The sequence below is a fragment of the Mesorhizobium calcicola genome (genome assembly GCF_042682105.1).
Lineage (GTDB): Bacteria > Pseudomonadota > Alphaproteobacteria > Rhizobiales > Rhizobiaceae > Mesorhizobium > Mesorhizobium calcicola.
Window position 1 is genome coordinate 1 of record NZ_JBHUGY010000015.1, and the last position, 55720, is coordinate 55720.

56 protein-coding genes and 1 pseudogene (1 of these 57 cut by a window edge) are annotated in these 55720 nt (G+C 62.2%); 33 read left to right on the forward strand and 24 right to left on the reverse strand.

Annotated features, from left to right (window positions below; all coding sequences use genetic code 11):
* Window positions 1–2552 precede the first annotated feature (2552 nt).
* Window positions 2553–3626, reverse strand: coding sequence for an alpha/beta hydrolase (locus ACFSQT_RS07520; RefSeq protein WP_379017899.1), 1074 nt, complete (start codon window positions 3624–3626; stop codon window positions 2553–2555).
* A 314-nt stretch (window positions 3627–3940) separates the two neighbouring features.
* Here ACFSQT_RS07520 and ilvA point away from each other — a divergent pair, with 314 nt between their 5' ends.
* The gene (gene ilvA, locus ACFSQT_RS07525) at window positions 3941–5197 is read left to right on the forward strand and encodes a threonine ammonia-lyase IlvA (protein ID WP_379017900.1); all 1257 of its coding nucleotides are present in this window, start codon (window positions 3941–3943) and stop codon (window positions 5195–5197) included.
* A gap of 15 nt (window positions 5198–5212) precedes the next feature.
* A complete protein-coding gene (locus ACFSQT_RS07530) occupies window positions 5213–5773 on the forward strand; it encodes a DUF1697 domain-containing protein (protein ID WP_379017901.1) in 561 nt (186 codons plus the stop codon).
* Window positions 5774–5778: 5 nt separating this feature from the next.
* On the opposite strand, the gene ACFSQT_RS07535 is transcribed toward ACFSQT_RS07530, so the two are convergent.
* Both ACFSQT_RS07535 and gloA read right to left on the reverse strand, forming a co-directional pair.
* Window positions 5779–6072, reverse strand: coding sequence for a DUF2218 domain-containing protein (locus ACFSQT_RS07535; protein ID WP_379017902.1), 294 nt, complete (start codon window positions 6070–6072; stop codon window positions 5779–5781).
* Between the two features lie 137 nt (window positions 6073–6209).
* Window positions 6210–6650: a lactoylglutathione lyase gene (gene gloA, locus ACFSQT_RS07540; protein ID WP_379017903.1), complete on the reverse strand. Its 441-nt coding sequence runs from the start codon at window positions 6648–6650 to the stop codon at window positions 6210–6212.
* A gap of 217 nt (window positions 6651–6867) precedes the next feature.
* Between gloA and ACFSQT_RS07545 the strand changes: the two genes are divergently transcribed.
* The 3 genes from ACFSQT_RS07545 (at window position 6868) to ACFSQT_RS07555 (ending at window position 9031) form a co-directional block, all read left to right on the forward strand.
* Window positions 6868–7464 carry a cold-shock protein gene (locus ACFSQT_RS07545; protein ID WP_379017904.1) on the forward strand — a complete coding sequence of 199 codons (597 nt, stop codon included), beginning with the start codon at window positions 6868–6870 and terminating at the stop codon, window positions 7462–7464.
* Window positions 7465–7679: 215 nt separating this feature from the next.
* Entirely contained in the window at window positions 7680–8243 is a 564-nt protein-coding gene (locus tag ACFSQT_RS07550; RefSeq protein WP_379017905.1) for a DUF192 domain-containing protein, read from the forward strand.
* A 20-nt stretch (window positions 8244–8263) separates the two neighbouring features.
* A complete protein-coding gene (locus ACFSQT_RS07555; RefSeq protein ID WP_379017906.1) occupies window positions 8264–9031 on the forward strand; it encodes an alpha/beta fold hydrolase in 768 nt (255 codons plus the stop codon).
* 169 nt (window positions 9032–9200) lie between these two features.
* Here the strand turns inward: ACFSQT_RS07555 and ACFSQT_RS07560 are convergent, their stop codons facing one another.
* A complete protein-coding gene (locus tag ACFSQT_RS07560) occupies window positions 9201–9803 on the reverse strand; it encodes an HD domain-containing protein (RefSeq protein ID WP_379017907.1) in 603 nt (200 codons plus the stop codon).
* Between the two features lie 147 nt (window positions 9804–9950).
* Here ACFSQT_RS07560 and cysE point away from each other — a divergent pair, with 147 nt between their 5' ends.
* Window positions 9951–10799: a serine O-acetyltransferase gene (gene cysE / locus ACFSQT_RS07565; RefSeq protein WP_379017908.1), complete on the forward strand. Its 849-nt coding sequence runs from the start codon at window positions 9951–9953 to the stop codon at window positions 10797–10799.
* Between the two features lie 146 nt (window positions 10800–10945).
* Window positions 10946–11149, forward strand: a complete 204-nt coding sequence (locus ACFSQT_RS07570; protein WP_006200852.1) for a DUF3126 family protein — start codon at window positions 10946–10948, stop codon at window positions 11147–11149.
* Window positions 11150–11208: 59 nt separating this feature from the next.
* On the opposite strand, the gene ACFSQT_RS07575 is transcribed toward ACFSQT_RS07570, so the two are convergent.
* Window positions 11209–11940 (reverse strand): hypothetical protein, encoded by a 732-nt coding sequence (locus ACFSQT_RS07575; protein ID WP_379017909.1) that lies wholly within the window; start codon window positions 11938–11940, stop codon window positions 11209–11211.
* A gap of 124 nt (window positions 11941–12064) precedes the next feature.
* On the opposite strand from ACFSQT_RS07575, the gene ACFSQT_RS07580 reads away from it, so the two are divergent.
* Entirely contained in the window at window positions 12065–12406 is a 342-nt protein-coding gene (locus tag ACFSQT_RS07580) for a DUF6949 family protein (RefSeq protein WP_379017910.1), read from the forward strand.
* Between the two features lie 19 nt (window positions 12407–12425).
* The gene (locus ACFSQT_RS07585; protein WP_379017911.1) at window positions 12426–12953 is read left to right on the forward strand and encodes a gamma carbonic anhydrase family protein; all 528 of its coding nucleotides are present in this window, start codon (window positions 12426–12428) and stop codon (window positions 12951–12953) included.
* A 40-nt stretch (window positions 12954–12993) separates the two neighbouring features.
* On the opposite strand, the gene ACFSQT_RS07590 is transcribed toward ACFSQT_RS07585, so the two are convergent.
* From ACFSQT_RS07590 to ACFSQT_RS07615, 6 genes are all read right to left on the reverse strand, one after another.
* Window positions 12994–13587 carry an ankyrin repeat domain-containing protein gene (locus ACFSQT_RS07590; protein WP_379017912.1) on the reverse strand — a complete coding sequence of 198 codons (594 nt, stop codon included), beginning with the start codon at window positions 13585–13587 and terminating at the stop codon, window positions 12994–12996.
* Window positions 13588–13661: 74 nt separating this feature from the next.
* Window positions 13662–14414, reverse strand: a complete 753-nt coding sequence (locus tag ACFSQT_RS07595; RefSeq protein WP_379017913.1) for an NYN domain-containing protein — start codon at window positions 14412–14414, stop codon at window positions 13662–13664.
* Between the two features lie 196 nt (window positions 14415–14610).
* Window positions 14611–16122 (reverse strand): IS66 family transposase, encoded by a 1512-nt coding sequence (locus ACFSQT_RS07600; RefSeq protein WP_379017914.1) that lies wholly within the window; start codon window positions 16120–16122, stop codon window positions 14611–14613.
* 287 nt (window positions 16123–16409) lie between these two features.
* Window positions 16410–17018: a transglutaminase-like cysteine peptidase gene (locus tag ACFSQT_RS07605; protein WP_379017915.1), complete on the reverse strand. Its 609-nt coding sequence runs from the start codon at window positions 17016–17018 to the stop codon at window positions 16410–16412.
* Between the two features lie 281 nt (window positions 17019–17299).
* Window positions 17300–17917 (reverse strand): PilZ domain-containing protein, encoded by a 618-nt coding sequence (locus ACFSQT_RS07610; RefSeq protein WP_379017916.1) that lies wholly within the window; start codon window positions 17915–17917, stop codon window positions 17300–17302.
* 115 nt (window positions 17918–18032) lie between these two features.
* Window positions 18033–18665: a PAS domain-containing protein gene (locus tag ACFSQT_RS07615; protein WP_379017917.1), complete on the reverse strand. Its 633-nt coding sequence runs from the start codon at window positions 18663–18665 to the stop codon at window positions 18033–18035.
* 390 nt (window positions 18666–19055) lie between these two features.
* Between ACFSQT_RS07615 and ACFSQT_RS07620 the strand changes: the two genes are divergently transcribed.
* The 7 genes from ACFSQT_RS07620 to ACFSQT_RS07650 all read left to right on the forward strand — a co-directional run bounded on the left by ACFSQT_RS07620 (window position 19056) and on the right by ACFSQT_RS07650 (window position 24540).
* Complete coding sequence (locus ACFSQT_RS07620) at window positions 19056–19814, forward strand: rhomboid family intramembrane serine protease (RefSeq protein WP_379017918.1); 759 nt, start codon at window positions 19056–19058, stop codon at window positions 19812–19814.
* Window positions 19815–19901: 87 nt separating this feature from the next.
* The gene (locus ACFSQT_RS07625; RefSeq protein WP_379017919.1) at window positions 19902–20333 is read left to right on the forward strand and encodes a CBS domain-containing protein; all 432 of its coding nucleotides are present in this window, start codon (window positions 19902–19904) and stop codon (window positions 20331–20333) included.
* 229 nt (window positions 20334–20562) lie between these two features.
* The gene (gene gatB, locus ACFSQT_RS07630) at window positions 20563–22068 is read left to right on the forward strand and encodes an Asp-tRNA(Asn)/Glu-tRNA(Gln) amidotransferase subunit GatB (RefSeq protein ID WP_379018014.1); all 1506 of its coding nucleotides are present in this window, start codon (window positions 20563–20565) and stop codon (window positions 22066–22068) included.
* Entirely contained in the window at window positions 22065–22760 is a 696-nt protein-coding gene (locus ACFSQT_RS07635; protein ID WP_379017920.1) for a hypothetical protein, read from the forward strand. Before gatB ends, ACFSQT_RS07635 begins: the two co-directional genes overlap by 4 nt.
* 15 nt (window positions 22761–22775) lie before the next feature.
* Window positions 22776–23258 carry a GNAT family N-acetyltransferase gene (locus ACFSQT_RS07640; RefSeq protein WP_379017921.1) on the forward strand — a complete coding sequence of 161 codons (483 nt, stop codon included), beginning with the start codon at window positions 22776–22778 and terminating at the stop codon, window positions 23256–23258.
* A gap of 232 nt (window positions 23259–23490) precedes the next feature.
* A complete protein-coding gene (locus ACFSQT_RS07645; protein ID WP_379017922.1) occupies window positions 23491–24105 on the forward strand; it encodes an AIM24 family protein in 615 nt (204 codons plus the stop codon).
* Between the two features lie 90 nt (window positions 24106–24195).
* Window positions 24196–24540, forward strand: coding sequence for a VanZ family protein (locus tag ACFSQT_RS07650; protein ID WP_379017923.1), 345 nt, complete (start codon window positions 24196–24198; stop codon window positions 24538–24540).
* Between the two features lie 28 nt (window positions 24541–24568).
* On the opposite strand, the gene panC is transcribed toward ACFSQT_RS07650, so the two are convergent.
* Both panC and panB read right to left on the reverse strand, forming a co-directional pair.
* The gene (panC, locus tag ACFSQT_RS07655) at window positions 24569–25420 is read right to left on the reverse strand and encodes a pantoate--beta-alanine ligase (protein ID WP_379017924.1); all 852 of its coding nucleotides are present in this window, start codon (window positions 25418–25420) and stop codon (window positions 24569–24571) included.
* Entirely contained in the window at window positions 25417–26259 is an 843-nt protein-coding gene (gene panB, locus ACFSQT_RS07660) for a 3-methyl-2-oxobutanoate hydroxymethyltransferase (RefSeq protein WP_379017925.1), read from the reverse strand. Before panB ends, panC begins: the two co-directional genes overlap by 4 nt.
* A gap of 228 nt (window positions 26260–26487) precedes the next feature.
* On the opposite strand from panB, the gene ACFSQT_RS07665 reads away from it, so the two are divergent.
* The 3 genes from ACFSQT_RS07665 to ACFSQT_RS07675 all read left to right on the forward strand — a co-directional run bounded on the left by ACFSQT_RS07665 (window position 26488) and on the right by ACFSQT_RS07675 (window position 28093).
* Window positions 26488–26886: an NADH:ubiquinone oxidoreductase subunit NDUFA12 gene (locus ACFSQT_RS07665; RefSeq protein ID WP_258593204.1), complete on the forward strand. Its 399-nt coding sequence runs from the start codon at window positions 26488–26490 to the stop codon at window positions 26884–26886.
* Between the two features lie 158 nt (window positions 26887–27044).
* Window positions 27045–27632 carry a DUF2155 domain-containing protein gene (locus ACFSQT_RS07670; protein ID WP_379017926.1) on the forward strand — a complete coding sequence of 196 codons (588 nt, stop codon included), beginning with the start codon at window positions 27045–27047 and terminating at the stop codon, window positions 27630–27632.
* A gap of 74 nt (window positions 27633–27706) precedes the next feature.
* The gene (locus ACFSQT_RS07675; RefSeq protein WP_379017927.1) at window positions 27707–28093 is read left to right on the forward strand and encodes a hypothetical protein; all 387 of its coding nucleotides are present in this window, start codon (window positions 27707–27709) and stop codon (window positions 28091–28093) included.
* 11 nt (window positions 28094–28104) lie between these two features.
* Here ACFSQT_RS07675 and aat read toward each other — a convergent pair whose 3' ends face one another.
* The 6 genes from aat to ACFSQT_RS07705 form a co-directional block, all read right to left on the reverse strand.
* Complete coding sequence (aat, locus tag ACFSQT_RS07680; protein ID WP_379017928.1) at window positions 28105–28722, reverse strand: leucyl/phenylalanyl-tRNA--protein transferase; 618 nt, start codon at window positions 28720–28722, stop codon at window positions 28105–28107.
* Window positions 28723–28734: 12 nt separating this feature from the next.
* Window positions 28735–30078, reverse strand: coding sequence for an acetyl-CoA carboxylase biotin carboxylase subunit (gene accC / locus ACFSQT_RS07685; RefSeq protein WP_379017929.1), 1344 nt, complete (start codon window positions 30076–30078; stop codon window positions 28735–28737).
* A 10-nt stretch (window positions 30079–30088) separates the two neighbouring features.
* Window positions 30089–30547, reverse strand: coding sequence for an acetyl-CoA carboxylase biotin carboxyl carrier protein (gene accB, locus ACFSQT_RS07690; RefSeq protein ID WP_379017930.1), 459 nt, complete (start codon window positions 30545–30547; stop codon window positions 30089–30091).
* Window positions 30548–30573: 26 nt separating this feature from the next.
* On the reverse strand, window positions 30574–31008 hold the full coding sequence (gene aroQ, locus ACFSQT_RS07695) for a type II 3-dehydroquinate dehydratase (RefSeq protein WP_379017931.1): 435 nt from the start codon (window positions 31006–31008) through the stop codon (window positions 30574–30576).
* A 150-nt stretch (window positions 31009–31158) separates the two neighbouring features.
* Window positions 31159–31959 carry a DsbA family protein gene (locus tag ACFSQT_RS07700; protein ID WP_379017932.1) on the reverse strand — a complete coding sequence of 267 codons (801 nt, stop codon included), beginning with the start codon at window positions 31957–31959 and terminating at the stop codon, window positions 31159–31161.
* Between the two features lie 70 nt (window positions 31960–32029).
* The gene (locus ACFSQT_RS07705; RefSeq protein WP_379017933.1) at window positions 32030–33424 is read right to left on the reverse strand and encodes a M48 family metalloprotease; all 1395 of its coding nucleotides are present in this window, start codon (window positions 33422–33424) and stop codon (window positions 32030–32032) included.
* A gap of 145 nt (window positions 33425–33569) precedes the next feature.
* Here ACFSQT_RS07705 and ACFSQT_RS07710 point away from each other — a divergent pair, with 145 nt between their 5' ends.
* The 3 genes from ACFSQT_RS07710 (at window position 33570) to ACFSQT_RS07720 (ending at window position 38794) form a co-directional block, all read left to right on the forward strand.
* Window positions 33570–34718: a pyridoxal phosphate-dependent aminotransferase gene (locus tag ACFSQT_RS07710; RefSeq protein WP_379017934.1), complete on the forward strand. Its 1149-nt coding sequence runs from the start codon at window positions 33570–33572 to the stop codon at window positions 34716–34718.
* A 5-nt stretch (window positions 34719–34723) separates the two neighbouring features.
* Window positions 34724–35653 carry a glutaminase gene (locus ACFSQT_RS07715; RefSeq protein ID WP_379017935.1) on the forward strand — a complete coding sequence of 310 codons (930 nt, stop codon included), beginning with the start codon at window positions 34724–34726 and terminating at the stop codon, window positions 35651–35653.
* A gap of 198 nt (window positions 35654–35851) precedes the next feature.
* Window positions 35852–38794, forward strand: coding sequence for a beta strand repeat-containing protein (locus ACFSQT_RS07720; RefSeq protein WP_379017936.1), 2943 nt, complete (start codon window positions 35852–35854; stop codon window positions 38792–38794).
* 123 nt (window positions 38795–38917) lie between these two features.
* Here ACFSQT_RS07720 and ACFSQT_RS07725 read toward each other — a convergent pair whose 3' ends face one another.
* Window positions 38918–41881: an Rne/Rng family ribonuclease gene (locus ACFSQT_RS07725; RefSeq protein ID WP_379017937.1), complete on the reverse strand. Its 2964-nt coding sequence runs from the start codon at window positions 41879–41881 to the stop codon at window positions 38918–38920.
* 652 nt (window positions 41882–42533) lie between these two features.
* Here ACFSQT_RS07725 and ACFSQT_RS07730 point away from each other — a divergent pair.
* The 6 genes from ACFSQT_RS07730 to ACFSQT_RS07755 all read left to right on the forward strand — a co-directional run bounded on the left by ACFSQT_RS07730 (window position 42534) and on the right by ACFSQT_RS07755 (window position 48832).
* Complete coding sequence (locus tag ACFSQT_RS07730; protein ID WP_379017938.1) at window positions 42534–43796, forward strand: N-acetylmuramoyl-L-alanine amidase; 1263 nt, start codon at window positions 42534–42536, stop codon at window positions 43794–43796.
* 1 nt (window position 43797) lies between these two features.
* Window positions 43798–44013: a hypothetical protein gene (locus tag ACFSQT_RS07735; RefSeq protein WP_379017939.1), complete on the forward strand. Its 216-nt coding sequence runs from the start codon at window positions 43798–43800 to the stop codon at window positions 44011–44013.
* Window positions 44010–46466 carry a penicillin-binding protein 1A gene (locus ACFSQT_RS07740; RefSeq protein WP_379017940.1) on the forward strand — a complete coding sequence of 819 codons (2457 nt, stop codon included), beginning with the start codon at window positions 44010–44012 and terminating at the stop codon, window positions 46464–46466. The genes ACFSQT_RS07735 and ACFSQT_RS07740 overlap by 4 nt, the downstream gene beginning before the upstream one ends.
* A 117-nt stretch (window positions 46467–46583) precedes the next feature.
* Window positions 46584–47715, forward strand: a protein-coding gene (gene prfB, locus ACFSQT_RS07745) for a peptide chain release factor 2 (protein WP_379017941.1) whose coding sequence is annotated in 2 segments (ribosomal slippage) — window positions 46584–46649 and window positions 46651–47715 — 1131 coding nt in all. Because the reading frame shifts where the segments join, the coding sequence is not laid out codon by codon here.
* A gap of 64 nt (window positions 47716–47779) precedes the next feature.
* Window positions 47780–48202, forward strand: a complete 423-nt coding sequence (locus tag ACFSQT_RS07750) for a GFA family protein (RefSeq protein WP_379017942.1) — start codon at window positions 47780–47782, stop codon at window positions 48200–48202.
* 252 nt (window positions 48203–48454) lie between these two features.
* Entirely contained in the window at window positions 48455–48832 is a 378-nt protein-coding gene (locus ACFSQT_RS07755; protein WP_379017943.1) for a hypothetical protein, read from the forward strand.
* A 12-nt stretch (window positions 48833–48844) separates the two neighbouring features.
* On the opposite strand, the gene ACFSQT_RS07760 is transcribed toward ACFSQT_RS07755, so the two are convergent.
* Window positions 48845–49789 carry an IS630 family transposase gene (locus ACFSQT_RS07760; RefSeq protein ID WP_379018015.1) on the reverse strand — a complete coding sequence of 315 codons (945 nt, stop codon included), beginning with the start codon at window positions 49787–49789 and terminating at the stop codon, window positions 48845–48847.
* A gap of 477 nt (window positions 49790–50266) precedes the next feature.
* Here ACFSQT_RS07760 and ACFSQT_RS07765 point away from each other — a divergent pair.
* The 4 genes and pseudogenes from ACFSQT_RS07765 to ACFSQT_RS07780 all read left to right on the forward strand — a co-directional run bounded on the left by ACFSQT_RS07765 (window position 50267) and on the right by ACFSQT_RS07780 (window position 52311).
* Window positions 50267–50636 (forward strand): annotated as a pseudogene (locus tag ACFSQT_RS07765) (GFA family protein).
* A 171-nt stretch (window positions 50637–50807) separates the two neighbouring features.
* Complete coding sequence (locus tag ACFSQT_RS07770) at window positions 50808–51458, forward strand: YiaD family glycine zipper/OmpA-like lipoprotein (RefSeq protein ID WP_379017944.1); 651 nt, start codon at window positions 50808–50810, stop codon at window positions 51456–51458.
* A gap of 248 nt (window positions 51459–51706) precedes the next feature.
* On the forward strand, window positions 51707–52024 hold the full coding sequence (locus ACFSQT_RS07775) for a hypothetical protein (RefSeq protein WP_379017945.1): 318 nt from the start codon (window positions 51707–51709) through the stop codon (window positions 52022–52024).
* Window positions 52006–52311, forward strand: a complete 306-nt coding sequence (locus ACFSQT_RS07780; protein WP_379017946.1) for a hypothetical protein — start codon at window positions 52006–52008, stop codon at window positions 52309–52311. Before ACFSQT_RS07775 ends, ACFSQT_RS07780 begins: the two co-directional genes overlap by 19 nt.
* A 194-nt stretch (window positions 52312–52505) precedes the next feature.
* Here ACFSQT_RS07780 and ACFSQT_RS07785 read toward each other — a convergent pair whose 3' ends face one another.
* Together ACFSQT_RS07785 and ACFSQT_RS07790 are read right to left on the reverse strand one after the other, a co-directional pair.
* Window positions 52506–52778, reverse strand: a complete 273-nt coding sequence (locus ACFSQT_RS07785) for a DUF2798 domain-containing protein (protein WP_379017947.1) — start codon at window positions 52776–52778, stop codon at window positions 52506–52508.
* Between the two features lie 47 nt (window positions 52779–52825).
* Window positions 52826–53707, reverse strand: coding sequence for an NmrA/HSCARG family protein (locus ACFSQT_RS07790; protein ID WP_379017948.1), 882 nt, complete (start codon window positions 53705–53707; stop codon window positions 52826–52828).
* A 119-nt stretch (window positions 53708–53826) separates the two neighbouring features.
* Between ACFSQT_RS07790 and ACFSQT_RS07795 the strand changes: the two genes are divergently transcribed.
* Window positions 53827–54720 carry a LysR family transcriptional regulator gene (locus ACFSQT_RS07795; protein ID WP_379017949.1) on the forward strand — a complete coding sequence of 298 codons (894 nt, stop codon included), beginning with the start codon at window positions 53827–53829 and terminating at the stop codon, window positions 54718–54720.
* A 162-nt stretch (window positions 54721–54882) separates the two neighbouring features.
* Here ACFSQT_RS07795 and ACFSQT_RS07800 read toward each other — a convergent pair whose 3' ends face one another.
* Window positions 54883–55720 carry the 3' portion of a DEAD/DEAH box helicase gene (locus ACFSQT_RS07800; RefSeq protein ID WP_379017950.1) on the reverse strand. Its footprint extends 743 nt past the window's final position, so only the last 838 of its 1581 coding nucleotides appear in the window; its start codon lies beyond the right edge, outside the window — the gene reads right to left on this strand; the stop codon is at window positions 54883–54885.

Here is a 55720-nt window from a genome sequence, read left to right on the forward strand (position 1 = left end):
ATCGTCACGCTGTAAGGAATCCAGCCTATACAGCGGCTCAGCACAGCACCAGCGCGGGCAGAGGAACCCCATCACATACCGTTCCATTAACCATCGTGCTGGGGGGGTTTTGTCGGCAGGTAGCCCGCGGGTAACCGAGGCCAGAAACGAAACCCGACATTGTGGCGGGGTGGGTATGTTCATGGCGGTGAGTCCGTCGGTCCGTGGCCGCGGGGGGGTGGGTAGGGTGTGTGTCACATACACCACATACATGATCGGGGATGGTGATGGGGGGAGGCCGAGAGGGGAGGCGGAGCCACCTGGATGGCTTATGTTTTGCCAGCGGCTGCGGGGGGGCTTGGAACGGGGAGCGCGTGGTTTTATTTGGAGGCTTTATAGGATGATTGTCGAATGGCGAACACGGAACCCGGTAACGGCCAGTACTGATGTTGGTCCGATGCACTAGGTCGGTAAGGCGCAGAAGGTCTAGTGATTAGTGATGGAAGGAGGGGGGGGGGTGATGCTGGGCACCGGATCGGGTGTTACTGGGGTTGATGCACGGGGCGTATGCGGCGAAGGGCCGGGACGGGCCGGCGTCGGCAGGGAGGGAGGAACGTAAGGCACGGGGGGGGGGGGGACGGGATCGCCCAATCATTGCAGGCACCGATCGGGGTTGGTCGGGCGGGGGTGGAATATTGAGTGCGTGGGTGTCAGGCGGTCGCGCGGAGGGGGGGGGGGGCCCAATTAGGCCTGAGAAAGAAGGTCGGGACGTGACCGAAAAACGGGGATCTGTGCCAGAAGCCCGAAGGGGGTAGGGGACGGGGTGGTGAAACCTGGGAACGCAGGGGAGGACGGCAGAGAAAGCAGGGGGGGGGAGGGAGAAGGAAAAAGCCAAGTCAAGGACATCAATATAGTCGAGGGGGGGGGGGATGGGGGCCGTAGTGTGGATCGGAATTTGCCTCAGTAGACGCTAGGGGGTAGCTTTCTAGTTCCTTCTTGCTTTGCCATATGGGGGGATGGGTCTCATCACGTGGAAAAAAACATTGTACGAACGACTCTTTCGCATCCGTGGACGTAGGATGAGTGATGTGACAGGGGACTCACTGAACGATAGCTTCCTGGGATAGGGGGTCGCGGCGCCTGTATCAGTGCAGGGGGAGTGTGGGGGGGTGGTGGGGGTGTGCCGGCTGCCATATCAGGCAGTGAGTTGTCGGGTACTCGGGGAGGTACGGTGCGTGGTGGTTCGCTTGTGGGGGTGGTGTGATCGGTGGCCGCAGTGTGTAGGGTCTGTATGATGCAGTCTGCGATGGGATCGTTGACGGACCGATCGGAAGCGGCCGGGGTGGGGGGAGAGGGTCGGGGAGGTCGGAGGCCATGGGGAACGAGTGTGGAGGCAGGGGGGGGGATTAGCCGGGAACTAGACTTTGTGGTTAGCCCGGCGCCGGGAGGGCTCGCGTGGCATTGATCGGCCGTGGGTTGATGCGGAGCTGGCGGCGAGGCGGCCTCCGGATTGCGGGGGTTCCGAATAACCCGTACCGGAATATCCGGCCGGGTCGAGTGTGTCCGCATGCACGGCATGTGGGGAGTCGAGTGATTGTCCCTGATGAGGCTGCGTTTGGCCTGCCGTTCGGTGTGGCCCAGCAGGTGAGGGGGGGCCTTCAGGGAGACGGTGCGGTCGGTTCGGAGGGGTCGTCGGAGCGCGTGGCGGCCGGGGCGTTGGGCGACGGGTGAAGGCGAGTTTAAAAGACAAGGATTCCCTTGTGCGTACAAGAGTCGTTAACACGAGTTCGTCGTTGCCGCTGTGAACGGCCCACGGAGTAGAGCAGGCAACCCGTGGCGTTGGCCGGGTACTTCGTGTCGTGGGCGATCTGCGTCATGCCGGTAGATGCCGTCTGCGAGAGCCGTTGTTCGTGAAGCCGTGCACGAAACCCAAGCAGCGGCGGGGTCTGGCCCGCGGGCGGGGGGGCGGGGGGGGGCGGGCGGGGGCGGGGGCGATGGCATGTCGGCGGCCGACCGCCGTATGGCGAATTGCGGCGCGACGGCCTTCTGAAAGTGACTGTTTTCCCGTGTGCGGTGAAATCCTGTGGCCGGGTAGTGCTGCTGTGTTGCGGAGTCGTGCCTTGGCCCGCTGCGATGCGCCAGGACCTTGATGGCTTTTGGAACGGTGACGTCGACACGGCACAGCATGGTCACGGTAAACAGCGAGCGTTGCCGTCGTGAGACGGCTGTCGGGGTGTCCTGGTGCGCTGGCGCGCTCTCTGGCGTCGTGGTGGTGCGACGAAATCGTCATGCGATCGGCCCGGGGCGATCTCCTCCGAAGTCAGTCGTGCCCGTCGTCTTGTTGAGTCAGATCGTGCTATTCTGGCCGTCGTTTCAGCCGGTGACGGCGCAGTCGCGCACGCGACGTACTGCGCACCTCTTCACGCTCGTCACACTGCAGCTCCCGTCCAAGTGGGACGTCAAACGCATGACGTCGCTGGTTATTCCGATAAAGCCAGAGGCCGGCGCGGTCCAGTCCAAAGTGAGCCGGTACGTCCGCAACGCTGAACAGGCACGGCGAAAGCCTCGCGAATCTATTGCCCGAGCAGGCCGATGCGATCGGTCACGTCGCGGTCGCTGGCAAAACCGTCATCGTCGCGCAGCCGCTGGCCGATCATCTTCACCAGTTCGGGATTGTCGGCGAATTTGGTGTGGTTGAAGCTGTCGCTTCCCTTGACTTTGGAGAGGTCGACGACCGTCACGCCGTAGGAGGCAAGATCGGCGGCATCCTTGTAGTCGCCGACGCGCGGCCGCGAGCCGGCGATCAGGCCGGAGAGCCTGAGCGCCCGATCGTCGTCGGACAACAGCAGGATGAACGGCTTGTCCGGCTTGCCGTAGCGCCGCATCTGGCTCTTGAACACATCGACGTCGATGTCGGGCGAGGCCAGCATCACGTCGCCGAGCTTGCCGCCGAGATCGCGGTCGCCGGTGATGGCCAACTGGCGCAGCGTTTCCATCGTCACCCAGGTTCCCATCGAATGGGCGACGATGTCGATGCGCCGGGCGCCGGACTGTTCCAGCATCCTCAAGGTCACTTCGAGCTGGTCGCGGGCCGCGCTGGCGCTCTCCTTGTCATAGACATAGTCAGTGGTCTTGGCGCCCGAGGCCCAGGAAAACAGCACCGGCGTGCCCGGATAGCCGGAATCATGGACGATCTGGGTCAAGCGGTAGACGGCGTCGTCGAAGCCGGTGTTGTAGCCATGCACGAAGACCATGACGCGGCCGCCGCGCGCCGCGATGTCGGCGTTGAGCGCGCTGGAGAACTTCGGCTGCGTATCGTAGCCGACGACTTCGGACGCCATGAAATATTTCGCCGGGTCGTCGGATTTGCCGCGCGAACGGCGCTCGATCTGGCCGGTCTGGTGGGAGCCCGGCACAGTGACAGTGACGCGGGCGTAATTCAGCGTGGCCGATCGCTCGCCGTCGAAAACCTTGTTGGGATCGTCGGATCTCTTGCGCGTCGTGGCGATGAAGATGCTGTGGTTGCCGGCAATCTCCGTCACCGGCGTCGCGACGATGGCGCTGCCAAGCAGTTCCTGTGTTTGCGTGCCGGCACAGCCAGCGACGAGCAAAGTAAGGACAACGGCAAAGATCTTCTTCAAAGGCACTTAGAAATTCCAACTCCGGCCAACAGGCCTGTCTACCCCCCGCGACACCTCCCGGACAGCCAGAGTGCGGCAGAACTAAGTCGTGTCCGGCCGAAATGTGATCGGCGCCCGATTACCGCCATCGCACTGTTGCGCGAAAGCCAAAACGGCGGCAGAAACGCCGGAATGTTGGAGAAGAGCAGCACCTCCGGCTTGAGGCGGATGCAATAGGCTAAAACGGGCCCGCAACGGCAGGGCACTTAACAACAGCCGGTGCTCGGCCCAATCAATGATAGAGGCTCTGCTGGCGACATGCGGTGTGAGGTGGTTTTCCGATGAACAGTTTCTCTTCCCGCGTTGCAACTGCTGCCGCCGCGATCCGCCAGATCTTTCCGGAGACGCCGCTGCAGGAGAACGACTACCTGTCGAAAAAGACCGGTGCGCGGGTGCTGTTGAAGCGTGAGGACCTGTCGCCGGTGCGGTCCTACAAGATCCGTGGCGCCTTCAACTTCTTCCGCAAGACGCTCGCGGCGGGCAACGAGGCCGAACTGTTCGTCTGCGCGTCCGCCGGCAACCATGCACAGGGCTTTGCGTTCGTCTGCCGCCACTTCGGAAAAAGGGGCGTGGTGTTCATGCCGGTGACGACGCCGCAGCAGAAGATCGACAAGACCAGGCTGTTCGGCGGCGAGTTCGTCGAGATCAGGCTGGTCGGCGACTTTTTCGACGATTGCTATCGCACCGCCTTCGAATTCACCGAAAGTTCCGGCGCCCATATGGTGCCGCCCTTCGACCATAAGGACATCATCGAGGGCCAGGCGACCGTGGCTTATGAGATCGCCGACCAGATGCCGGGCGCGCGCATGCCCGACATCATGCTGCTGCCGGTCGGTGGCGGCGGGCTCGCCGCAGGTGTCACCCACTATTTCGCCGATCAGCACCGGGAAGCGCGCTTCGTCTTCTGCGAGCCGGCCGGCGCGCCAAGCCTGCGTGAGAGCCTGGCTGCCGGAAAACGCCTGAAGCTCGCCAAGGTCGATAATTTCGTCGATGGCGCCGCGGTGGCCGAGATCGGCCGCGAGCCGTTGCGGCATCTCAAGGATTTTCCGGCCGACACGGTGCGGCTGATCCCGGAAAACCGGCTCTGCGCCACCATGATCGAGATGCTCAACGTCGAAGGCGTCGTGCTAGAGCCGGCCGGCGCGCTGGCAATCGACGCGCTCAAGGATTTTTCGAAGAAGGAGATCAGGGGCAAGACCATCGTCGCAGTGGTTTCGGGCGGCAATTTCGATTTCGAGCGGCTGCCGGACGTCAAGGAGCGGGCGCTGCGCTTCGAGGGGTTGAAGAAATACTTCATCATCCGCTTTCCGCAGCGGCCAGGCGCGTTGCGCGATTTCCTCGAAATGCTTGGCCCCGACGACGACATCGCCCGCTTCGAATATCTGAAGAAATCGGCGCGCAATTTCGGTTCGGTGCTGATCGGCATCGAAACCAAGGACCGCCGCAATTTCGACCTGCTCAAGGCGAATTTTGAGGCCGAGGGCGTCCAGTATCAGGACATCACCGACAACGAGACATTGGCCGGGTTCATCATATGAGTGACCGATGATCGGATGACTGATCAGGGAAAAATCTTCGTCGCGCTGTTTTCCGGCATCAACGTCGGCGGCAACCGCATCGTCAAGATGGCGGAGTTGCGGTCGTTCTTCGAGGATCTCGGCTTTTCCGACGTCACCACCTATGTGCAGAGCGGCAATGCCGTGCTTCGGGCGAAAAAGGGTGACGCGGCGACGCTGACGAGACAGATCGAAGCAGCCTTCGAGAAGAAATGGGGTTTCCATTCGCGCATCATGGTGCGCGATCTCGGCTGGTTCGAGCGGACGGTGAGCGAAAATCCCTATCCGGAAGTGGCTGCGGACCACACCAAGCTCCACGCCTATGTGCTGGAGCGCGAGCCGACCGCCGATGAGGTGGCGCGGCTGGCCGAAAAGTGCACCGGTCCCGAGCGGTTCGAGATCAAGGGCGACGTGCTCTATTTGCACGCACCGGACGGGCTCGGCAAATCGGTTTTTGCCGGGTTGATCCCGCGCACGCTGAAAGTGCCGGGCACCGCGCGCAACTGGCGCTCGGTGCTGGCCCTGCTGGAGATGGCCGGTCAGGCGGACGGAGCTTAAGCCGCTTATGCCGCCGTGGCCGGCTTCCAGTCGAAGGTCAGTTCTTCGCGGAAAGCAAAACGCTTGATGTGATCGGCAACGACGCTTTCCAGCCGCTCGAGCGATCCGCTTTCCTCCGTCGACACCGTGATATGCAGCGCGCCCGCATCGGCATCCATGACGGTGCGGCCGAGCGAGAGATCGATCGTGCCATGGAGCGGATCGAACTCGACGGGGAATTTGTGCGCCCAGTGCTTGCACAGCTGCTGCAAATAGCGGCTGGCATGTTCGGTGGCGACATCGGCATGGCTGGTCGGCATGAGTGAATTCTCCAGGGGCAAGCGCCTATTGCTTGATATGGCGCCAGATTTCTCAAACTGGCGCAATACGTGGGCAGATAGGTTGCGTCGCGCGAAACGCCAAAGGCTGCCGCGCGATTTTCCGCTGAGGTCGAGGCCTACCAGCTTCCGGTGTTCGCCATCGACGCCCAGGGTTCGGCCTTGGCCTTGGCCGGGCCCTTTTGCAGGAGCTCGATCGAAATGCCGTCCGGCGACCTGATGAAGGCCATGTTGCCGTCGCGCGGCGGCCGGTTGATGGTGACGCCATTGTCCATCAGATGCTGGCAGGTGGCGTAGATGTCGTCGACCTCATAGGCGAGGTGGCCGAAATTGCGCCCGCCCTTGTAGTCTTCCGGATCCCAATTGTAGGTCAGTTCGATCAGCGGCGCCTTTTCATTCACGCCGCTCTCCTCGTCTTCCGGCGCGGCGAGGAAGATCAGCGTGAAGCGGCCTTGCTCGTTTTCGTAGCGGCGCACCTCCTTGAGGCCGAGCTTGGCGCAGTAGAAATCGAGCGAAGCATCGACGTCGGCGACGCGGACCATGGTGTGCAGATAGCGCATGTGATTTCCTCGATAAATTGCGTTGCGGCGCAACATAGGGTCGACCCGGCCAAAGGGCAATCGTTCGGCACTGCGCAATGCCGGCAAAGAACAAATCCGGTATTCCCCCAATGAACCGTGAAAAAAGGCACGTCAGGTCTTGCACACACCGGAAGTCGCGGTGTTAATCTAGTGTCAAGAATCAGTTGCAGTGTTCTTGAAAAAAGGGGGCATTCTTATGGGGGAAAAGGCCTCTTTCACGGGGCGGGAAGGAACCCTTGCCGACGCCTTGCAGCGTGACGAAGGCGGCGACGCCGCCGATCTGCTCGAAATTGCCGGCGCCATCAAGTGGTTCGATGTGGCCAAGGGCTATGGTTTTATCCTCCCGGATGACGGCATCTCGGGCGACATCCTCCTCCATGTGACATGTCTTCGAAGGGACGGCTTCCAGACAGCCCTGGAGGGCGCGCGCGTGGTCTGCCTCGTCAAGCATGGCGATCGCGGATTGCAGGCCTTCCGGGTGCTCTCCATGGACGTCAGCACCGCCGTCCATCCGGCCGAAATGCAGGAGCAGCGCACCCATATCGCGGTGACGCCGGAAAGCGGCCTCGAACGCGCTTTGGTGAAATGGTTCAACCGCACCAAGGGTTTCGGGTTTCTCACCCGCGGCGAGGGCACCGAGGACATCTTCGTCCATATGGAGACCTTGCGCCGCTACGGCATCACAGAGCTTCGGCCGGGCCAGGTCGTGCTGGTTCGTTTCGGGCGCGGCGACAAAGGCCTTATGGCTGCCGAGATTCACCCCGACATGGGGACCTTGCCGGTCTCGCACTAATTCAGTCGTCCAAAGTGGCCCATCCCGACCGATCGGGATGGCGCTCTATCTCCTCTTCGTTTGACCATAATCTCTCGACAAACGGTTTCCGTTTGTCGCAGAAAATCGGGTTCCACTTTTCGGGATCATGGTCTAAGGCATGTCGCCCGAAAGCATGCCCACGGGTCTGACCCAAGGCGGCGCGCTTCAGGACGTTTTCCGGTCGAGGATTTTGAATGGCTCACAGGAACTGGCTGACGGCGGGTGTGGTGTGCGCCATTGTCGCCGTGGTCGTGGCCGCGGGTGCTTACTTCTATTCCGACCGGCCGACTGCGGCCGACAGCAGGGCGATGATCCTTCCGGTCGATCCGGCGCCGCTGGTTGTGGTGACGAAAGGCGGCGATCGTTCTTTTTCCATCGAAGTCGCCGACACCGCCGCGGAGCGCGAGGCTGGGTTGATGTACCGCCAGGACATGGCGGACGACCATGGCATGTTGTTCGTGTTCGAGATCCAGCAGCAGGTTAGCTTCTGGATGCAGAACACGCCGATGCCGCTTGATCTGATCTTTGTCGGCCAGGATGGCAAGATCCGGGCGATCAAGCACGGCGAGCCGCAATCCGAGGCCATCATCTCGCCTGGCGTACCGGTGCGTTTCGTGCTCGAACTCAAAGCTGGCACCGCCGCTAGGAACGGCATCGAGTATGGCGACCTGTTGCGCCATCCGGCCGTTGGCACGGTGTCTGGCCCCGGCATGCCGCCATCGGACAATGGCGATGCGCCCAATGGCGGTGCCGGTTGAGTGCGCAGGCGGGGTCGCTGATGCAGTTTTTCACCCATGACGGCTTCGATCTTGCCTTCCTCGACCGCCAGCCGGCATCGGGTGAGGGCGATCCGGTGCTCATGATCCATGGCTTTGCCTCGACCCACTACGTCAATTGGGTATCGCCCGGCTGGTTCAAGACGCTGAACGATGCCGGTTACCGTGCCATCGCCTTCGACAATCGCGGCCACGGATCGTCGTCGAAGAGTTATGACGAGGCCGACTACACGCCGGCCAAGATGGCTTCGGATGCCGCCGCCTTGCTCGGCCATCTCGGCATCGAGCGCGCCCATGTCATGGGCTATTCGATGGGCGCGCGCATCGCGGCGTTCCTGGCGCTGTCCGATCCGGACAAGGTGGCGACGCTGGTTTTCGGCGGTCTCGGCATCGGCATGATCGACGGTGTCGGCGATTGGGATCCGATCGCCGCGGCCCTGCTTGCCGACGATCCCGCCGCAACCGGCCATCCGCGCGGCCGATCGTTTCGCGCCTTCGCCGATCAGACCCGCAGCGACCGCCGGGCGCTGGCCGCCTGCATCGCCAGGTCGCGGGAACTGCTGAGCGAGGATGATGTTGCGCGCATCGCCCAGCCGACGCTGATCGCCGTCGGCACGACGGACGATATTGGCGGCTCGCCCGATGAGCTTGCGGCACTGATGCCCAACGCCCGGGCCTTTCACATCGAGGGCCGCGACCATATGCTGGCGGTCGGGGACAAGACCTTCAAGCACCGCGTGCTGGAGTTCTATGCCGAAAATTCGCTCTGAGCGGACGGCGCGGGGAGCGGGCGACACTGGCACAGTGGGGAGAAGCGTGCCCGCCACACCGGGTGCGGTCGCGCGGGGTAAGCTCGGCAAACGTTCCTGTCGTTGATGACTGGGGCTGGCTCTCCTGACGGCAATGGCATCGACGATTGGCGCTTTTTACTGATTGCTTTTAACCCGCGGTGAGAGCCGCCAGCGACCGCGCCATGTTCGCCCGGGCCTGCGGTTCGAAGCGCCGGCGAAACTCCTCGGTGTGGAAGATGTGCGGGCGGGCGAGGAAATTCTTCAGGACCGCGCTGCGGCCGGCCCGCCACATAGGCTCCTCAACCCAGTCGTATTCGCGCCGCACCGCGCGCTCATAGGCGTCGAAGGCATCTGGTGCGGCACCCAGGATCGACAGATCCATGTCGAGGAAAAGACCGACGTCTCGTGTGGCGACCGCGTCGTCAAACAGCGGCAGTTGGTGCGTGGCTGTTGCGACGATCATCGCCGAGATGCGGTCGAGGCGCCCGGCTTCGGCGCGGCCCGCGAGCTTTTTCTCGGCAAGGGCGGCACTTTGTGCCTCGTTGTCCTTGGCCCTGCTGTCATAGATGGCATCATGGAACCAGATTGCCGCTTCGACGGCTTCGGGATCGCCGAGCACCCCTCGATACTCGCCGGCCAGCGCCAACATCGCCTCGATGTGGGAAAGGTTGTGATAGTGGCGGCCTTGCGCCGCGTAGAGCGCTGAAAGCTCACTTTTCAGCGGTTCGTCGATCAAGGGTTCGTTTTCCATGGCTGCTTGAATTCCCGCGAACCAAATCCATTTGATAATGCACTAAGGAAAATTGAGTTCAATCGTGCTACGATCTAGCCTATATGTGCGGCCAGACGACAGGCAGGCACAACAGGCGAGCCCGGCAGGACGCAGGACGAGACGGCGATGAACAGCATCAGCATTTCCCGACACAGCGCATTGCAGCCGGTCGACCCGATCTGGCGCTCGATTCGCGACGAGGCGATGGAGGCGGTCAACCGTGACCCGCTGCTTGCCGCGTTCCTCTATTCGACGATCCTCAACCAGGACAGCCTGGAAGAGGCGGTCATCCATCGGCTGGCCGAACGGCTCGACCATCAGGACATCGGCTCGGATCTCATTCGCCAGACCTTCAAGTCGATGCTGGCCGACGACAAGGACTGGCCGACGACCGTGCGTGTCGACATCCAGGCCTATTACGACCGCGATCCGGCCTGCGACCGCTTCATCATGCCGGTGCTCTATTTCAAGGGCTTTCATGCCATCCAGACCCATCGGTTGGCGCATTGGCTGTGGAAGCAGGGCCGCAAGGATTTCGCCCTCTATCTGCAGAGCCGCTCGTCGTCGGTCTTCCAGACCGACATCAATCCGGCCGCCCGCATCGGCAAGGGCATCTTCATCGACCACGCCACCGGCCTCGTCGTCGGCGAGACCGCGGTCATCGAGGACGACGTGTCGATCCTGCACGGCGTGACGCTGGGCGGCACCGGCAAGGCCGGCGGCGACCGCCATCCCAAGATCCGCTACGGTGTGCTGATCGGTGCCGGCGCCAAGATCCTCGGCAACATCGAAGTCGGCCATTGCTCGAAGATCGCGGCGGGCTCGGTGGTGCTGTCGCCCGTACCGCACAACAAGACGGTTGCCGGCGTGCCGGCCCGCGTCGTCGGCGAGACCGGCTGCGATCAGCCGTCGCGCCAGATGGACCAGCTTCTGCCGTCGCAGACGATGGATCAGGTCGTCAGCTTCGACATCTGATTTTCATGAGCCCGCTGCCTGCGGCCGGTCGCGGGGCAGGAGCGGGCGGTTGTTCTCGGCTTATCGGGCCGCTTGCCTTTACATCGCCATTGTCGACGTGCCAGAAGCGCGTTCGAACGAGCAAGCCCGATGATCGGAGAAGACTGTTGAAGCCGGACGAAATCAGAAAGCTGGACGCCTATTTCAAGCGCGTCTTCCAGAACCCCAAGCTCGAGGTCAAGGCACGGCCGCGCAAGGAAGATTCGGCCGAAGTCTATGTCGGCGACGAGTTCCTCGGCATCGTCTTCAAGGACGAAGACGACGGCGACTACAATTTTTCGATGGCGATCCTCGACATCGATCTGGCCTGAGCCAGCAATCTTGCGCTCGGCCGGCTCCGCCTCGAACGTGGCCGGCCAGCCGATCTTTCCTAATGTCCTGTTTTCAGGATGTGCGCGGCTTCGGTGGCGATTGCCGCGTCTAGCGCCTGCCAATCGCCCAGAAACTCCCTGGGGAAGCGATAGGTGAGGCTGAGTTCGTCGCCGACCTGGATGTCGCGCTCGCAGGGTGCCAGCGATTCCTCTGCACTCGGCCCGCTCAGGCAGCGGGCTACGAACGGATCCTTGCCGGGGCGCTTGCCGACAACCAGCACCTCGTTCAGGTAGCCTGATTTCTCATTGAAGCCGTACACCGTCGTGGCGCCGGGTCCCGCAACGCCGGGCTGGGTAATCAACGCGCTGTAGATCGGCGCGAAGCGGCCGCTCATGTCGCGCGACATCATCTGCTGTTCGAAGGACAGGAAGATGATGTTCCTGCTTGCTCCCATGTGATTGAAATCGTCGCGCGCCGCCTCGCCGTAGCCGTCCATCTGGGGATAACGCAGATAAAGGTCGAGCCGCGAGGCGATGCCGTCGCGCCGGGCCTGCGCGAAGCGAACGACGTTGGCCGGCACGGCGATGACATTGTTGCCGATCACGACCTTGTGGATCGTTGCGTCGTCGGTATATCCGGCCATCGCGATCGAATGGCCGAACCATTTGCCGGCAAGGCTGATCGCTACCGACAGCAGCGCCAGCGCCGCGAATGCGTAGAACACCCGCTTCATCAGCACGGAATCGACCACGGTGAGTTGGGGGCCGTCGGCGATCGCTGCCTGCTTCATCTCAGTCCTCGGATCCAGGGTGCTGTCCGCCTTTGGGTGTCCCTGGGCGGCACACATCGCACGGCACGGCTCTTGCAGCCTTCATGGCACGACTGTGCAATTTCATGGTAAACGGAACGTAAAGATGGGCCCGCTGGAACTCACCGTATTTGCTTTTGTCGTCGGACTGACGGCCTGTGGGCTGGCCGGATCGATGATGGAGCTGGTGTCGGGCCGCAAGGTCGCCTTCACCGAGCCCTACGTGTCGCCGTCGCATCTGTTGCGCTCGCTGCTCGCGACCGCTTGTGCTGGCCCCTTCATGCTGGTCAACGACGCCCTCGATGCCCGGCGCCAGCGCCGCATTTCGACCCTGGTGCTGATGTCCTGCGGCTGCACGGCGATTGCCTGGGTCCTGGCGCTGGGCGTCGTCGTGCTCGCCATTGCCTCATGGACGATCGGTCTCCTAGGCTCCAGTCTTCCAGCCTGAGACGATTCGGAGACCGAAAATGCCGCTTTATGCGATCGATGGAACGGAGCCCAGCTTCGCGGATGCGGACTCAAACTGGATCGCGCCCGATGCGACGCTGATCGGCGACGTACGCGTCGGCCGCAATGCCGGCTTCTGGTTCGGCGCCGTCATCCGCGGCGACAATGAGCCTATTGTCATTGGGGCCGACACCAATGTGCAGGAACACACGGTCATGCACACCGATCCGGGCTTTCCGCTGACCATCGGCCTAGGCTGCACGATCGGCCACCGCGCTTTGCTGCATGGCTGCACGATCGGCGACAACAGCCTGATCGGCATGGGCGCGATCGTGCTGAACGGCGCCAGGATCGGCAAGAACTCGCTCGTCGGCGCCGGTGCGCTGGTCACGGAAGGCAAGGAGTTTCCGGACAATTCGCTGATCGTCGGCTCGCCGGCCAAGGTGATAAGAACGCTAGACGAGGCAGTGATTGCCAGACTGCGCGGCTCGGCCGCGCATTACGTCGCCAACGGCAAGCGCTTCAAGGCTGGATTGAAGAAGGTTTGAGGCCGGCCTGGCCCGCCAATCAATTTCATTGCGCGCCAGTTCACCGTCGGTTGGATCTGCGCCTGGCCATCGCATCGCGCAGCAGTGAAGCGCCGGCCTCAAAGCCGGCAATGTCGGCTTCCTCGACGGCTGTCCTGTAGTCATCGATGCGGGTTGCGAGCGCCGGGTCGGCGCCCGCAGCCAAAAGCAGGCGGATCGCATCGACGCTACGGATGGCCACCGAGTAGTGAAGCGGCGTCCAGTCGTTCACGCCCCGGATGTCGGGGTTGGCGTCACCCTCGATCAGCACCCGCACGATTTCCAGCCTGTCGGCCCGCTCGGTGGACAGCGCCGCGATGATTGCCGGAAATCCGCCGTGGTCCTGATAATTCGAATCCGAGCCCGCATCCAGCAAGGTCGAGATGAAGCCTAAAGGGCTCCAATAGATCGCATATTCCAGCGGATGCCCGAGGCCGAGTTCGAACGGCATGCGCTCGTCGAACCAGCGGGGCGAGCCGCCCAACGCCACGCCGAGGCTCTCGAAATCGCCGGCCTTGAAGGCGTCGTCGATCGCCTTGAACAGACGATGCCCCTCGCATCGATCTTCCGGGATTTCCAACATCGCCGTGATCCAGAAGGCGAAACCAACGGCCATAGTGCCTCGATCTCCTGCCCGTGGAAAGGCGGTCGTCTGATGCGCCTGGCGGGTCGGTGTGACCTGTGGCTCTCCTAAGCGGCTTTGTTTTTACCCTTTTTCCCAGCCGCAGGCTTGGTCCGTATTCGCATGGCTCCGCCCTTCGGGGTTTCGATTTCAAACGCGTCTGTACTCCTCACCAGATCGCTCAGTTTGCTGAAACCGTAGGTACGCGGATCAAAATCTGAAAACAGGTTTGACAGCTGTTTTCCGAAAGTGCCGAGCAGCACCCAACCATCCTCACTTTCCATCTGGCCAATGACTTTCTTGAGCATGGGCATCGCAGCGCCGGGCGATTGAAGCGGCTTGGCTGCGGGCGCCGTATCGTGAGTGTTCACGGTGCCCCGCAGAAGATTTTCGGTGTAGACGAAACGGCGACATGCTTGCCGGAAACTTTCCGGAGTTTTCTGTTCCCCGAACCCGAACACATCGACGCCTTGTTCGCGTATGCGCGCAGCAAGCCGGGTGAAATCACTGTCGGAAGAGACCAGACAGAAACCGTCGAAACGACCGCTATGAAGCAGGTCCATTGCGTCGATCACCAGGGTGATGTCGGACGCGTTCTTCCCGGTGGTATAAGCGAACTGCTGCTGCGGGATGATCGCATGCTTTGACAAGACGTCAGCCCATCCCTTCGACCGGGCGTTTGAAAAGTCACCATAGATGCGGCGAACGCTGGCTTCGCCAATCTTCGCGATCTCCTCGAACAGGCCGTCGACAATCTTGGCGGAAGCGTTGTCGGCGTCGATAAGAACCGCGAGGCGCGGTGATCGGGGTTCGGTCGGCATGCGACACTTCCTGCGGTTGGCGCGAGCTTCGACCTGAAGCCGGCGAAACCATTGCCGAACCGCCGCTCGTGCGCCGCAAACTGAAATCTAAGCTATCGGAATCGTGCCACTTCTCCAGATTTCAATGAGTTACCGCCAGAAATGGTAACCGGGGCAAAACCGGTGGCGTTTGAGCGGGTCGATCTGCTGTTGGGGTTCACTGAGCGGCGACGAGAACGGGAAGCGGTAGGATCTTGCTGCCAGGGATGCCGAGGCGATCGCCGAGATAATCCCAGAAGCTGACACCGAGCTTGTTGCAGGTCTTCATCATGCTGAGCATGGTGTCGCGGGCAGCACGGCCCTGGTCACTGTGGGTTCCGCCGCTGATCTTGCGGCGGGTCACCACGCTGCGGATATCGTTCTCCGAGCCGTTGGTGTGGAGCGGAATGTCCGGGCGTCGGAGGATCCTCAGGAAGCTTTGGCGGTCGGTCCGGATGCGCGCGAGCAGACGGTCGAGGGTCACGAACCTGGTCTTCATGCCGACGATCCGGTCGAACCGCCGGGCCAGTTCCCTGGCTCTTCGGGGCGTGGGATCCAGACACCACGCCTTGATGTCGTTGTAGAGCCACCAGATCCGGCTCTGGATCAGGGCCTTGGCGCGGCGCTGCGGGTCGGTGAAGCTATCGAGGGCATGGATCTGCCGCTCCATGTGGACCCAGCACCGCGCGTGCTCGCCGATTGCGAACTGGCCCGCCCCATCACTGAGGATGACGGTGCCGTCGAGGGCCTTTGCCTCGGTCAGACCGCCCCACAACGCGCCTTCACTGGCGATGCGGAACGGGTCCAGAGGGCCATCCTTGGGCTCCAGGCCATGGGCGAGCAGATGGGCGTCCCATGACGCCGCGTCCTCGAACCCGGACGGCTCGCGCCCGGCATGCAGAAGATCCGTCGTGATCACCGGCAGCCCGCGCTCCAGCATGTAGGCGCGTGAGGCGGCGTTCAGGATCCACCGGGCCGACCCGCCGTGCAGGAGCCGCAGGAAGTTCAGCCGGCTCTTCGACTTGGTGGTCGTGAACACGGCGAACCGGTCATTGCCGATTTGCGTGCACACGCCATTGACCGCGCCATGGCGGGCCCCGGTGTCGTCGACGCTGACCCAACCGGCCGAAGCGAGCCCGGCCGTCAGAACCTGCTTCGCTTCGGCGACAAAGGCGTCGATCTTGCTGGTCAGGATCCGCACGACCTGGCGCTTGGAGATCGACACGCCGAAGTCGCGCAGCAACGCGACGATCCGCTCCACGGTCGATTGACCCTGGTGATAAAGCGACAGCACCAGACGCCGAAGCTCCAAACCGAAGTGCCCGTCGACCCCGTCCGGCAGCGGAGCGACGACGATCCGGCCATCCGGCAAACGCCAGCGGTCCCGATGATAGCGGACCACCCGCACCCCGATCGTCAGATCCTGCACCACGAAGCTTGTCCGCCCCACAAACTGCGAGCCCGGTGGCGGCTCATAACAAAGACGGCGCTCTTCGGTGACGACCGCCCGGCTCGAGCCACGTCGCTTCGGACCCGTTGCCGCAGGTGAGTTCCGCTTGGACGACTGCTCCATCCCGCTCGGCTTCAGCGTCGGGCGCGGCGGTAGACCTTTCAGACGCCGGATCTCATCCTTCAGAGCCGCATTCTCGGCGCGAAGCCCGGCGACCTCTGCCCGCAACTGCAGGATCATGTCGAGCAGGTCCGCAGGGGTCAGCGTTCGAGAATCTGGTGGCTCCGCCATGGCCTGATGGAACCACGCCGCCCGCCAAACCGCCACCCACCCCAACCCGATACACCCGAGTCATAACGCCGCGTCCGCCACCGGTTTTGCCCCGGTTACCAGAAATGGCGGAGCCGGCCCGGGGACGGGGCCGGCTCCTTTGACCCGGTCGTTGGGGACGGGGAGGGTGGGGACTCGACCGGGTTTCTCCTGAAGCGCGCCGCCTTCATGCAACGCGCTTGATCTCTGTTTTATCCCTAGCGGACGCTGGCGACCGCGTCGGAGCGGCCGTCGTTGATTGTCACCCAAACACCGGAGTTCTGGTCAGACTGGCGCTTGAGATAGGTGTAGTCGGTGTCCGTCCAGGCCAGCACCTTGGTTTCCAGATTGTCGAGAATGAATTCTCCAAGGTTGGTGCGCACGGTCAGCACCGCATGGCCGTCGCCATTCGGCTGGCGCGCGACCGTCATCAAGAGGTTGCCGGCGGGCACGCCCGCATCCATCAATTCGCGGCGCTTTTCCAAGGCATAGTCCTCGCAATCGCCATAGCCATTGTCGGGATAGGCCCAGTATTCCTCGACACCGTAGTTTTCCATGTCGGTGCGCGGCCTGACCCTGGTGTTGACCGAATTGTTGATGTTGACGATCGTCGCCCACAATTTGCGGGTCAGTTCGACCGGCGCGCCCTTGGGCGTCCTTTCGCTGCATTCGCCAGGTATGCGCTGGCAGAATTCATAATGGCCAACAGGCTGCGTGGTGCGTCCGCCGGTGTGCATATAGGCCGGTCCCGCGGCATATGCTGATCCCCAAGCGGAAAGCTGTATCGCCATTGCCGCCAGCAACAGCTTGCCCCTCGTCTTCTTCATTGTTGTAGTCTCCCCGTTCGAAGGAGACATTGCCACATGTGGATTTATTTGAGGCAAAGGTGCGAAGTAGATATTGAGTAAAACGTCAATAGAATAAACGTAAAATTTGAGTTATTTGAGTATTAAATTATTCGGATTTCCCTGGGGTTGGACCCGATGTAACGCAGGCCTTGCCGGCAGTCGCCGCAACCTTGGCCGAGGCGCTCCAGTCAACGATGTCGTGAAACACAAAAAACCGGCCGCGGAGGGCCGGTTTCCTGAATTGCTTCCGTCGGGCCGTGTCAGGCGCGCGGCGTGTTGAATTCCGAATCGAGCGTTTCGGGACGCTGGATGACGGCGAATTCGATGGCGACGCCGTCCTCGAAATGGCGGACGATCTGCCCGCGCATGGTGCCGAGCATGACCTGGATGCCGATCGCCGGCTTGACGTCGATCTCGATCGCGGCGCCGGAGAGCGACAGGTCGATGATACGGCACTGGTACTGACGGCCATCGGTGAGCTGCAGCACGCTGGTCGGATTGCGTGGCGCGACGCGCTCGTGCCGACGGTCTTCCGGCAGGTCGAGTTCGTGCTTGTTGGCAAGCCAGGTCAATTGCGCGGCAAGCTTGTCCTTCTTGCGGTCCGACGCGATGACGGTCATCGCGAAACCGTCCTGCAAGGTGCGCGTGACGACACCTTCGATGCGGCCGATATGGTCGATATAGGCGATGACTTTTTCGCCGGGCATGCCAATGCGGTCGGTGCGAAGTGCTACATTGCCCGGTGACATGTCGACGACCTGGCAGGGGTGTTCGGTGCGGTCTTCCAGCATGAAGCGCCCGTAAATCTTGACCCGGACGCGCTGAAAGTTGCGCCTTTCAGCGTGGGACGGCGCATAGTCGACCGCCGCTGACCTCATGACTGCCTACACCTCGTTTGGCATCCCGCGCGTCGATGCGAGGAACTTCATCAGAGAAGTACAACAATTCAGGTTAACAAAGGGCAAAAGCAGGCCCTGTTGCGGCGAGATTTGCCTACTCCTCGCGCCCGCCATCGAAGACGACGAGATGACGGATGCGGCGCGCGCGGCCGAGCGCCGATATCGTCTCGGGTGCCGCGAGTTCGTCGGGAACGAGCGAGGGAACATCGATCGCCGGACGGTTGCTGAGGAGTTCCTTCTCCGGATCGATGACGCGGATCGAATCGATCAAGGCGTCGGTGATCGGATCGGCACCCAGCCAGAAGGGCTTCTCCACGGCGCTGATCACGCCCAGGCAGCGCGGATTTTCGACGCCGCCGTCAAGCGGCAACGCGAGCAGTTCGAATCTGTTGGAGCGGCCGTTGCGGCTGAAACCCTCAAAGACGATGAGCACCACCGATTTCTGGTCGAAGACGCCATGGATCAGCCGCGAGACGAGCCGCTGGTCCTTCTCGCGCCACAGCGACGGAAAGGAGAACCCCTTGAGCTCGCGGCCATAGCAGGCGCAAAGCCTGGTGCCGGCCAGCCGGAAGACGGCTTGCCCGCGCGTGTCCCTTTCCAGGATGAACGTATCGGCCAGCAGCGACTTGATATCGGCCGGCTCGACCTCCGAACGCTTCGGGGCGGGGCGTCCGTCACGCAGGCGGTTCCAATATTGGAACAGCGTGATCGATCCGTTCTGGTTCATGTTATGCTGCTCCGCGCAATCTGTCGTCTGATGTCCCATCGGTGAACAGAAGGGCGCCCTCCGATGACCTACATGCGTTGCGGAGCAGGAAGCGTGCCAGCGTCGTTAACACTTGTTCACGGGTCGGGGCCGTTAAGGTTAACAAGTGGTTTACGTTGCATGGAGGCGGCCCCCATGGCACATAAAAACCACTCCAGAAGCGGTCGTTTCGCAACGATCGGCAGCACTTCAGTCAAGAGTTTTAGGGGAGCAGGGGGCTCGACCAGCCGTTCAAGGGAAACCTTGGACGGCTTCTTTTTTGATTCGCGATGGGGCGATTCGCCGTTTGCGGTTCGTTCGGGGGTGATCTAGATGCACGAACCCGAATCCACTGCTTGAGTGCAATTCCATATGAGCGAACCAGTAGGCCCCTCGGAAATAGAGCCAATCGAGGATGTACCAGAACGGCGGCGCGAGCCGGTGTTCAATCTGCCACCTGTCGTGCTTGCGGTGATCGGCATCTGCGTGGCCGTCTATCTGTTGCAGCAGTACGTGCTGACCGAGGCGCAGCAACTGACGCTGCTTTACGATGGGGCCTTCATCCCTGTTCTCTATACCGGGCAATACGGCTTCGACTGGTTCCTTTTCTCTCGCCCGTTCACCTACGCCTTCATGCATGGCAGCTTTGCCCATATCGCCATCAACATGGTCTGGCTCGCCGCTTTCGGTTCGCCATTGGCAAATCGTCTGGGGACGCTCTGGTTCGCACTGTTCTTTGCCGTGACCGGGCTGGCTTCGGTTGCGCTTTTCTGGGCCATGCATCCGTACGGAGAGGCGCCGCTGGTCGGGGCATCGGGCGCTATATCAGGCATGATGGGCGCTGCCGCGCGTTTTGGTTTCCGCACCGACCGATCGGCCGGCAAGGCTGCCTTCGCCGGCCCGGTGCTGCCAATCGCAATCGTCCTACGCTCGCGCGGCGTGGTGATCTTCCTTGCCGTGTGGATGATCATCAATCTCGCCACCGGCCTGCTCGGCTTTGCCCCTGGAATAGACGGCCAGATCGCCTGGGAGGCCCATATTGGCGGCTTCGTCGCCGGCTTCTTCGGCCTGCGCTGGTTCGACAGGCGACGGCAGGCGCCCGAATGGGAGACCAGCGACCGTCGCACTTGAAATGCAACCGATCACGGCGCACGATGTTCACTCTTATGTGAAGGCCGGTCAGGGCAAGAACCGGCAGTCAAAGCAGAGGAGGACGCCATGACGGTTAAGGCAATTCTCGAGAAAAAAGGCCACGACGTATTGACGCTCGGGCCGAACGAAAAGCTTAGCGAAGCCATCCGCATCCTTGCCGAACACAAGATTGGCGCGCTGGTCATCACCAATGGCGATCACAAGATCGTCGGCATTCTTTCAGAGCGCGACATCGTGCGGGTTGTCGCCAGGGAAGGTGGAGCCGCGCTCGATATCGCCGTGCGTTCGGCAATGACGCCGAAGGTGAAGATCTGCAATGAGAACCACACCGTCAACGAGGTGATGGAGATCATGACCAAGGGCCGGTTCCGCCATCTGCCGGTGGAAAAAGACGGCATGCTCGATGGCATCGTGTCGATCGGCGACGTGGTCAAGCGCCGCATCGAGGATGTCGAGCGCGAAGCCGAGGAGATCAGGGCCTACATCGCCACGGCTTGAGCGGCGAACGAAACCGCCGGCCGGTGACCGACCGGCGGAGCCAAAGACCACCTGTGGTCGAGTTCGGAACGGACGAATTCAAGCCCGCGCGGCGGCGAAGCGGCTGAAAAGACCAGCCTGTGGCTTTGCGCTTGTCTCTTTTGGCGGTTTGCACTAGCGAATGACTTCCACGTTCGACGTGAAATTCACGTTCAAACCTGAGTTCAGTCACCGCAATCCGCAGGCCGCCATGACCCTCATCGATACCCGTACCCCCGACGCAAAACGCCTGATCCCGGGCGCCACCGGCGACTGGGAGATCATCATCGGTCTCGAGGTTCATGCGCAGATCACCTCGCAAGCAAAGTTGTTTTCCGGCGCCTCGACCGCTTTCGGCGCAGCCCCCAACGCCAATGTCAGCCTGGTCGACGCCGCCATGCCGGGGATGCTGCCGGTGATCAACGAGGAATGCGTCAAGCAGGCGATCCGCACCGGCCTTGGCCTGAAGGCGCAGATCAACCACAAGTCGGTTTTCGATCGGAAGAATTATTTCTATCCAGACCTGCCACAGGGCTATCAGATTTCGCAGTTCAAGCAGCCCATCGTCGGCGAGGGCACGGTGACCGTCTCGGTCGGCCCCGACCGCCAGGGCGAGTTCGAGGACATCGAGGTCGGCATCGAGCGGCTGCATCTGGAGCAGGATGCCGGCAAGTCGATGCACGACCAGCATCCGACCATGTCCTATGTCGACCTCAACCGCTCCGGCGTGGCGCTGATGGAGATCGTCTCCAAGCCCGACATGCGTTCGGCCGATGAGGCCAAGGCCTATGTCACCAAGCTGCGCACCATCGTGCGCTATCTCGGCACCTGCGACGGCAACATGGACGAAGGCTCGATGCGCGCCGACGTCAACGTCTCGGTGCGCAAGCCCGGCGGCGAGTTCGGCACGCGCTGCGAGATCAAGAACGTCAATTCGATCCGCTTCATCGGCCAGGCCATCGACTATGAGGCGCGCCGCCAGATCGCCATTCTGGAGGATGGCGGCAAGATCGATCAGGAAACGCGGCTGTTCGATGCGGTCAAGGGCGAGACACGCTCGATGCGCACCAAGGAAGAGGCGCATGACTACCGCTATTTCCCCGATCCCGACCTCTTGCCGCTGGAATTCGACCAGGCCTATGTCGATGCGCTGGCCGGGGAATTGCCGGAATTGCCCGACGACAAGAAGGCGCGGCTGATCGCGTCGCTCGGCCTGTCGACCTATGACGCTTCGATCCTGGTTTCGGAAAAGCCGATCGCCGATTATTTCGAGAAGGTGGCCGCCGGCCGCGACGGCAAGCTGGCCGCCAACTGGGTCATCAACGATCTGCTCGGGCAATTGAACAAGGCCGGCAAGGATATTGAAAACGCTCCGGTTTCGCCCGATCAGCTCGGCGCGGTCATCGATCTGATCAAGGATGGCACCATCTCCGGCAAGATCGCCAAGGACCTGTTCGAGATCGTCTGGAACGAGGGCGGCGATCCGCGCCAGTTGGTCGAGAGCCGTGGCATGAAGCAGGTTACCGACACCGGCGCCATCGAGAAGGCCGTCGACGAGGTGATCGCTGCCAATCCCGACAAGGTCGAACAGGCGCGCGCCAAGCCGAGCATGGCCGGCTGGTTCGTCGGCCAGGTGATGAAGGCGACCGGCGGCAAGGCCAACCCGCAGGCCGTCAACGACCTCGTCAAGGCCAAGCTCGGCATCGCCGATCAATGAGCGGAGACGCAAATCGGGGCAACCCGGCAAGCGTCTCGTCGGCCATGTTGATTGCCGGCGCCGTGCTGCTTTTTGTCGGCACGTCGCTGCACCCGATGCATGAGGACCCGAATGACGCGCTTGCCGCCTTCGGGGAATATGCCGCCGACCACATCTGGTTGTTCAGCCACATGGCGCAGCTTGCCGGCGTCCTGTCGATGGTCGCCGGCCTGGTGCTGATCCTTGGCCGTCTGTCCGACGCCCCGCTTCGCGGCTGGGCCCTTCTGACGATCCTGTTCGGCGCGGCATCGCTGGCGTCGGCAGCTGCCTTGCAGGCCGTCGACGGCATTGCGCTGAAAGCGGTGGTCGATGCCTGGGCGATGGCCGATGCGGCGTCAAAGCCGTCGCTGTTCAGCGCCGCCTTCGCCGTGCGCCAGATCGAGGTCGGCTTTGCCGCGATCAGCGCCATGCTGCTCGGCTTGACGGTTCTGCTCGCCAATGTCGCCCTGCGTCAGGCCAGGCGCTGTCCGTTATGGCTGTCCCTGCTTGGCGGCGTCGGCGCTGTCGGTGTCCTGGTCGGCGGTTTCGCGACCGCGGCAACCGGTTTCTCCGGCACCGCCATGGCGGCCAACATGCCGGGCAGCATGGTGCTTCTGGTCTGGGTCGTGCTGGTTGCCGTGGTCGACTTCCGCTACAAGCCGGTCACAGCATAGGCGGGGAGAGAACTCATGTTCGTCCGCACCGCCGGAGAGCGCGACCTTGTTGCCGTCCGTGCGCTGCTGGTCGAGACCTGGCATGCGACCTATGACGCCATCTATGGCGCCGAACGGGTCACCGAGATCACCGACGAATGGCACTCGATCGCCTCGTTGAAGGCGCGGCTTGCCAAGCCGAACAGCGAATTCCTCGTTGCCGATGACGGCAAGCGCATTGGTGGCATGGCGTTTGCCGAGGGTGCCGAACTGATCATGCTGAAACAGATCTATGTGCTTCCGGACCTGCAAGGCCGGGGTATCGGCGGCATGCTCCTTGACGAGATCATCGAAAGTTTTCCGGAAGCCCGCGCCATCCGTGTGGAGGTGGAGGAGCAGAACACGCGGGCCATCGCCTTCTACGAGGCGAACGGCTTCGTGCGATCCGGCGATGTCGGCGACCACACCGGTGCCTTGGGAAAGCCAACGCTCGTCTACCGCAGGCCTCTGCTCGGCTGATCCCTGCAGCGCACCTGTCTGGATCACCTTCGCGCGAGCGGCGCGATAAAGCGGCTGTTTTCGTTTGACGGCATGAGGCGCCGGCACCAAAGCTGCTGTAGCTGACCATGCGGAAGCGGGAACGAACCGGCACGCAGGCGGCGCGAGGGGGGATCATGCCGAGCTTGCCGGAACTGATGCCGACAGAGGTGTCGGACGAAACCTTTGGCGACGTCACCTACCACGCGAACTGGTGCCGGTGCTTTCGGTCGATGTGACGCGCATGCCCGTCTATTTCGAGCACCACATCCTGTTGTGGAAGAATTCGACCATCACCATCGGCCTGAAGTCGCTGAAGGGTGCGCTGAAGCGGATGATGGCCGGCATGCAGATCTTCGTCACCGAAGCATCGGGGGCGGGCATCATTGCCTTCAGCCGCGATGGGCCCGGCAATATCGTGCCGATCCATCTCCGGCGCGGCGAGGAGGTCCAGGTGCGCGAGCACCAGTTTCTCGCCGCCACCGGCAATGTCGACTATACCTTCGAGCGCGTGCGCGGCCTGGCGACGATGCTGCTCGGCCAGAGCGGCTTCTTCATCGACCGGTTTCGCGGCGATGCCGGCGACGGCATCGTCTGGCTGCATGGTTACGGCAATGTCTTCGAAAAGACGCTGGCCGCTGGCGAGACCATCGACATCGAGCCGGGCGGCTGGCTGTTCAAGGATGTCTCGGTCAGGATGGAAACCAAGATCGACCGCCTGTCGAGCGGCTTCTTCGGCGCCAACATGAATTTCATCGTCAACCGCTTCACCGGGCCCGGCCGGGTCGGCATCCAGTCGATGTACCTGCACATGCCGACAGAGGAATAACCGAGATCGGCCGCGAAGCCCCTATCGGGTGCATTCGGCATGCGTCATTGTCGCATTTGCTGCGCCGGCTCACGACGGATATTCAGGGACATGACCAAACTGTCGCGCATTGCAGCCCTGACGCTGCTCGCCATCATCGTTTTTGCAACCTTGTCGCCGATCCAGGTGCGGCCACACATAGCCGATGCGAATGTTGAGCGCGCCTTGGCTTATGTGTTGCTGGGCTTCGCCGTGGCACTCGGCTTCCCCAACCGTCTGTATCAAGCCGTGATCTTTGTGGTTGTGACCGCCGGCATGCTGGAATTGCTTCAGATCATAGATCCCAGCCGTCACGCACGTCTCATCGATGCCCTTGTGAAGGCCTTTGCCGGGGTGGCAGGGATCGTCGCGGGACAACTGCTCGTCGGGACCAGCGGACGAAAGAGCGAGAGGTAGGCGCGGCAGCAAACCGCCGCATTGCCACCTAGGCGGAGGGAACGTCCACATTGTCGATCAGCCTGGTCTTGCCGAGCCACGCCGCGGCGAGCAGGCGCCCTTCACGGTCGCGACGCCATGGCCCGAGCGTCAGGCTTTCGCGGGCCTCGACATAGTCGACCTCACGGAAGCCGGCCGCGATCAGGGCGCGGCTGGCCCCGGCGGCCGCGCCGGCCTGGTCGGCGCCAGCCGCCAGGTCCGCGGCCGTCCTTCTCAGGATCACGTTGAACTGGCGGGCGATCTCGAGCTCGGCTTCGCCGAGATAGGCGTTGCGTGACGACATGGCGAGACCGTGCGCGTCGCGTATCGTCGGGGCGCCGATGATCTCGACGGGCAGGTCGAGGTCGCGGCAGAGCTGCCTGACGACGCAAAGCTGCTGGTAGTCCTTCTCGCCAAAGACCGCGCAATCGGGCGTTGCCTGCAGGAAGAGCTTTGCCACGACGGTGGCGACGCCGTCGAAAAAGGTCGGCCGAAAGTTCGATTCGAGCCCGGCGGACGGGCCGCCGACCGAGATTTTTGTAGCAAAACCGGTGGGATACATCTCACCAACCGTCGGTGTGAAGGCAAGGTTCGCCTTGGCTACCCCCAGCCGGTCGAGGTCACTGGCGAGTTGGCGCGGGTACTTGTCGAGGTCTTCCGTCGGCGCGAACTGCGTCGGGTTGACGAAGATCGAAACGACGCAGCGCTCGGCTCGTTCGAGGGCGATCCTGACCAGCGAGATGTGCCCGTCATGCAGCGCGCCCATGGTCGGCACCATGGCGACGCGAAGGCCATCGCGCCGCCAGTCGCGGATCTGCAAGCGAAGCGCGGCAACGCTGTCGACGACGACGGGCCGGCTCATGCGTCATCACCGCGCTTTGTCGCGGAAAAGACATGGCCGGGGCCAGGGAATGTCCGGCTTCGCACCTCCGCGGCGTAGCGCTCGGCGGCATGCGAGACCACGCTGCGCAGATCGGCATATTCCTTGACGAATTTCGGCACCCGGTCGACGGTCAGACCGACCATGTCGTCGATGACCAGGATCTGGCCGTCGCAGTCGCCGCTGGCGCCGATGCCGATGGTTGGAATGGCGATGCGGCGGGTGATGTCGGCGGCGACGGTCTCGATCGTGCCTTCGATGACCACCGAGAACGCGCCGGCGCCTTCGACCGCGAGCGCATCGCGAACCAGCGTCGCAACAGCCTTCTCGGTGCGGCCCTTGATCTTGTAGCCGCCGTCCTTCTCCACCGATTGCGGCAGCAGGCCGATATGTCCCATGACCGGAATGCCGGCGGCGACGATGGCTGCGATCTGCCGGGCCATGTCGACGCCGCCTTCGAGTTTCACCGCCTGGCAGCCGGTTTCGTCGATCATCCGCCGCGCCGAGGCAACGGCCTGCGCGGCCGAATCCTCATAGGTGCCGGCCGGCATGTCGACGACGACGCAGGCCCTGGCCGAGCCGCGCATCACCGCTTGCCCATGCGCGATCATCATCTCCAGCGAGGCGCCCAGCGTCGTCTTGTGGCCGTGCAGCACCATGGCGACGCTGTCGCCGACCAGGAGCAGGTCAACGTGGTCGTCGAGCAATCGGGCGATGGGATAGGTATAGGCGGTGAGGCAGACAATCGGCGTGCCGCCCTTGCGGCGGCGAATCGCCTCAGTGCTGATGCGAATGTCGGTGGTCGGCAATTCCGTGGCCAATCGTCACCTCCTTCGGCCTACGGCCGGGCTGGATACCCGCATGGGCGCGCAGAGCTTTAGAAAGACCGCAAAGGCTTGGCAAGCGCCATCCCTGCGATCGACAAGATCACGGGCTTGTGTCGGGTCTCCGGCAAGCCATTTCAACGGTCCCTGCGGCAAAAGCCTTGCCTTCCCGAAGGCCTGACGCCATAAGCAGGAAACGGGCGCCGCCAGCGCGAGGGTTCTGAGATGAAGACTTTCCTGACGCAGTTTTTCACCTGGTGGAACAGCCAGACGCTGGGAACGCGCCTGCACACCTGGCGGCATGGCAAGAAGGTCGGCCAGGACGAGACCGGCAATGTCTATTACGAAGGCGGCATCGATTCGGAAGGCCGCACGCGCCGCTGGGTCATCTACCGCAACTATTCGGAAGCTTCGGCCATACCGCCCGGCTGGCATGGCTGGATGCATCACCGGGTCGATGTCGCGCCGCCCAGCGAGGACTACAAGCCGCGCGACTGGCAGAAGCCGCATCAGCCCAATCTGACCGGCAGCCCGGCGGCCTATCGCCCGAAGGGCTCGGTGCTGACCAATCAGCATCGTCCGCAGGTCACGGGCGACTACGACGCCTGGACGCCCGGGTCGTAACGGCCCGACTTGTAACGGCGCCCCGACTTGTAACAGCACAAGGTGCAGGCCGGTCCTTTATCGCCACAATTGGTGTTTAGCTGCTTGCTGATCAGAAAACGGCGACTAGCCTTGGCGATCACGAGAATCACCCGGGCGCGAACCACCGGTATCCCTAGATGAGCTTTTTCAACCGAATATCGACGGGCGGTCTGACGCTAGCCGCCGGTCTTGCTATCAGCACCGCGCTGTTTGCCGCTTCGCCTGAACCGGCCGCACCGGCTGCACCCGCGCCGGCGGCGCCCGCGGGATCGGACCGGGTCACCAATCCCGTCGCCGAGTTTGCCGGTATCGACAAGATCACCGGCCGCATCATCACTTTCGATGTCTATATCGACGAGACGGTGCAGTTCGGTGCTTTGCAAGTGACGCCACGCGTCTGCTATTCGCGGCCGCAGACCGAAGAGCCGAAGACCGATTCCTTCGTCGAGGTCGATGAGATCACGCTCGACCGAAAGATCCGCCGTATCTTCACCGGCTGGATGTTTGCCGAAAGTCCCGGCCTCAACGCCGTTGAACACGCCGTCTATGACGTCTGGCTGAAGGAATGCAAACAGAAGTCGGATGTGCCAGCGCCCGACGCCGCCAAGGCTGACGCGACTAAAGCCGACGCTTCGAAGCCTGCAGCAGCCAAGCCGAAGCCTGCTGCCACTCCGGATGTGGCACAGCCGGATGCCCCGGAACCGGATACCACCGACGCCAACTGATCCTCTGGAACCGTCCTGGCCACCATGCGTTGAGCACGCATGACCGCGCCTTTATGCGCAGGGAGGATTTTCCGATGTCAGACAGCAAGCGGATCATGGCCGACAAGGCAGAATTGCTTGAACTCGAAAAGGGGTTCTGGACCGGTGACGCGGCCTACTACGCGGCCAATGCCGACACGGAATGTCTGGTGGCATTTCCGCGGATGGCACAGGCGATGGACAATGCCGATCTCGCCAAGACTGCAACCAAGCCCAACCGTTGGCGCGATCTTGACATCGAGCTCAAGGGCATAATCGAGCCGGGCAGCGACATCGTCATGCTGACCTACGAGGCCCATGCGACGCGGGACAACGGCGAGCCCTATGCCGCACTGGTCAGCACCGGCTACGTCCATCGCGCCAACGGCTGGAAGATGATGTTCCATTCGCAGACCCCGATCGAAGCTGCGGCCGCGATGTAAGGGCTCAATCGTCAGGGATAGAATACGGCCTCGCCCTTCAGCGCGTCGACCAGCATTTTCTCGTATTTACTGCGCGGCACGTCGACTGCGCCGAAGCGCTTGAGGTGCTCGGTGGTGAATTGCGTGTCAAGTAACGCGAAGCCTCGCGCTTTCAACCGCTCGACGAGATAATAAAGGCAGGTCTTGGAAGCGTCCGTCTCCCTGGCGAACATGCTCTCGCCAAAAAACACCCGGCCGAGCGATACGCCGTAGAGGCCGCCGACCAGCCGCTCCTCGCGCCATGCCTCGACCGAATGACAATGTCCTATCCGATGCAGCTGCACATAGGCTTCGCGGATCGGCGCATTGATCCAGGTCGACCGGCGCTCCTCGCGCTTTTCCGCACAGCCGTCGATCGTGGCTTCGAAATCGAAATCGAAACGGATGTCGAAAGGATGCTTCCTGATCGTCTTCTTCAGGCTTTTCGGCGTGTGAAAACCATCGAGCGGGATGATGCCGCGCGTTTCCGGCCGCACCCAGAACACTTCCGGGTCGCTGGCGCTTTCGGCCATCGGGAAGACGCCCGACGCATAGGCCTTGAGCAACAGGTCGGTGGGAATGCGATAGCCGGGCGCGTAGGGACGGGTCATCGCATCCCCGAACTACTCTTCCTTGGCCAGGTATTTTTCCAGCCAGTGGATGTCATAGTCGCCATTGGCGATGTCGGCATTGCCGACGAGATCGCGAAACAGCGGCAACGTCGTCTTGATGCCGTCGACGACGAATTCATCCAGCGCGCGCCGCAGCCGCATCATGCACTCGACGCGGTTGCGCCCGTGCACGATCAGCTTGCCGATCAGGCTGTCGTAATAGGGCGGGATCTTGTAGCCGGAATAGACGCCGGAATCGACGCGGATGCCCAGGCCGCCCGGCGTATGGAAGTGGCTGATCGTGCCGGGCGAGGGGGTGAAGGTACGCGGATCCTCGGCATTGATGCGGCATTCGATGGCGTGGCCGTTGAACTTGATGTCTTCCTGCTTGACCGAAAGCCCACCGCCCGACGCCACGCGGATCTGCTCGTGGACGAGATCGATGCCGGTGATCGCTTCGGTCACCGGATGCTCGACCTGCAGGCGCGTGTTCATCTCGATGAAATAGAACTCGCCATTCTCGTAGAGGAACTCGATCGTGCCGGCGCCGGAATAGCCGAGGTCGGCGATGGCCTTGGCGCAGACGCCGCCGATGCGGGCGCGCTCCTCGGCATTGAGGGCCGGCGAGGGCGCCTCCTCCCAGACCTTCTGGTGGCGGCGCTGCAGCGAACAGTCGCGCTCGCCGAAATGCACGCCACGGCCAAATCCGTCGCCGAACACCTGGACCTCAATGTGACGCGGTTTTTCCAGGTATTTCTCGATGTAGACGGCATCGTCGCCAAAGGCAGCACCGGCTTCCGAGCGCGCCGTCTGCAGGGCGACCTCGAGGTCGGTCTCGGTATACGCCACTTTCATGCCGCGTCCGCCGCCGCCGGCCGACGCCTTTATGATCACGGGATAGCCGATCTCGCCGGCAATGCGCCTGGCCTCTTTTTCGTCGGTGACCGCGCCGTCCGAACCGGGCACCACCGGAATGCCGAGGCGCTTTGCGGTGCGCTTGGCCTCGATCTTGTCGCCCATGATGCGGATATGGTCGCCGGAAGGACCGATGAAGGTGATGTTGTGCGCGGCCAGGATGTCGGCGAACTTGGCATTCTCCGACAGGAAGCCGTAGCCCGGATGCACGGCGTCGGCGCCGGTGATTTCGCAGGCGGCGACGATCTGATGGATGTTGAGATAGCTGTCGCGCGATGGCGGCGGCCCGATGCAGACGCTCTCGTCGGCGAGCCGCACATGCATGGCGTCGGCGTCGGCGGTCGAATGCACCACCACCGTCTGGATGCCGAGTTCCTTGCAGGCGCGCAGCACCCGAAGCGCGATTTCGCCGCGATTGGCGATGAGGATCTTCTGGAACATCCGGCCCGCTCTACTCGATCACGACGAGGGGCATGCCGTATTCGACCGGCGTCGCATCCTCGAACAGGATCGCCGTCACCGTGCCGGCGCGGGGCGAAGGAATCTGGTTCATCGTCTTCATTGCCTCGATGATCAGCAACGTCTGGCCTTCCTTGACCTTCTGGCCGATCTCGATGAACGCCTTGGCGTCGGGCGACGGCGCCAGATAGGCGGTGCCGACCATGGGCGAGGTTATCGCGTTCTTCGACACATCGACCACCGCCGGCGCTGCCATTGCAGCGGGCTGGGTGGCTGACGGTGCATAGGCCGGCTGGGGTGCCGCGATCGCGTGCACGGCAGGCGCCTGCCGCGAGACGCGCACCTTCAGGTCTCCCAGTTCAACCTCGATCTCGGTGAGGTTGGTGTCGTTCAGTATGCCCGCCAGATCGCGGATCAGCTGCTGGTCAACACCGGTCTTCTTTATCGACATTTTCGAGCCTTCTGTTTGTTGGCCGGTCATAGGCGTGCGGCCAGCGCCTGCAGCGCCAGCGTGTAGCCGAGCGGCCCAAAGCCACAGATCATGCCGACGGCAACCGGCGTGACCATGGACACGTGGCGGAATGGTTCCCGCGCATGGATATTGGAAAGATGGACTTCGGCGACGGGCAGCGGCGCGATGGCGCGGATGGCGTCGTGGATCGCGATCGAGGTGTGGCTGTAGGCGCCTGGATTGATGACGATGCCGGCGGCCTTGTCGCCGGCTTCCTGAATCCAGTCGACAAGGTCGCCCTCGTGATTCGACTGGCGGAAATCGATTTCGAGCCCAAGTGCCTTGCCGGCCTGTTTGCAATCGTCGGCGATGGCGGCAAGTGTCTTGCCGCCATAGATGCCCGGCTCGCGCTTGCCGAGCGCGTTGAGATTGGGACCGTTCAGGACGAAAACCGTTTTCAAAAAAGCCGACCTTTCCCGGCGCCAACATCAAGCCGGCGCGCTGGGCCCTCTATAATGGGCATAGACGCCTGCGAAAAGAGCGCAAGTGCGTTCTTTCACTGTCCACAACAGGTGGAAATGTGCCCGTGACAAATAGGCTCGTGAGCAAAATCAGAGCGCGGCTTTCGCCGCCTCGATCTTTTCAGCCAGCACTTCCTGCCCAAGCGCCCCGAACACGACCTCGTTGCCGACCACATAGGACGGCGTTCCGGTGATGGCCAGCTTGTTGGCAAGGTCGTAGGTCTTGGAGAAGGCCTCGGTGATCGACGGATCCTTCATCTTCTCGCGCAGCGTCGCTTCGTCGGCGCCAAGCGAAAGCGCGATCTTGATCGCCGCCGCCTCGGTGGCGCGTCCCTGGCCGCCGAGCAGCGCATTGTGGAACTCGCCGTACTTTTCCGGCTTCATCAGGTGGAAGGCCATCGAGACGACGCTCGCCTTCTGCGAATCCGGTCCGAGGATCGGGAATTCCTTGAGCACGAAACGCAGATCCGGATCGGACTTGGTCAGCGCTCGCATGTCGTCGATGGCGCGTTTGCAGAAGCCGCAATTGTAGTCGTAGAACTCGACGATGGTGACCTTGCCGTTCGGGTTGCCGACGACGCCGTCGAAGGCGGAGTTGAAGATCTGGTCCTTGGCGTTCTTGATGACGCCGAGATGGGCGATGCGCTGCTCTTCCTTCTGCTTGGCTTCGAGCGCGTCCTGAACCTCCAGAAGGACTTCCGGGTTCTTCAGCAGATAGTCACGGATAATGCCTTCGACCTCGGTGCGGTCGATCTTGGTGTCGGCCGCGGTCTGGACCGGCTGTGCCGTGCCGGCTTTGGCAATCTGTGGGTTTCCGGCCACGAATCCGAAAGCCAGCATGGCCAGGGCGACCGCAACCCCCGTTGTGCCCAGCAGCAGTGCCTTTTTCATCGTTCCTGTTCCTTTTTACCTGTTTTCCGGCCGGTTCGTCTGGCTGTGTCGCAGCGCGCGGCCGGAAGGTTCACTTGATCTTGGTTGATGGCGCGTAGTTTATGATGTCCTGAGCGCGAAGCCAACGTGGCTCGCCGCGCTTCATCTGTTGCTGCGCCCGCATGGCGAAAATCTTAGCATCCTTGTAGTTGCCGGAATAGAAATGACCTTCGGCGGTGGCAAGTTCGGCGCCCGGTATGTCACCCAACTCGCCATAGGCCTGCGCCAGATAGCGATACCCGGCGGAATTTTCCTTGTCGCGCCCGAGGCCATTGTTGATCTGCACGACGGCTTTCTTCAGCGATTCCGGCGTACCGACGGCCATCAGCGCCTGGCCAAGGGAGACAGGCAGCAAGCCGGATCGGGCCGGGTCGAGGCTGACCGCCTTGGCATAGGCATCCGCGGCCTCCTTGGGCTTGTTCGCCTTCATCAGGATGTCGCCGCGCAGTTCCTGGAAATAAGCGTTCTTCGGCTGCGCCTTGATCAGTGCATTGGTCTTGGCGAGCGCGGTGGCGATGTTGCCGAACAGATAGGTCGACTGGGCATCGCCATATTGAGCGGCGAGACTGCCAGGCATCTTGCGCATCAGCCGCGATGCCGCCGCCTGGCCGTCCATGTAGACGGCGATCTTCATGCGCATCATGTCATGCCGCTGCTGCAGCGCCGGCGGGTCGACCTTGTCGACATTGGGGCTCTGTTTCACCAGCACTTCGAGATTGGCGATGCGCTCCTGCGGCATCGGATGGCTGATCCGGTAGGGATCGACCTGCGCGCCCGATAGCGACAGTGCCGTCTGGAAACGGTGGAACGTCTTCAGCATGCCCATGCCGGACTGGCCGGTGGCGTTGAGGTAGGTGATCGCCGAGCGGTCGGCGGTCATCTCCTCGGTGCGCTGATAGGCGAGGATGCTGCGCTGCGCCATCTCGCCGCCGCCAGTCGCCACGCCCATGCCGGCGCTGGCGAGGCCGCGGCTGTTGGTGGTGGCGCCGGCGACGATAGCGCCGGCGCCCAACAATGTCGCGATAACGGCCATCGTTTTGGCGCGTTCGAGCTGGTCGCGCAGTTTCTGCTGGTGACCGCCGGCGATATGACCGGCTTCGTGGGCAATGACGCCGATGATCTCGTTGGGCGTTTCGGCCGTCGTCAGCGCGCCGGTGTTGATGAACAGCCGGCGCCCGGTGACGAAGGCGTTGAAACTCTGGTCGTTGACCAGCACGATGTCGATGCCATCGTTCGCCAGCCCCGCCGCTTTGAAGATCGGCCGCGCGTAATCGCGCACCAGCGCCTCGATCTCGGCGTCGCGTATCACTGGCACGTTCTGGGCGAAGGCGCTGACCGAACTCGTCACCGCGACGGCGACGCCAAGCGAAAGCGTCGCGAAGACGCGCGCTGCCTGGGCAATCGTCGATCTGGATCGGTTCAACATGATGTGTCCACTGGTAGACGAGCGGGTGAAAGATGAAAAGTCGGCGCCGGAAACTTCCTCAACTTGTGATCCTCACATCAATCGGGCATTTGTGCGGCGCATGCGCCACAGCATGGCGCGCTCAACCATCGGGAATACTGGTTAAATGGTCGTTTCGCTCTCACGTCGTGGCAATGTCGAGCCTTTCCACGCCATGGACATTCTGGCAGAGGCAAACCGGCTGAAGGCCGAGGGCGTGCCGGTTGTTTCCATGGCCGTCGGCCAGCCCTCCGACCCGGCGCCGATCGGGGTTCGCGCGGCAGCGGCCAAGGCCTTGCAGGACGGGCGCATCGGCTACACCGACGCGCTCGGCCTCGCGGCCTTGCGCAAGGCGATCGCCGAACACTACGCCGATCACTATGGCCTCGACATTCCACCCGGCCGGATTGCGGTGACCACCGGATCGTCGGCCGCCTTCAATCTCGCCTTCCTGGCGATGTTCGACCGAGGCGACCGTGTCGCTATCGCGGCACCCGGTTATCCCGCTTATCGCAACATCATGGCCGCGCTCGGCATCGACGTGGTCGAGATAGAGCTCGGCGGCGACGCCTACCTGCATGCCGGTCATCTGGAAACCGCGCATCGCGAAAAGCCGCTGAAAGGCGTCCTGTTCGCAAGTCCGGCCAATCCGACCGGCGCGGTCATACCGGCCGACGAGCTGGCGGCCCTGGTGAGAACGGCACAGGAGCTCGGCATCGCCGTGATCTCCGACGAGATCTACCACCGGCTGGCCTATGCCGCTCCCGACACCACGGCGCTTGCCTATGGCGGCGACGTGACGGTGATCAACTCGTTCTCGAAATACTACTGCATGACCGGCTGGCGCATCGGCTGGATGGTGTTGCCGCAAGAGCTGGTGAGGCCGGTCGAGCGCGTCGCCCAAAGCCTCTACATCTCGCCGCCGGAACTGTCGCAGATCGCCGCGATCGAGGCGTTCAAGGCGACTGAGGAGCTGGAAGCGGTGAAAGGCCGCTACGCCTGGAATCGCGAGCTGTTGATGAAACGCCTGCCTGAACTCGGCTTTCCGCTGGCGGCACCCATGGATGGCGCCTTCTATGCCTTTTGCGATGTCACCAGGCATAGCAATGACAGCATGGCCTTCGCGCGAAAGATGCTGGCGCAGGCGCATGTCGCGGCGACGCCCGGCCGCGACTTCGATACCCAGGCGGGGCACCGCACCATGCGTTTTTCCTATGCCGGCAGCCACGACGACATGGTCGAGGCGATGGCGCGCATTGAACGCTGGTTGAGGTAGCACCCATGCCGGAACTCGAACAGGCGCTGGCCGAAGTCGCAGCCGAAATGGCCACACGCACCGATCGTGGTGACGTCGCCACCTACATTCCGCAGTTGGGCAAGGTCGACCCAAAGAAGTTCGGCATCGCCGCCGTCACCAATGATGGCCGCGTGCTGATGGCGGGTGACGCCGATCAGGCGTTTTCGATCCAGAGCATCTCGAAAGTGTTCACCCTGACGCTGGCGCTCGGCAATGTCGGCGACGCGTTGTGGCAGCGGGTCGGACGTGAGCCGTCGGGCAATCCGTTCAACTCGATCGTGCAGCTCGAGCATGAGAACGGCATTCCGCGCAATCCGTTCATTAATGCCGGCGCCATCGTCATTTCCGACATCCTGCTTGCCGGCCACCAGCCGCGCGAGGCGATCGGCGAGATTCTGCGCTTCATCCAGTTTCTCGCCGATGACGAGACCATCATCATCGACCGCGAGGTCGCGGCGTCCGAGCGGGCCACCGGCTATCGCAACTTCGCCCTTGCCAACTACATGAAATCCTTTGGTAATCTCCATCATGCGCCGGAGCTGGCGCTGGGCGTCTACTTCCACCATTGCGCCATCGCCATGAGCTGCCGGCAATTGGCGCTCGCCGGCCGCTTCCTTGCCAATGGCGGCAAGAATCCGGCGACCGGACATAGCGTGGTGTCGGCCGAACGTGCGCGCCGCATCGGCGCCATGATGCTGACCTGCGGCCATTATGACGGCTCCGGCGACTTCGCCTTCCGCGTCGGCATCCCCGGCAAGAGCGGCGTCGGCGGCGGCATATTGGGCATCGTGCCGGGCGTCGCGTCGCTTGCCGTCTGGTCGCCTGGCCTCAACGCCAACGGCAACTCCAAGCTGGGATCGATCGCGCTGGAAAAGCTGGCCAGGATGATGAACTGGTCGATCTTCGCACCGTAGAGCTGTTGATCGTTTCACGGAAACATGCAGCTTTACTAATAAATCCCCCACGCCCCGCCGACAAAGTTACAAAGTTGCCATAACTACAGTAACGCGTAGGGAACGACTGCAAATTGGTACCACCAGTCCTTGACCAAGACGGGTCTCCTGACGCAGTCTTTTGTCTTAAACCCTGCCTGCTGCGAAAGAGAACGAGTCATGCCCATCGGACGCATCGGACAGGAAGTCATCGTCAATTCGACAGCACCGACCTATCAGTATTACCCTGCGATCACGACGCTGGCCGATGGCCGCTTCGTCGACATCTGGCATTCCTATGATGACGGCGACACCATCGGCACCTGCATCCGCGCCCGCATCTACAATGCTGACGGTTCAGCGTCCGGCAACGACTTCGTCGTCAACTCGACGACAGCATTCGATCAGTCTAGCCCCGCGATCACAGGGCTGGCTGATGGCCGCTTCGTGGCCACATGGTGTTCCGATGACTTTGGCGACGGCGATGGCACCTGCATCCGCGGCCGGGTTTACAATGCCGACGGTTCAGCGGCCGGCAGCGACTTCATCGTCAATTCGGCGACAGCATTCGATCAGGTTAACCCCGCGATCACGGCGCTGGCCGATGGTCGCTTCGTGGCCACCTGGCAGTCCTACAACACCGTCAACGGATCCAGCGTTTGCATCCGCGGCCGCGTCTACAATGCCGACGGTTCAGCTGCCGGCAATGACTTCATCGTCAATTCGACGACAGGGGCCTATCAGGATAGCCCGGCGATCACGACTCTGGCCGATGGCCGCTTCGTGGCCACCTGGCAGTCGACCACCGACGGCGAGAACTACAGCATCTGCGCCCGAATCTACAACGCCGACGGCAGCGCGGCCGGCAACGACTTCATCGTCAATTCGACGACAGGGGCATACGATCGGTTTAACTCCGCGATCACGGGGCTGGCCGATGGCCGCTTCGTGGTCAGCTGGCAGTCCTATGACGGCACCGACGGATCCGCCGGCTGCATCCGCGCCAGAATCTACAACGCCGACGGCAGTGCGGCCGGTAACGACTTCATCGTCAATTCGGCGACATTTAGCGATCAGGCCAGTCCCGCGATCACGGGGCTGGCCGATGGCCGATTCGTTGCCACCTGGGATTCCCTTGACCCAGGCGACCACGGCTGCATCCGCGCCCGCCTGTACAACGCCGACGGCAGTGTGGCCGGCAACGACTTTATCGTCAACTCGACAGTAACGGGCTATGGGGGCCCTCCGGCGATCACGGCGCTGGCCGATGGCCGCTTCGTGATCACCTGGGATTTCTATGGCAGCATCCGAGCCCAGATCCTCGATCCGAACGTCTTTGTCGGCACCGCCGCGGATGACATCTGGCAAGGCAGCAATGTCTTCGCTGACCACATCAATGGCGGCGACGGCAACGACACGCTGTCGGGTCTTGGCGGCAATGATACGATCAACGGCGATGCGGGCAACGACATCCTCAACGGTGGCGCCGGCGCCGATACGATGAGCGGCGGCATCGGCAACGACACCTACTATGTCGACAATGCCGGTGACCATGTCATTGAGACCCTTGGCCAGGGCACCGATACGGTCAACAGCTCCATCTCCTTCAATCTATCCGGTCAGGAACTGGAAAATCTGACGCTGACGGGCTCGGCTGATATCAACGGCACCGGCAACTCGATTGCGAATACCATGTCAGGCAATTCGGGTATCAACACGCTGATGGGCCTTGGCGGCAATGACACGCTGGACGGCAAGGGCGGCGCCGACACCATGCAAGGCGGCCTCGGCGATGACACCTACTATGTCGACAATGCCGGCGACCATGTCATAGACGTGACTGGCCAGGGCACCGACAGCGTCTTCAGTTCCGTCTCCTTCAGTCTCTCCGGTCAGGAGCTGGAGAACCTGACACTGACGGGCGCGGCGTCCATCAACTGCGCCGGCAACTCGATTGCCAACGTCCTCACCGGCAATTCAGGCGTCAACACCCTGACCGGCCTTGGCGGCGACGATACGCTGGACGGCAAGGAAGGTGCCGACACCATGCAAGGCGGCATCGGCAACGACACCTACTATGTCGACAATGCCGGCGACCATGTGATCGACGTGACTGGCCAGGGCACAGACAGCGTCTTCAGTTCCGTCTCCTTCAATCTCTCAGGCCAGGAACTGGAGAACCTGACATTGACAGGAGCGGCGTCCATCAACGGCATCGGCAACTCGATCGCCAACATCATTACCGGCAACAGCGGCAACAACATCATCGATGGCCTTGGCGGCGCCGACACCATGCAAGGCGGTCTCGGCAACGACACCTACTATGTCGACAATATCGGCGATCATGTCATGGACGTGCTCGGCCAGGGCACCGACCGCGTCTTCAGTTCCGTCTCCTTCAATCTCACCGGTCAGGAGTTGGAGAGCCTGACACTGACAGGTGCTGCGCATATCAACGGCACCGGCAACTCGATCGCCAACACCATCACCGGCAACAGCGGCAACAACATCATCGACGGCCTTGGCGGCGCCGACACCATGCAGGGCGGTCTCGGCAACGACACCTACTATGTCGACAATGCCGGCGACCACGTGATCGATACCATTGGCCAGGGCGCCGACAATGTGCGGGCCTCTGTTAGCTTCAATCTTTCCGGCCAGGAGCTGGAGAACCTGACATTGACAGGCGCCGCATCCATCAACGGCACCGGCAATTCGATCGCCAACACCATCACCGGAAATTTGGGCAACAACGTCATCAACGGGCTTGGCGGCAACGACACGCTGAGCGGCAGCACCGGCCAGGACACCTTCGTCTTCACCACCGCGCTCAATGCCTCGACCAATGTCGACCGCATCACCGACTTCTCGGTTGCCGATGATACCATCAAGGTTGACAATGCAATCTTTGCCGCGCTTGGCGGCAACGGCACGCTGACTGTCGACCAGTTCATCAAGAACACCACTGGGCTTGCCGGCGACGGCAGCGATCACATCATCTACGAGACCGACACCGGATGGCTCTACTATGATAGTAACGGCAGTGCGGCGGGCGGCTCCACCCATTTCGCCACGCTGGCCGCAAACCTCGCGCTGACAAATGCGGATTTCGTCGTCGTGTAAAGGTCAGCTGGCACTTCGGTTTCGTGTCAGAGATGACCCGTCGCCAGATATGAAAAATCCCGCGCCGTCTTTCGATCGGCGCGGGATCTTTTATCAAAAAATCAATTCAAGCAACTGAAAAGCTTAGAAAAAGCCCTTCCGCTGCCACCAGCCTGCGCGCTTCGGCTTGTCTTCGGTCTTGGCCGCCGGTTCTTCCGCAACGGTCGAAGACACCACAGGCACGACCGGCGCATCCACTGCCGCCGGCTTGCGCCGTGACGGGCGGGCCTTCGGTGTTTCCTCGACCCTCGCTGCCGCTGCCTCGTCGGACGCGGTGACCGGCGTCTCGACTGGTGCTTCCGCCTCGGCAGCCGGCTCCTCGGCGACGACCTCGGCCGCGGCCTTCTTCGGCTTGGCGGCACGACGGGGCTTCTTCGGCTTTTCGGTGCTCGGCGCGTCGTCATTGGCCGGCGCAAGCGCCACTGGCGCTTCGGCCGGTGCGGCAACTATCGGCTCGATCGACACAGGCTCGCTTTCGGAAGCGTCAGCTTCGGCGGACTCGGTCGTTTCGCCCGCGCTTGCTTCGGCCTCGGCTTCACCGTCTTCGCGGCGATTGCGCTTGCCGCCGCGCTTGCCGCGCCGGCGCTTCTTGCCCTGGCCGTCGTCGGAAGCCTCAGCCGTTTCAGAGCTTTCGGCAACACCAACAGCGGCGTCGTCATCCGCCTCCGCGTCGCTATCGCTGGCTGCCGAGTCGGAGAACTCATCGGCCGGTGCGGAGACCGAAGACCCGTCCGCGGGCGCGCCATGTTCGCGGTCGCGATCCTTGCCGCCGCGACGCCGCCGGCGCTTGCGGCGCTTGCGGTCGCGGCCTTCGCCGTCTTCGCCACCGGCGGCAGGCCGCGGCTGCTGCGGCTGCTGGCGAGGCTGCTCGGCCTGCACCGGTGCCTCGTCGTCCTCCTCGACGACGACAATCTCGTCCTCCTCGGGCTCTTCCGGCTCGACATAGGCAGGGAAGCTGCGCGCCTCGACAAAGCCTTCCGGCTTTTCAGCCAGCGCGCCGCGGAAGATCGCATAGTGCTGCGCCCCGACCGAATCGTCGGGCTCGACGGTGATGGTCAGCCCGAAGCGGCTTTCGAGTTCCACCAGCGTGCCGCGCTTGTGGTTGAGCACGTAGAGTGCGGTCGCCGCCGGCGTCCGTACCGTGATGTGGCTGCGCGAATCCTTGAGCAGGAATTCCTCGATCGCTCGCACCACCATTAGCGCGACCGACGAATCGGAGCGCACATGGCCGGTGCCGCCGCAATGCGAGCAGGGCTTCATGGTCGATTCCAGCACGCTGGCGCGGATGCGCTGGCGCGACATCTCCATCAGGCCGAAATGCGAGATGCGACCGACCTGGATGCGCGCACGGTCGTTCTTGAGGTGATCCTTCAGCCGCTTCTCGACGGAGCGGTTGTTGCGGTTCTCCTCCATGTCGATGAAGTCGATGACGATCAGGCCGGCAAGATCGCGCAGCCTGAGCTGGCGGGCGACTTCCTCGGCCGCTTCCAGGTTGGTGTGGAGCGCGGTGTCCTCGATCGAGTGCTCCTTGGTGGAGCGGCCCGAATTGACGTCGATGGCGACCAGCGCCTCGGTCTGGTTGATGATGATGTAGCCGCCGCTCTTCAGCGTCACTTGCGGCTGCAGCATGCGGTCGAGCTGCGCCTCGATGCCATTGCGCACGAAGATCGGCGTCGTGTCGCGGAACGGCTGAACCACCTTGGCGTGGCTCGGCATCAGCATGCGCATGAAGTCCTTGGCCTCGCGGTAGCCTTCCTCGCCGGAGACAAGAATCTCGTCGATGTCCTTGTTGTAGAGGTCGCGCACCGAACGCTTGATCAGGCTGCCTTCCTCATAGACCAGGGCAGGGGCCGTCGACTGCAAGGTGAGACTGCGGACATTTTCCCAAAGCCGCATCAGATATTCGTAGTCGCGCTTGATCTCTGCCTTGGTGCGGCTCTCGCCGGCGGTGCGCAGGATGACGCCCATGCCCTGCGGCACTTCGAGATCGGCAACCACCTCCTTGAGGCGCTTGCGGTCGACCGCGCTGGTGATCTTGCGCGAAATGCCGCCGCCGCGCGCCGTGTTCGGCATCAGCACCGAATAGCGGCCGGCAAGCGACAGATAGGTGGTGAGAGCGGCACCCTTGTTGCCGCGCTCTTCCTTGACGACCTGCACCAGCAGGATCTGCCGGCGCTTGATCACTTCCTGGATCTTGTACTGGCGGCGCACCGGCTTGCGGCGGTTGCGCACCTCTTCCAGCGCATCCTCGGCGCCGACCGATTCGACCTCGTGGTCGTCCGGATGCGAGGACTGGACTTCCTCGAGCATGCCGCGATCATTGTCGCTCGACGTTGCTTCGCTGCCTTCCGCTTGCGGGACGGCTTCGGAAATCACATCGGCTTCAACCGAGGCGGCGATCGACGTCGGGCCGCCGTCGCGGGTTTCGGTTTCGTCCTGCTCGGCAGAACCTTCGTCATGCCCGGACGCATCGGCATGTTCGGACGCATCAACATGCCTGGACGTATCGACATGTTCGGACGTATCGGCCGCGTGTTCGATGATCTCGGAAGTGTGAGAGATCTCCTCGACAACGACATCGCCGCCATTGTCGCTGCCTTCGCTTGGCTCGCCGGAGCCTTCGCTCTCGCCGGCCGGGCCTGCATCGCGCCTGTGCTCGCCGCGGTCGCGGCTCTTGCCGCCGCGCCGGCGTCCGCGCCGCCCACGATCGCGGCTCTGGCGATCCTCGCCGTCGCCGTCCTCGTCCTCCTCGTCTTCTGCCTCCTGCGCTTCCGCGCGCAGCAGTGCCTGACGGTCGGCGACCGGAATCTGGTAATAGTCGGGGTGTATTTCACTGAAGGCGAGGAAACCGTGACGGTTGCCGCCATATTCGACAAAGGCTGCCTGCAGGGAGGGTTCGACACGCGTTACGCGGGCGAGGTAGATGTTTCCTTTGAGCTGCTTCTTGTCCTGGGATTCAAAGTCGAATTCTTCAATACGGTTACCGCGAACGACGACAACGCGTGTTTCCTCCGGGTGGGAGGCGTCTATCAGCATTTTGTTGGGCATTATTTCGTTTCCCCCCGGCAGCCGTCAGCCGCAGCTTGCGAGGCAAGGCCCGCTGCTGCGTGTCTGGAGTGTGGGTGCCGGATACTTGATCGTCCGCCGGCCGCCGCTTGAGCGCCATGGCGGTGCCGCCCGCAGCCATAATGGCGCGGTTTGATGCGGACCTTTCCATGATTGCGCTTGAAGCCATCGTCACCAGCAGAACCTTTTGAACCAAAGCCCGGACGAACCGGACCAGCTTGTTTGCTCATACAGAGCCGGCGCGGGGACAAACCCGGCCGTTTTCCTCACGCAGGCGATTCCCCCGCCACGGGCGCACACCTGCGAAATTCGTCGCGATCACCTGAAGCCTTTTCGCGTGAAGCGAAAGGAGCCGCCTTTCGTCTGACCCTGTAGCAGGAAGCTGCGGAGGAGGGCGGTTCCAGGATTGCAGTGATCCACCATCGCTTTTATGATTTGGCGGGGTGGAAGGCAACCCCGATTTCCGATGCCGGCAAAAAGCAGTTCCGTAACGTAAGGACAGGTTCCGACCCTTGCATGAAAAGGCTTGGTTAACCTTCTCTGGATACCAATCGTTAATCGAGTTCGCGGCCTAGACGGCACTTCGACGACACGACGGCGCCTGGCGCCAAACCGGGAGCGACTGGGAAGAGAGATGGGACTGGCAGACTTCACAGACAAGGGATGTCGTGTTGGCGGCCAGGTTCTCGGCGCCTTCTGCCTCTTGCTGCTGCTGGCGATCCCTTGTGCCTTTTCTTCCCTGGCCAATGCCGCTGACGCACCGCTGGTGGCAAAAGGCTACAAGATGGCGGGCGATGCCGCCAAGATGCGCATCGTCATCGATTTCGACCGCGAACCTGATGTCAAATGGTTCCTGCTGCGTGGCCCCAATCGTCTTGTCATCGATCTTGCGAATACGAGATTCGCCATTGACGCCAAGGACTTGAAAGCGCGCGGCCTGGTCAGGGGCGTGCGCCTGGGCGAGCTCGGCGACGGCGTTTCGCGGCTGGTCCTGACCGGCAAGGGACCGTTCGCCGTCGACAAGCTCGATGTGCTCAAGAACGAGGACGGAACCGGCTACCGCATTGCCATCGACATGTCGGCGGCCTCCGAACGCGAGTTCGACGCGGCACTTGCCAATCAGGCGCTGACCACCGGATCGACGGTTTCGACCGACAAGGGAGGGCGGGTCGGCACCGGACCGGTTTCCAATCCGGGCCATCGCTTCACCGTCGTCATCGATCCCGGCCATGGCGGCGTCGACGGCGGCGCCGAGGGCCTGAACGGCACCATCGAAAAAAACGTCACGCTCGCCTTCGCCACCGAACTGCGCGACAAGCTCGCGGCCGTCGGCAACTACGATGTGTTCATGACGCGCGATACCGACGAGTTCCTGCGTTTGGATGATCGCGTGCGCATTGCCCGGCAGCACGAGGCCGATCTGCTCATTTCCATCCACGCCGACACAATCAGCGTCAAGGGCATTCGCGGCGCCACCGTCTACACCGTTTCCGACAAGGCTTCGGATCCCGAGGCGCAAGCGCTTGCCGACCGCGAAAATCTCTCCGACCAGTTCGCCGGCATGGAAATCAAGAACGATAACAAGGAAGTAACCGACATCCTTATCGACCTGATCCGCCGCGAAACGCATAATTTCTCGATGAGTTTCGCGCACACGCTGGTCGGCCAGCTGTCGACCAGCGTCGGCCTCATCAACAATCCGCAGCGCTCGGCGGGGTTCAAGGTGCTGAAAGCACCGGACGTTCCGTCCGTGCTGGTCGAGCTCGGTTATCTGTCGAATGCCAAGGACGAGGCGCAGCTGCTCAACGCCGACTGGCGCGGCAAGGCGGCTCAAAGCATAACCAATGCCGTCGCGCTTTTCGTTTCAGCCAAGGCCGGGGCCGGAACCGGAGGCTGACATGCTCGGCGTCGCCCACAACCGGAGGCAGCGTTGCGCGACGACAACAGCCGGTGCCTTTATTTCCGGCTTGCGCTCACGAATTCAGGCATTGCCGTATTTTGTCCACATGGTGGCGACATGGGTTTTCGATTACGGATTGGGACCGGCTCGAAAGCTTGCGTGGAAGGCGGCTTCGTTTAGGGAATTCCCGAACCAAGGACTGGAGCGGGTATGATTCGTCTCATTGGCTATTTTTTCGGCATCGGCACGACGCTGGCCCTTCTGGTCGCGGCGGGCGTTGCGATCTACATCGGCCATTTGTCGAAGGATCTGCCCGACTACGAGGTGCTGGCCAAATACGAGCCGCCGGTGACCACCCGCATCCATGCGTCGGACGGCGCGCTGATGGCCGAATATGCCCGTGAGCGGCGCCTCTACCTGCCGATCCAGGCCATACCGGATCGCGTCAAGGCGGCCTTCCTGTCCGCGGAAGACAAGAACTTCTACAACCACCCCGGCATCGACGTGACCGGCCTTGGCCGCGCCATCATCGTCAACCTGCAGAATTTTGGCTCGGGCAAGCGCCAGGTCGGCGCCTCGACGATCACCCAGCAGGTGGCGAAGAACTTCCTGTTGTCCTCGGACCAGACCTATGAGCGCAAGATCAAGGAGATGATCCTCGCCTTCCGCATCGAGCAGGCCTATCCCAAGGATCGTATTCTCGAGCTCTACCTCAACGAAATCTTCTTCGGCTTCGGCGCCTATGGCGTCGCCGGTGCGGCGCTGACCTATTTCGACAAGTCGGTCAACGAGCTGACCGTGGCCGAGGCCGCCTATCTGGCTTCGCTGCCGAAGGGACCGAACAACTACCATCCCTTCAAGCATGCCGATCGCGCGCTGGAGCGCCGCAACTGGGTCATCGACCAGATGGTCGAGAATGGCTATGTGACACGCGAGGAAGGCGCCAAGGCCAAGGTCGAGCCGCTGGGCGTGACGCCGCGCCGCAACGGCACCTATCTTTTCGCCGGCGAGTACTTCACCGAGGAGGTGCGCCGCCAGATCATCGCCCGTTACGGCGAGAATGCGCTTTACGAAGGCGGCCTTTCCGTCCGCACGACGCTTGATCCGAAGGTTCAGCTCATCGCCCGCAAGGCGATGCAGAATGGGTTGTTGAAATACGATACGCTGCGCGGTTATCGCGGGCCGGTGACATCAATCGACATGTCCGGCGACTGGGGCGTGCCGCTGGGCAACGTCAAGGGGCTGGAGGATGTCCCCGAATGGTCGCTCGCCGTCGTGCTCGACAGTTCTGAGACCGGCCTGTCGATCGGCTTGCAGCCCGCGCGCCAGGCGTCGGGCGAGATCGTCAAGGAACGCGTCGAAGGTACCGTCAGCAAGGAGGACATGGGTTTCGCCATGCGCCATGTGGTCGACGGCAAGACCGTCAAGGCCAAGTCGCCGGCGGACGTGTTGAAGCCGGGCGACGTCATCTTTGTGCAGAAGAACGATGGCGCCGACGGCGCCTACAGCCTGCGCCAGGTTCCAGAGGTCGAGGGCGGCCTGATCGCCATGGATCCGCATACCGGCCGCGTGCTGGCCATGGTCGGCGGCTTCTCCTACGCGCAGTCCGAATTCAACCGCGCGACGCAAGCCATGCGCCAGCCCGGGTCCTCGTTCAAGCCGATCGTCTATTCGGCCGCGCTCGACAATGGCTATACGCCGGCCTCGGTGATCATGGACGGGCCGATCACCATCCAGAGCGGCAACACGACCTGGACGCCGAAGAACTACGACGGCACGGTGGCGGGCCCGGCGACATTGCGCTCCGGCATCGAGAAGTCGCGCAACCTGATGACGGTCCGGCTTGCCAATGACATGGGCATGAAGCTGGTCGTCGAATATGCCGAGCGCTTTGGTGTCTACGACCATCTGGCGCCATATCTGCCGATGGCGCTGGGCTCCGGCGAAACGACCGTGATGCGCATGGTGTCGGCGTATTCGATCATGGCCAATGGCGGCAAGTCGATCAAACCGTCGCTCATCGACCGCATCCAGGACCGCTACGGCAAGACGGTGTTCAAGCAGGACGAACGCGGCTGCCAGGGCTGCAATGCGCCCGAATGGCAGAACCAGCCTGAGCCGGAACTGGTCGACAATTCCGAGCAGGTGCTCGATCCGATGACCGCCTATCAGATCACCTCGATGATGGAAGGCGTCGTGCAGCGCGGCACCGGCGCCACCATCGGCGAACTCGGCCGCCATATCGCCGGCAAGACCGGAACGACGAACGACGAAAAGGACGCCTGGTTCATCGGTTACACGCCCAACCTCGTCGTCGGTCTCTATATGGGCTACGACACGCCGCGCGGCCTTGGCCATGGCGCCACCGGTGGTGGTCTCGCGGCACCTATCTTCAAGGACTTCATGCGGGTGGCGCTGGATGGCACGCCCAATGTCGACTTCAAGGTGCCGGAAGGCATGAGTCTGGTCGCCATCAATCGCAAGACCGGCATGCGTGCCGCCTCGGGTGACCCCGGCACCATCATCGAAGCCTTCAAGCCGGGCACCGGTCCCGCCGACAGCTATTGGGTGATCGGCATGGGCGCCGACGGCTCCAATGCCACCGGCGGTGCGCTGTCGCCGCAGGCCAACCAGGCCATCCAGTCCGGCGGCGGCGGCCTCTACTGACGATTTTCGTGGGCGGATGGGCTGGCCTTGCGCCAGCCCATTTTGCTTTACAGCCGGCGGCAGCCTCCCTATGTATCGCGCCGACCGATTTCACAAAACAGGACAGAACAGCCAGCCATGCGCGCGGAAACGCAGAATATTGTCGACGAGATCAGGCAGGCGATTACCCTGCTGAGGAGGCATCTTTGACTGGGATCAGGCCATAAAGCGGCTTGAATACCTCAATGTGCGCGCCGAGGATGCCAGCCTCTGGAACGAACCGCTGGAAGCGCAGAAGCTGATGCGCGAACGCCAGGGCATCGAGGAAGGCATCGCCTCGGTGAAAGGCCTGACGCAGGCGCTGGAAGACAATATCGGGCTGATCGAACTCGGTGAGGAAGAAGGCGACGAGGGCGTCATCGCCGAGGCGGAAGCCGCGCTCCGTTCCATGCAGGGCGAAGCGAAGGCACGCCAGGTCGAGACGCTGCTGTCAGGCGAAGCCGACGCCAACGACACCTATCTCGAAGTCCATGCCGGCGCCGGCGGCACCGAAAGCCAGGACTGGGCTTCGATGCTTTTGCGCATGTACACGCGCTGGGCCGAGCGGCGCCGCTTCAAGGTCGAAGTGCTGGAAGTACATGACGGCGAAGAAGCCGGCATCAAGTCCGCCACGCTGCTGATCAAGGGCCACAACGCCTATGGCTGGCTGAAGACGGAATCGGGCGTGCATCGCCTGGTGCGCATTTCGCCCTACGACAGCAATGCGCGCCGGCATACGTCGTTCGCCAGCATCTGGGTCTACCCGGTCATCGACGACACGATCGAGATCGACGTTTCCGAATCCGATGTCCGCATCGACACCTATCGCTCGTCCGGCTCGGGCGGCCAGCACGTCAACACCACCGATTCGGCGGTGCGCATCACCCACCTTGCCACCGGCATCGCGGTCGCCTGCCAGGCGGAACGGTCGCAGCACAAGAACAAGGCCAAGGCCTGGGAGATGCTGCGCTCGCGCCTCTACGAGGAAGAGCTGAAGAAGCGCGAAGCCGTTGCCAACGCCACCGAAGCGTCGAAGAGCGATATCGGCTGGGGTCACCAGATACGCTCCTATGTGCTGCAGCCCTATCAGCTGGTGAAGGATCTTCGCACCGGCGTCGAGAGCACCAGCCCGTCGAGCGTGCTCGATGGCGATCTCGACGATTTCATGGAAGCCTCGTTGTCGCAGCGCATCGAAGGCGGTGCGGGTGAAGCGGTCGCGGACCTGGACTGACGCGCGCCGCTTAAAGTGCGCAACGGCCGGAGGACAGGACCCTCACATTGACCTGGATTGAGCGATGGATCGCAAGCTTGTCGGAAAATGCCTGTGCGGCGCTGTGCAATACGCCGTCAGGGATGAGTTTGTTTACGCGGCCAACTGCCACTGTTCCAATTGCCGACGAACCACGGGTTCGGCCTTCAAGCCGTTCGCCGGTATCGAGCGCGAAAAACTTGCATTGAGCGAAGGCGAGGACAAGCTTCTGATCTTCGGCGACCAAAGCGGCCATGATGCGCATTGCGGGCTGTGCGGTTCGTTGCTCTATTCGCTTGTCCGCGAAGGAAGCTTTGTCCATGTCGCCATGGGAACCCTTGTCGACGATCCGAGCATCCGCCCCACCGCCCACATTTTCGTCGGCTCGAAGGCGGGCTGGTTCACCATCACCGACGACCTGCCGCAATATGAAGAGCATGTCGTGGCTGCCGGAACTGTCGACGAATAGGCGTCGACCGGCCGCCCAATGCATGTCGCCCAAAAGTGGCTCCGGTTTTGGCGCAACGAGGTGCATAAAACCAAGCCTTGAATTTCTTGCGCCGACTCACATTTGCGCTCACCATCGCCGCATTGAGGGGAGACAAAAAGCATTTATGGCCGGGCGCGGCATATCTGCAAGCTGACGATCTGGCTGCTGGGAAGACACGTTCCGGGAACGGGCAAGCGAAACGCTTGAACCTCGTTTGAAAGGAATGTTCCCATGTTTGCCGCCAGTCCCAGATCGGCCTTCGCCGTTCAATCGGTTGGCCAGCTTCTCCTCCCTCTGTGCGCAACTTTTGCGATCATGGTCCTGGCGCCGCCGGCGTTGGCGCATGACGCCAAGCCGACCGCGGCGAAGCCGCAAGGCTGGAGCTATCCATTCGCCTGCTGCGCCAATTACGATTGCCACGAGGTGTCGCAGACCTCGATCAGCGAGCGCCCGGAGGGCTATGTCATCAAGGACACCGGGGAGGTGTTGGCCTACAGCGACAGACGAATCAAGGATTCGCCCGACGGCGAGTTCCATTGGTGCGCGCATGAAGCCGGGCTCGATGCAGGCAAGACCATTTGCCTGTTCGTGCCGCCTTCGTCCTACTAGAGCACGTCCGGTTTAATCTGGGTCATAACCTGCGGCCTTGAAGTAGTTCTGGCATTCGGCTGGGGTGAAGAGGTCGACGAGCGATCCGACGGCGGTCCACAGGGCTGTGATTGTCCTCTCGGCTTTGGCCCGCATAAGAGCCTTGAGTTTTGAGAAGGCGTTTTCGATCGGATTGAAGTCGGGGCTGTAGGGCGGCAGGAACATGAGCCTCGCGCCGGTCGTCTCGATTGCATCGCGAACGCCGGCGGCCTTGTGGGCGGGAAGGTTGTCCATCACGACGATGTCGCCCTCCGACAGGGTCGGGACCAGCACCTGCTCGACATAGGCCAGGAATACGTTGCCGTTCATGGCGCCGTCATAGACGAACGGGGCGGTCATGCCCGTCAGCCGCAGTGCGCCGGTGAAGGTGGTGGTTTTCCAATGGCCGTGCGGCACGCCCGCCCGGCAACGCTCACCGCATGGCGCACGGCCCCGCAGCCGGGCCATCTTGGTCGATAGTCCAGTTTCATCGATGAACACCAGCTTTGCCGGATCGAGATCGAGTTGGCCGTCGAACCACGCACGACGGCGCTTCAGGATGTCGGGACGATCCTGCTCCAGTGCATGTGCGGACTTTTTTTTGAACGTCCAGCCGTGCCGGCCAAGCCAGGCGCTTAAGGCGCTGCGACTGATCCGAGCCGATCGCTCGACCGCCAGCCGCTCTACCATCTCGTTCAGCGTGATGTCCTTGCGCTCATCGATCAACCCCACGATGAAGGCTTTATGCGCATCGAGGCTGGACGCGCGTCGACGGCCTTGCGGCCGCGGCGTCCGCTCGCCGATCTTCGCCCGTGCGATCCACCGGATTGCACTCGATATGCCGACGCCGAACCGCGCCGCCGCCTGCCGGGCAGACATGCCCGCGTCCGAAGCCTTCAAGACCCGCGATCGAAGATCGTCGCTCAGTGCTCTTCCCATCATCCACCTCATCAAAGTGGATGTTGAATCACCCGCGAAGCCCGACGTCACATCACAATCGATTCATTGATCGCGGGACGTGCTCTAGGGCAATTCCAGAAAAGTGTGAAACGGTTTTCCAGGGAAAAGCGCATAGCGCTTGCCCTGGGGAATTGCGTCAAAACAAGGGGAGCATGATCCCGAAAAGTGGGAACCGGTTTTCTCGGACAAACGGAAAACCGTTTTTCTCGGACAAACGGAAAACCGTTTTGTCCAGAGATCATGCTCAAACGAACGGATAGAGCCCATCCCGATTCCATCAGGATGGAACGGGCTCTGGGCTCCTTCTGACCTGGATTTTGCCAGAAGGTTCAGACTGCGCGTCGTTTTCGGGCCGCGCCAGCGTGTCTGGCGGGTCTGCTGACAGACGGTTGTCAGGAGCGCCTCTTTATGCTGCCTTTGCCGCGCGAGGGGCTGGCGACTGGAGGAGGTTCGTTGATGACCATCAAGGCGAGTTGTCATTGCAAGGCGACGACATTCGAGGTTTCGCAGGCGCCGCAGACGGTAACGCAATGCACCTGTTCGTTCTGCTCGAAACGCGGCTCGCTCTGGGCCTACTACCTCCCGTCGCAGTTCAAGCTCACCAGCCCGCCGGAGAACGTTTCTGTCTACCAGTGGGGGTCGAAAACCGTAAAGCACGGTTTTTTGCGCCACCTGCGGCTGCGGCACCTTCACGGAAACGCCGGACTGGTCGACCGGCGAGCCGGATTTCGACAATCCCAAGATCAGCGTCAATTCGCGGCTGTTCGATGATTTCGATTTCGACAAGGTCGAAGTGGTGGTCATCGACGGCAAGAATCTCTGGTAGCCCCCGGAGCGTATCCAGCGGCAATGCTGCACTTTACCGGGGAATTGGTCCTTGGGAATAGCCGTGGTCAGCGCTTTTCCTGTTCCGTTTTTCGCCGCATTTCATGTTACAAGTCGCGGTAAGGGCTGATTTGGCGCCGTCGTAAGGCGTGACTTGGAGAGGGACCATCCTATGAAGAAGACCGTGCTCGTCGTCGTGGCGACGGCTTTGCTCGTGAGCGCCTGCACCACCACCGATCCGTATACCGGCGACCAGAAGATTTCCAACACCGCCGCCGGTGCTGGTCTTGGCGCCTTGGCGGGTGCCAGCCTTGGCCTGCTTGCCGGTGGCAACGACCGCCGCAACGCGCTGATCGGCGCGGGCATCGGCGCGCTTGCCGGCGGCGCCATCGGTGCCACCATGGACCAGAACGAGGCCGAACTGCGTCGGCAACTCGAGGGCACCGGTGTCAGCGTCACCCGCAGCGGCGACCAGATCATCCTCAACATGCCGTCGGACATCACCTTCAACACGGATCAGGATGCGGTGAAGCCGGGCTTCTACCAGGTGCTGAATTCGGTCGCGCTGGTGCTGAAGAAGTTCAAGCAGACCACGGTCGACGTCTTCGGCCATACCGATTCGACCGGCGGCGACCAGCACAATTTCGATCTGTCGCAGCGGCGCGCGCTGGCGGTCGCCAACTACCTGTCAGGCCAGGGTGTCGATCCGCGCCGCTTCGCCGTCACCGGTTTCGGCAAGACGCGTCCAGTCGCATCCAACGCAACGGCCGAGGGTCGTGCCCAGAACCGCCGCGTCGAGATCCAGCTGTCACCGCTCACCTGATCTGTTCGGCAAGCGAATGCGAAACGGCCCCTACGTGGGGGCCGTTTCTGTTTAAGCGGACGTCGGCGCTCTTTCCGATTGGCGCGCCGGCGTATTAGCTAGTTCTAAATAACTAGTTTCCCGCAGCCGTGGAAAGGAATAGTATTGTCGCTGTTCCGGAGGGGATGAGGCGGTACTACTGGCCGCGCGATCAGCATTTTTTCCCGCCTCGGTCTTGCACGGCCAGATCAGAAATCTGGGAGGAATGCATGACAAGAACAGCCAGCCTTGGGCGCTGCGGCGTCCTCGCTTTAACAGGTCTCCTAGGCGCATGGTTGGGCGTCACTACGGCTCGGGCCGAGGACGCCAACAAGGCCGACATCGATGCCTTGAAAAAGTCGCTCGCCAAATATGAGGACTACACCGCCGCCGTCCGCGACCTCTATCTGTCGACTGTCGGCTGCGTCTACTTCAGCGGAGAAAAGATACCGGGCACGATGGATTACCCGAAAGGCGCCATGGGGATCCATTTCGTCAACGTCCCGAGTGTCGGCCAAAACTCGATCCGATGCACCCCAATGTGCTGATCTACGAACCGACGAAAAAAGGCCTGCGCCTGGTCGGGGCGGAATGGCTGGTGCCGCTGACGCCGGACGTCAAAGCGCCGCCGAAGCTGTTTGGCCAAACCTTCATGGGCCCGATGGAGGGACACTATCCGCTCATCCCGAGGGAGTTCGTCCACTACGATCTTCACGCCTGGTTCGTGGACAATCCGAACGGCATGTTCAGTCCGACGAACCCGAAGGTGAAATGCAACAAGGCCGAGTTTCCGATGCTGGAGAAACCGACCAAGATGATGCCTGGGCCGATGTAACGGGCGAGCCAGGCTAGGCAATTCCAGGAAAAGCGTGAAACGGTTTCCGTCCGGAATTGCGTCAAAACAAAAGAGATAGAACGGTTCGGCGTTTCCGTGAAACGATGAACCGGTCGGGCAGCTGTACCGAGAAGGCAAGCCGGATGGCCGGCTTGCCTTCGAAAGCGGCTGGAGATCGGACCTCGGCGACGCCGTCAGCGCGAGGTCGGCTGATCGACAATTGCCGCAACGATCCGGCGCACGATCGGCAACACCAGCAGCAGACTCGGAAACGCCACAAGCCATGATGCTCCCCATGCATACGGCCAGGTCGCCACGAAGCCGGTTGTCCAGCCCGCATTGATCAGCGTCGACACTGCCGAAACAATGCACGACATCATGATGGAAAGAACGAATGGCATGACCAGCGCATTGTAGGAGGGCGGCAGTTTCCTCGATTTCAAAATCTTGTCCGATGACGCTCGCATCAAGTATCTCCTGTTCAGAAAGTGGACGTATGCGCGGCTGAGCGCGATCAGGTGGCATGCGCCGTTTGCAGGGCCAGGTTCCGGATGAAGCCGCGCAACGAACGCGGTTCGCGGCCCAAGGCGGCGCGCAATGTCAGGCTGTTCCCGCCAAGGCCACAGTGGGCGTAGTGGCCAAACACCTTGGCCAGCAATTGCATCTGGAGGTCGCTGTAGGGGAGGCGGGCATTCGCGGCCCACTCGGCAAATGTCGGCTCGCCCGCAAAGACCGGGCGGCCAAGTTCCTCGCCCATTATTGACGCGATCTCTTCCCGGCTATGCATACCCGCGCATAGCTCGATCGTCGCATAGGACAGTCGCGCTTCGGTCAATGCGATCGCTGCCACTTCAGCGACATCGCGGTAATCGACACGCGCCACCTTCGCCGTCTTTGGAAACGGTTCCGAGAAAACACCATGCTCGACGACGGACGGCCAGGCGGCTGCGATATTCTGCATGAAATTGGCAGGGTGCAGGATCGTATATTCCATCGTCGTCGAGTAGAGGGCGTCCTCGACAGGCACCTTGCTGGCATGGTTTTTCAGCTTCGTATTGGTCGGCTGAATCACCGACGAGAAGACGAATTTTTGAACGCCCGCCTGCGCCGCCGCCTCAACCATGGCAACCCCCATGGCGGCTTCATCGGGGGCAAAGGCCGGTCCGATATGGAAGACCCCGGCGACGCCCTCGATGGCGCTTTCGAGGCTTCGGCGATTGCGTAAATCGCCAGTGGCGACCTCGGATGCGCCCAGCATTCGGGCCTTCTCGGCGTTCGCCGGATCATGGACGAGCGCTCGAACCGTGGCATTGCGGCGCACAAGTTCGGGCACGACCAATCCGGCAAATCGACCGCTGGCGCCAACGACCAGTACGGTTGGATTGGCTGCTTGCATGACAACTCCCTTCCATCAAGCCTGTCCTCGCGGGACAACTTGCAAGGAGGTACGATGTCGCGATCGGCGTTACAATCGCCAGGTCTTGTGATAGATTATATCGATTATCGGGAGAGTGTATGAGCCGGATAGACGACTTCGAGGCCTTTATCGCGGTCATCGAGCATGGAAGTCTGACGACTGCCGCGCGCCGGCTGAACCGCTCGCTGCAGTCGGTCAGCCGGTCCCTGGCGGCGCTGGAGGAATCGGTCGGCGTCGAACTGGTCCACAGAACGACGCGGCGCTCGACACCGAGTGAAGCCGGGGCAGCCTTTTTCAACCGGATCAAACCCGCGGTCGACGAAATAAACGACGCAAGACTTCAAGCGATCAATCAACGATCGGAGCCATCAGGCATCCTGCGCGTCGGGGCGCCAGTTCTGTTTGGCCCGAACGTCCTGATGACCGTCATCGCCGAATACATGCGGACATATCCCCGGGTCGAGGTCGATCTTCAACTTTCCGATGGATTTTCCGATCTTGGTGCCGAAGGTCTCGATCTGGCGATACGCATCGGCGACTTGCCGGATTCCAACTTGAAGGCCAAACGCCTGGGGGCGTTGCGGCGCGTTGTGTTCGGCGCGCCTTCCTATTTTGCGCGGTTCGGCCGGCCGACCCATCCCTTCGAACTGAGTGAGCACAGTTGCATCATCAGAACCGGCAACGGGCGTCCAGGCGAATGGACGTTTCAGATCGACGGGAAATCCCGGACCGTGAAGGTCGCGGGCGCTTTTCGCTCCAATCTGATGACCTCGGTCTATGCCGCCGCAATCCACGGACTGGGTTTGGGATTCTCGCCTCTTTGGCAGATAAGACATCTGGTGGATGATGGTCGCGTCGAGCTGGTTTTGACGGAATTTGAGCCGGCGCTGGTGCCGATCCATGCCTTGTGGCAGGAAGGCCGGTCATCTTCGGCCAAGGTTCGCGCGTTTCTGGATTTGTTGGCATCCCGCCTGGAACTCAAAAGCCTGTAGCATCGACGGGGCTATTGAAGCGCCCCATGTCAGGAGCGACAGGGCAGATCGAGCCTGTTTTGCGGTTGCCGGGCATGGCGCCGATTGATGCTGGAGCGGGCTCCAGCTCTCACATCCCGTCCAAGAAAGCTGCGCATCCTCGGGACGCGCGGCTCTATGGTATCAGACCTTGGCGACGATCCGCATGAAGGCCGGCATGTCATCGCCGAAGCCGACGGTGGCGTCGTTGTCTTCCTGGCGGTGGCGGGCAGGGCGGTTGCTGTCACGCTGCGGCCGGGTGTCACCACGTTCCGGTGCGCGCTGTTCGTTGCGATCGGATGATTTGCGCTCGGTGTTTTCCGAACGGATCGCATCCTTGCGCGCGCGCCGTTCGCCGATGTCGGCGACTTCGACCTCAGCCACCACGGGCTGATCCTCGCGTACCGTTGCCGGCGCCGCATCCTCGCTGTGCTTGGCGTGGCGTTCGCGTGGTTTGCGCTCGCCCCTGTCCTTGCGATCGTCATCCTTGCGGCCGGCTCGGCGTGGCGCGCCTTTGCCACGGCGCGGAGCGTCGTCCTCGCCTTCGCTGGCGACCACTGTCGACAGGTCGCCATCATGCCACTCGATCTTGTTGCCGATCAGCCGCTCGATGGCGTCGATATATTTGGTGTCGGACTTGGTCGCGATGGTGAAGGATTTGCCCGAGCGCCCGGCGCGGCCGGTGCGGCCGATGCGGTGGACATAGTCCTCGGCATGGATCGGCACATCGTAGTTGAAGACATGGCTGACGTCGGGGATGTCGAGGCCACGCGCCGCGACGTCGGAAGCGACCAGATAGCGCAGCTTGCCGTCGCGGAAATTGGCCAGCATCTGCATGCGCGCGCGCTGGTCCATATCGCCATGCAGGGCGCCGGCATCGAAATCATACTTCAGCAGCGAGCGGAACAGCTCCGACACCTCGACCTTGCGGTTGCAGAAGATGATGGCGTTCTTCAGCTCCGCGTCCTCGGCCTTCATCAGA

Bases quoted from the DNA above. Each gene is read 5' to 3' on its own strand.
- ACFSQT_RS07735 (WP_379017939.1), top strand. From the start codon at position 43,798: ATGCTCGGCGTCGCCCACAACCGGAGGCAGCGTTGCGCGACGACAACA.
- ACFSQT_RS07535 (WP_379017902.1), bottom strand. From the start codon at position 6,072: ATGCCGACCAGCCATGCCGATGTCGCCACCGAACATGCCAGCCGCTAT.
- accC (WP_379017929.1), bottom strand. From the start codon at position 30,078: ATGTTCCAGAAGATCCTCATCGCCAATCGCGGCGAAATCGCGCTTCGG.
- ACFSQT_RS07760 (WP_379018015.1), bottom strand. From the start codon at position 49,789: ATGGGAAGAGCACTGAGCGACGATCTTCGATCGCGGGTCTTGAAGGCT.
- ACFSQT_RS07640 (WP_379017921.1), top strand. From the start codon at position 22,776: ATGTTCGTCCGCACCGCCGGAGAGCGCGACCTTGTTGCCGTCCGTGCG.
- ACFSQT_RS07560 (WP_379017907.1), bottom strand. From the start codon at position 9,803: ATGGAAAACGAACCCTTGATCGACGAACCGCTGAAAAGTGAGCTTTCA.
- ACFSQT_RS07750 (WP_379017942.1), top strand. From the start codon at position 47,780: ATGGATCGCAAGCTTGTCGGAAAATGCCTGTGCGGCGCTGTGCAATAC.
- ACFSQT_RS07740 (WP_379017940.1), top strand. From the start codon at position 44,010: ATGATTCGTCTCATTGGCTATTTTTTCGGCATCGGCACGACGCTGGCC.
- ACFSQT_RS07665 (WP_258593204.1), top strand. From the start codon at position 26,488: ATGAAGACTTTCCTGACGCAGTTTTTCACCTGGTGGAACAGCCAGACG.
- ACFSQT_RS07725 (WP_379017937.1), bottom strand. From the start codon at position 41,881: ATGCCCAACAAAATGCTGATAGACGCCTCCCACCCGGAGGAAACACGC.
- ACFSQT_RS07555 (WP_379017906.1), top strand. From the start codon at position 8,264: ATGCAGTTTTTCACCCATGACGGCTTCGATCTTGCCTTCCTCGACCGC.
- cysE (WP_379017908.1), top strand. From the start codon at position 9,951: ATGAACAGCATCAGCATTTCCCGACACAGCGCATTGCAGCCGGTCGAC.
- ACFSQT_RS07720 (WP_379017936.1), top strand. From the start codon at position 35,852: ATGCCCATCGGACGCATCGGACAGGAAGTCATCGTCAATTCGACAGCA.
- ACFSQT_RS07625 (WP_379017919.1), top strand. From the start codon at position 19,902: ATGACGGTTAAGGCAATTCTCGAGAAAAAAGGCCACGACGTATTGACG.
- ACFSQT_RS07705 (WP_379017933.1), bottom strand. From the start codon at position 33,424: ATGTTGAACCGATCCAGATCGACGATTGCCCAGGCAGCGCGCGTCTTC.
- ilvA (WP_379017900.1), top strand. From the start codon at position 3,941: ATGAACAGTTTCTCTTCCCGCGTTGCAACTGCTGCCGCCGCGATCCGC.
- ACFSQT_RS07595 (WP_379017913.1), bottom strand. From the start codon at position 14,414: ATGCCGACCGAACCCCGATCACCGCGCCTCGCGGTTCTTATCGACGCC.
- ACFSQT_RS07635 (WP_379017920.1), top strand. From the start codon at position 22,065: ATGAGCGGAGACGCAAATCGGGGCAACCCGGCAAGCGTCTCGTCGGCC.
- ACFSQT_RS07545 (WP_379017904.1), top strand. From the start codon at position 6,868: ATGGGGGAAAAGGCCTCTTTCACGGGGCGGGAAGGAACCCTTGCCGAC.
- gatB (WP_379018014.1), top strand. From the start codon at position 20,563: ATGACCCTCATCGATACCCGTACCCCCGACGCAAAACGCCTGATCCCG.
- ACFSQT_RS07755 (WP_379017943.1), top strand. From the start codon at position 48,455: ATGTTTGCCGCCAGTCCCAGATCGGCCTTCGCCGTTCAATCGGTTGGC.
- ACFSQT_RS07675 (WP_379017927.1), top strand. From the start codon at position 27,707: ATGTCAGACAGCAAGCGGATCATGGCCGACAAGGCAGAATTGCTTGAA.
- ACFSQT_RS07795 (WP_379017949.1), top strand. From the start codon at position 53,827: ATGAGCCGGATAGACGACTTCGAGGCCTTTATCGCGGTCATCGAGCAT.
- ACFSQT_RS07585 (WP_379017911.1), top strand. From the start codon at position 12,426: ATGCCGCTTTATGCGATCGATGGAACGGAGCCCAGCTTCGCGGATGCG.
- ACFSQT_RS07610 (WP_379017916.1), bottom strand. From the start codon at position 17,917: ATGAGGTCAGCGGCGGTCGACTATGCGCCGTCCCACGCTGAAAGGCGC.
- ACFSQT_RS07770 (WP_379017944.1), top strand. From the start codon at position 50,808: ATGAAGAAGACCGTGCTCGTCGTCGTGGCGACGGCTTTGCTCGTGAGC.
- aat (WP_379017928.1), bottom strand. From the start codon at position 28,722: ATGACCCGTCCCTACGCGCCCGGCTATCGCATTCCCACCGACCTGTTG.
- ACFSQT_RS07780 (WP_379017946.1), top strand. From the start codon at position 52,006: ATGCACCCCAATGTGCTGATCTACGAACCGACGAAAAAAGGCCTGCGC.
- ACFSQT_RS07550 (WP_379017905.1), top strand. From the start codon at position 7,680: ATGGCTCACAGGAACTGGCTGACGGCGGGTGTGGTGTGCGCCATTGTC.
- ACFSQT_RS07575 (WP_379017909.1), bottom strand. From the start codon at position 11,940: ATGAAGCAGGCAGCGATCGCCGACGGCCCCCAACTCACCGTGGTCGAT.
- ACFSQT_RS07650 (WP_379017923.1), top strand. From the start codon at position 24,196: ATGACCAAACTGTCGCGCATTGCAGCCCTGACGCTGCTCGCCATCATC.
- gloA (WP_379017903.1), bottom strand. From the start codon at position 6,650: ATGCGCTATCTGCACACCATGGTCCGCGTCGCCGACGTCGATGCTTCG.
- ACFSQT_RS07670 (WP_379017926.1), top strand. From the start codon at position 27,045: ATGAGCTTTTTCAACCGAATATCGACGGGCGGTCTGACGCTAGCCGCC.
- ACFSQT_RS07775 (WP_379017945.1), top strand. From the start codon at position 51,707: ATGACAAGAACAGCCAGCCTTGGGCGCTGCGGCGTCCTCGCTTTAACA.
- ACFSQT_RS07620 (WP_379017918.1), top strand. From the start codon at position 19,056: ATGAGCGAACCAGTAGGCCCCTCGGAAATAGAGCCAATCGAGGATGTA.
- panC (WP_379017924.1), bottom strand. From the start codon at position 25,420: ATGAGCCGGCCCGTCGTCGTCGACAGCGTTGCCGCGCTTCGCTTGCAG.
- ACFSQT_RS07710 (WP_379017934.1), top strand. From the start codon at position 33,570: ATGGTCGTTTCGCTCTCACGTCGTGGCAATGTCGAGCCTTTCCACGCC.
- accB (WP_379017930.1), bottom strand. From the start codon at position 30,547: ATGTCGATAAAGAAGACCGGTGTTGACCAGCAGCTGATCCGCGATCTG.
- ACFSQT_RS07605 (WP_379017915.1), bottom strand. From the start codon at position 17,018: ATGAAGAAGACGAGGGGCAAGCTGTTGCTGGCGGCAATGGCGATACAG.
- ACFSQT_RS07730 (WP_379017938.1), top strand. From the start codon at position 42,534: ATGGGACTGGCAGACTTCACAGACAAGGGATGTCGTGTTGGCGGCCAG.
- ACFSQT_RS07790 (WP_379017948.1), bottom strand. From the start codon at position 53,707: ATGCAAGCAGCCAATCCAACCGTACTGGTCGTTGGCGCCAGCGGTCGA.
- ACFSQT_RS07530 (WP_379017901.1), top strand. From the start codon at position 5,213: ATGACTGATCAGGGAAAAATCTTCGTCGCGCTGTTTTCCGGCATCAAC.
- ACFSQT_RS07700 (WP_379017932.1), bottom strand. From the start codon at position 31,959: ATGAAAAAGGCACTGCTGCTGGGCACAACGGGGGTTGCGGTCGCCCTG.
- ACFSQT_RS07590 (WP_379017912.1), bottom strand. From the start codon at position 13,587: ATGGCCGTTGGTTTCGCCTTCTGGATCACGGCGATGTTGGAAATCCCG.
- ACFSQT_RS07580 (WP_379017910.1), top strand. From the start codon at position 12,065: ATGGGCCCGCTGGAACTCACCGTATTTGCTTTTGTCGTCGGACTGACG.
- ACFSQT_RS07615 (WP_379017917.1), bottom strand. From the start codon at position 18,665: ATGAACCAGAACGGATCGATCACGCTGTTCCAATATTGGAACCGCCTG.
- ACFSQT_RS07785 (WP_379017947.1), bottom strand. From the start codon at position 52,778: ATGCGAGCGTCATCGGACAAGATTTTGAAATCGAGGAAACTGCCGCCC.
- ACFSQT_RS07715 (WP_379017935.1), top strand. From the start codon at position 34,724: ATGCCGGAACTCGAACAGGCGCTGGCCGAAGTCGCAGCCGAAATGGCC.
- ACFSQT_RS07600 (WP_379017914.1), bottom strand. From the start codon at position 16,122: ATGATCCTGCAGTTGCGGGCAGAGGTCGCCGGGCTTCGCGCCGAGAAT.